Origin of the sequence: uncultured Marivirga sp. (assembly GCF_963974845.1) — a bacterium.
In the GTDB taxonomy this organism is placed as follows: domain Bacteria; phylum Bacteroidota; class Bacteroidia; order Cytophagales; family Cyclobacteriaceae; genus Marivirga; species Marivirga harenae.
Genome location: NZ_CAXBEQ010000003.1, coordinates 1 through 57,671, shown reverse-complemented (window position 1 = coordinate 57,671; position 57,671 = coordinate 1). Strand labels below are relative to the sequence as shown.

Annotated in this window: 44 protein-coding genes and 1 riboswitch (1 of these 45 running past the window's edge); of the genes, 20 read left to right on the top strand and 24 right to left on the bottom strand. The window is 35.6% G+C overall.

Features of this window, described 5'->3' with window-relative positions:
* The 4 genes from AAC601_RS07940 to AAC601_RS07925 form a co-directional block, all read right to left on the bottom strand.
* A protein-coding gene (locus AAC601_RS07940; RefSeq protein ID WP_303268576.1) for a UvrD-helicase domain-containing protein crosses the window boundary here: on the bottom strand, positions 1–1,525 show its 5' portion. It extends 746 nt beyond the left edge of the window; 1,525 of the gene's 2,271 nt are visible here — the first part of the coding sequence; its start codon is at positions 1,523–1,525; its stop codon lies beyond the left edge, outside the window.
* A gap of 185 nt (positions 1,526–1,710) precedes the next feature.
* Positions 1,711–2,985: an adenosylmethionine--8-amino-7-oxononanoate transaminase gene (gene bioA / locus AAC601_RS07935; protein ID WP_340152970.1), complete on the bottom strand. Its 1,275-nt coding sequence runs from the start codon at positions 2,983–2,985 to the stop codon at positions 1,711–1,713.
* Complete coding sequence (gene bioD / locus AAC601_RS07930; RefSeq protein WP_340152969.1) at positions 2,982–3,590, bottom strand: dethiobiotin synthase; 609 nt, start codon at positions 3,588–3,590, stop codon at positions 2,982–2,984. Before bioD ends, bioA begins: the two co-directional genes overlap by 4 nt.
* Positions 3,587–4,708, bottom strand: coding sequence for a pyridoxal phosphate-dependent aminotransferase family protein (locus AAC601_RS07925; protein ID WP_340152968.1), 1,122 nt, complete (start codon positions 4,706–4,708; stop codon positions 3,587–3,589). The genes bioD and AAC601_RS07925 overlap by 4 nt, the downstream gene beginning before the upstream one ends.
* Before the next feature lie 73 nt (positions 4,709–4,781).
* Between AAC601_RS07925 and AAC601_RS07920 the strand changes: the two genes are divergently transcribed.
* Complete coding sequence (locus AAC601_RS07920; RefSeq protein WP_303268569.1) at positions 4,782–5,366, top strand: porin family protein; 585 nt, start codon at positions 4,782–4,784, stop codon at positions 5,364–5,366.
* A 44-nt stretch (positions 5,367–5,410) separates the two neighbouring features.
* On the opposite strand, the gene AAC601_RS07915 is transcribed toward AAC601_RS07920, so the two are convergent.
* From AAC601_RS07915 to AAC601_RS07905, 3 genes are read right to left on the bottom strand one after another with little or no spacing between them, the layout of a single operon-like run.
* Positions 5,411–7,573 (bottom strand): hypothetical protein, encoded by a 2,163-nt coding sequence (locus tag AAC601_RS07915; RefSeq protein ID WP_303268567.1) that lies wholly within the window; start codon positions 7,571–7,573, stop codon positions 5,411–5,413.
* Between the two features lie 5 nt (positions 7,574–7,578).
* Complete coding sequence (locus tag AAC601_RS07910; protein WP_340152967.1) at positions 7,579–9,678, bottom strand: OmpA family protein; 2,100 nt, start codon at positions 9,676–9,678, stop codon at positions 7,579–7,581.
* A gap of 8 nt (positions 9,679–9,686) precedes the next feature.
* Positions 9,687–13,736, bottom strand: coding sequence for a tetratricopeptide repeat protein (locus AAC601_RS07905; RefSeq protein ID WP_340152966.1), 4,050 nt, complete (start codon positions 13,734–13,736; stop codon positions 9,687–9,689).
* Between the two features lie 148 nt (positions 13,737–13,884).
* On the opposite strand from AAC601_RS07905, the gene AAC601_RS07900 reads away from it, so the two are divergent.
* Both AAC601_RS07900 and AAC601_RS07895 read left to right on the top strand, forming a co-directional pair.
* Complete coding sequence (locus AAC601_RS07900) at positions 13,885–15,528, top strand: M1 family metallopeptidase (protein WP_340152965.1); 1,644 nt, start codon at positions 13,885–13,887, stop codon at positions 15,526–15,528.
* Between the two features lie 164 nt (positions 15,529–15,692).
* Positions 15,693–16,346: a hypothetical protein gene (locus AAC601_RS07895; RefSeq protein ID WP_340152964.1), complete on the top strand. Its 654-nt coding sequence runs from the start codon at positions 15,693–15,695 to the stop codon at positions 16,344–16,346.
* 221 nt (positions 16,347–16,567) lie between these two features.
* Here AAC601_RS07895 and AAC601_RS07890 read toward each other — a convergent pair whose 3' ends face one another.
* Positions 16,568–17,224: a transglutaminase-like domain-containing protein gene (locus AAC601_RS07890; protein ID WP_340152963.1), complete on the bottom strand. Its 657-nt coding sequence runs from the start codon at positions 17,222–17,224 to the stop codon at positions 16,568–16,570.
* A gap of 123 nt (positions 17,225–17,347) precedes the next feature.
* Between AAC601_RS07890 and AAC601_RS07885 the strand changes: the two genes are divergently transcribed.
* Complete coding sequence (locus AAC601_RS07885; RefSeq protein WP_303268556.1) at positions 17,348–17,968, top strand: TetR/AcrR family transcriptional regulator; 621 nt, start codon at positions 17,348–17,350, stop codon at positions 17,966–17,968.
* Between the two features lie 8 nt (positions 17,969–17,976).
* Here the strand turns inward: AAC601_RS07885 and AAC601_RS07880 are convergent, their stop codons facing one another.
* From AAC601_RS07880 to AAC601_RS07860, 5 genes are all read right to left on the bottom strand, one after another.
* On the bottom strand, positions 17,977–18,357 hold the full coding sequence (locus AAC601_RS07880) for an ester cyclase (protein ID WP_303268554.1): 381 nt from the start codon (positions 18,355–18,357) through the stop codon (positions 17,977–17,979).
* Between the two features lie 18 nt (positions 18,358–18,375).
* Positions 18,376–19,155, bottom strand: coding sequence for a hypothetical protein (locus AAC601_RS07875; protein WP_303268553.1), 780 nt, complete (start codon positions 19,153–19,155; stop codon positions 18,376–18,378).
* 6 nt (positions 19,156–19,161) lie between these two features.
* Positions 19,162–19,500 carry a nucleotide pyrophosphohydrolase gene (locus tag AAC601_RS07870; RefSeq protein WP_303272105.1) on the bottom strand — a complete coding sequence of 113 codons (339 nt, stop codon included), beginning with the start codon at positions 19,498–19,500 and terminating at the stop codon, positions 19,162–19,164.
* A complete protein-coding gene (locus AAC601_RS07865) occupies positions 19,500–21,137 on the bottom strand; it encodes an amidohydrolase (protein ID WP_340152962.1) in 1,638 nt (545 codons plus the stop codon). The genes AAC601_RS07870 and AAC601_RS07865 overlap by 1 nt, the downstream gene beginning before the upstream one ends.
* Before the next feature lie 164 nt (positions 21,138–21,301).
* Entirely contained in the window at positions 21,302–22,096 is a 795-nt protein-coding gene (locus tag AAC601_RS07860; protein ID WP_303268550.1) for an AMP nucleosidase, read from the bottom strand.
* Positions 22,097–22,194: 98 nt separating this feature from the next.
* On the opposite strand from AAC601_RS07860, the gene AAC601_RS07855 reads away from it, so the two are divergent.
* Positions 22,195–22,638 (top strand): type I restriction enzyme HsdR N-terminal domain-containing protein, encoded by a 444-nt coding sequence (locus tag AAC601_RS07855; protein ID WP_303268549.1) that lies wholly within the window; start codon positions 22,195–22,197, stop codon positions 22,636–22,638.
* A 1-nt stretch (position 22,639) separates the two neighbouring features.
* On the opposite strand, the gene AAC601_RS07850 is transcribed toward AAC601_RS07855, so the two are convergent.
* Positions 22,640–23,464, bottom strand: coding sequence for an aminotransferase class IV (locus tag AAC601_RS07850; protein ID WP_303268548.1), 825 nt, complete (start codon positions 23,462–23,464; stop codon positions 22,640–22,642).
* Between the two features lie 93 nt (positions 23,465–23,557).
* Here AAC601_RS07850 and sdaAB point away from each other — a divergent pair, with 93 nt between their 5' ends.
* The 3 genes from sdaAB to AAC601_RS07835 are packed head-to-tail and all read left to right on the top strand — an operon-like array spanning position 23,558 to position 27,019.
* Complete coding sequence (sdaAB, locus tag AAC601_RS07845; RefSeq protein ID WP_303268547.1) at positions 23,558–24,235, top strand: L-serine ammonia-lyase, iron-sulfur-dependent subunit beta; 678 nt, start codon at positions 23,558–23,560, stop codon at positions 24,233–24,235.
* A gap of 16 nt (positions 24,236–24,251) precedes the next feature.
* Positions 24,252–25,682 carry a TolC family protein gene (locus tag AAC601_RS07840; protein WP_303268545.1) on the top strand — a complete coding sequence of 477 codons (1,431 nt, stop codon included), beginning with the start codon at positions 24,252–24,254 and terminating at the stop codon, positions 25,680–25,682.
* Positions 25,683–25,684: 2 nt separating this feature from the next.
* Entirely contained in the window at positions 25,685–27,019 is a 1,335-nt protein-coding gene (locus AAC601_RS07835; RefSeq protein WP_303268544.1) for an efflux RND transporter periplasmic adaptor subunit, read from the top strand.
* Positions 27,020–27,070: 51 nt separating this feature from the next.
* On the opposite strand, the gene AAC601_RS07830 is transcribed toward AAC601_RS07835, so the two are convergent.
* Positions 27,071–28,279, bottom strand: coding sequence for a hypothetical protein (locus AAC601_RS07830; RefSeq protein ID WP_303268542.1), 1,209 nt, complete (start codon positions 28,277–28,279; stop codon positions 27,071–27,073).
* Between the two features lie 76 nt (positions 28,280–28,355).
* On the opposite strand from AAC601_RS07830, the gene AAC601_RS07825 reads away from it, so the two are divergent.
* From AAC601_RS07825 to metF, 6 genes are all read left to right on the top strand, one after another.
* Positions 28,356–29,507, top strand: a complete 1,152-nt coding sequence (locus tag AAC601_RS07825; protein ID WP_303268540.1) for a DUF4221 family protein — start codon at positions 28,356–28,358, stop codon at positions 29,505–29,507.
* Positions 29,458–30,429: a hypothetical protein gene (locus AAC601_RS07820; protein WP_303268538.1), complete on the top strand. Its 972-nt coding sequence runs from the start codon at positions 29,458–29,460 to the stop codon at positions 30,427–30,429. Before AAC601_RS07825 ends, AAC601_RS07820 begins: the two co-directional genes overlap by 50 nt.
* Before the next feature lie 123 nt (positions 30,430–30,552).
* The gene (locus tag AAC601_RS07815) at positions 30,553–31,152 is read left to right on the top strand and encodes a transcriptional regulator (protein WP_303268536.1); all 600 of its coding nucleotides are present in this window, start codon (positions 30,553–30,555) and stop codon (positions 31,150–31,152) included.
* Positions 31,149–31,865, top strand: a complete 717-nt coding sequence (locus AAC601_RS07810; RefSeq protein ID WP_303268534.1) for a DUF3307 domain-containing protein — start codon at positions 31,149–31,151, stop codon at positions 31,863–31,865. Before AAC601_RS07815 ends, AAC601_RS07810 begins: the two co-directional genes overlap by 4 nt.
* 75 nt (positions 31,866–31,940) lie before the next feature.
* A riboswitch (SAM riboswitch) is annotated at positions 31,941–32,060 on the top strand.
* A 50-nt stretch (positions 32,061–32,110) separates the two neighbouring features.
* A complete protein-coding gene (gene metH / locus AAC601_RS07805; RefSeq protein WP_340152961.1) occupies positions 32,111–35,767 on the top strand; it encodes a methionine synthase in 3,657 nt (1,218 codons plus the stop codon).
* Positions 35,768–35,841: 74 nt separating this feature from the next.
* Positions 35,842–36,795, top strand: a complete 954-nt coding sequence (gene metF / locus AAC601_RS07800) for a methylenetetrahydrofolate reductase [NAD(P)H] (protein ID WP_303268530.1) — start codon at positions 35,842–35,844, stop codon at positions 36,793–36,795.
* A gap of 158 nt (positions 36,796–36,953) precedes the next feature.
* Here metF and AAC601_RS07795 read toward each other — a convergent pair whose 3' ends face one another.
* On the bottom strand, positions 36,954–39,371 hold the full coding sequence (locus tag AAC601_RS07795) for a thiamine pyrophosphate-dependent enzyme (protein WP_340152960.1): 2,418 nt from the start codon (positions 39,369–39,371) through the stop codon (positions 36,954–36,956).
* Between the two features lie 326 nt (positions 39,372–39,697).
* Here AAC601_RS07795 and ald point away from each other — a divergent pair, with 326 nt between their 5' ends.
* Complete coding sequence (ald, locus tag AAC601_RS07790; RefSeq protein WP_303268527.1) at positions 39,698–40,831, top strand: alanine dehydrogenase; 1,134 nt, start codon at positions 39,698–39,700, stop codon at positions 40,829–40,831.
* A 127-nt stretch (positions 40,832–40,958) separates the two neighbouring features.
* Here the strand turns inward: ald and AAC601_RS07785 are convergent, their stop codons facing one another.
* Positions 40,959–41,087, bottom strand: a complete 129-nt coding sequence (locus AAC601_RS07785) for a hypothetical protein (RefSeq protein WP_303268525.1) — start codon at positions 41,085–41,087, stop codon at positions 40,959–40,961.
* Positions 41,088–41,155: 68 nt separating this feature from the next.
* Between AAC601_RS07785 and AAC601_RS07780 the strand changes: the two genes are divergently transcribed.
* Positions 41,156–46,318, top strand: a complete 5,163-nt coding sequence (locus AAC601_RS07780) for a T9SS type A sorting domain-containing protein (protein ID WP_303268524.1) — start codon at positions 41,156–41,158, stop codon at positions 46,316–46,318.
* A gap of 46 nt (positions 46,319–46,364) precedes the next feature.
* On the opposite strand, the gene AAC601_RS07775 is transcribed toward AAC601_RS07780, so the two are convergent.
* The gene (locus AAC601_RS07775; protein ID WP_340152959.1) at positions 46,365–48,725 is read right to left on the bottom strand and encodes an outer membrane beta-barrel family protein; all 2,361 of its coding nucleotides are present in this window, start codon (positions 48,723–48,725) and stop codon (positions 46,365–46,367) included.
* 182 nt (positions 48,726–48,907) lie between these two features.
* On the opposite strand from AAC601_RS07775, the gene AAC601_RS07770 reads away from it, so the two are divergent.
* Positions 48,908–49,822: a hypothetical protein gene (locus AAC601_RS07770; RefSeq protein ID WP_340152958.1), complete on the top strand. Its 915-nt coding sequence runs from the start codon at positions 48,908–48,910 to the stop codon at positions 49,820–49,822.
* On the opposite strand, the gene AAC601_RS07765 is transcribed toward AAC601_RS07770, so the two are convergent.
* Genes AAC601_RS07765 through AAC601_RS07755 form a run of 3 tightly spaced genes read right to left on the bottom strand, consistent with a single transcriptional unit; the run spans position 49,823 to position 51,673 of the window.
* Positions 49,823–50,239, bottom strand: coding sequence for a RidA family protein (locus AAC601_RS07765; RefSeq protein WP_340152957.1), 417 nt, complete (start codon positions 50,237–50,239; stop codon positions 49,823–49,825). It lies immediately after the preceding gene.
* Positions 50,239–50,799 (bottom strand): DinB family protein, encoded by a 561-nt coding sequence (locus tag AAC601_RS07760; RefSeq protein WP_340152956.1) that lies wholly within the window; start codon positions 50,797–50,799, stop codon positions 50,239–50,241. Before AAC601_RS07760 ends, AAC601_RS07765 begins: the two co-directional genes overlap by 1 nt.
* A gap of 55 nt (positions 50,800–50,854) precedes the next feature.
* Entirely contained in the window at positions 50,855–51,673 is an 819-nt protein-coding gene (locus AAC601_RS07755; RefSeq protein WP_340152955.1) for an alpha/beta fold hydrolase, read from the bottom strand.
* 117 nt (positions 51,674–51,790) lie between these two features.
* Here AAC601_RS07755 and AAC601_RS07750 point away from each other — a divergent pair, with 117 nt between their 5' ends.
* Positions 51,791–52,021 (top strand): hypothetical protein, encoded by a 231-nt coding sequence (locus tag AAC601_RS07750; protein ID WP_340152954.1) that lies wholly within the window; start codon positions 51,791–51,793, stop codon positions 52,019–52,021.
* 317 nt (positions 52,022–52,338) lie between these two features.
* On the top strand, positions 52,339–53,034 hold the full coding sequence (locus tag AAC601_RS07745; protein WP_340152953.1) for a cyclase family protein: 696 nt from the start codon (positions 52,339–52,341) through the stop codon (positions 53,032–53,034).
* 37 nt (positions 53,035–53,071) lie between these two features.
* On the opposite strand, the gene AAC601_RS07740 is transcribed toward AAC601_RS07745, so the two are convergent.
* Positions 53,072–54,361, bottom strand: a complete 1,290-nt coding sequence (locus AAC601_RS07740; RefSeq protein ID WP_303268510.1) for an aminopeptidase P family protein — start codon at positions 54,359–54,361, stop codon at positions 53,072–53,074.
* 75 nt (positions 54,362–54,436) lie between these two features.
* On the opposite strand from AAC601_RS07740, the gene AAC601_RS07735 reads away from it, so the two are divergent.
* A complete protein-coding gene (locus AAC601_RS07735; protein WP_303268508.1) occupies positions 54,437–55,921 on the top strand; it encodes a S8 family serine peptidase in 1,485 nt (494 codons plus the stop codon).
* A 7-nt stretch (positions 55,922–55,928) separates the two neighbouring features.
* Here AAC601_RS07735 and AAC601_RS07730 read toward each other — a convergent pair whose 3' ends face one another.
* Together AAC601_RS07730 and AAC601_RS07725 are read right to left on the bottom strand one after the other, a co-directional pair.
* A complete protein-coding gene (locus AAC601_RS07730; RefSeq protein ID WP_303268507.1) occupies positions 55,929–56,597 on the bottom strand; it encodes a TlpA disulfide reductase family protein in 669 nt (222 codons plus the stop codon).
* A gap of 76 nt (positions 56,598–56,673) precedes the next feature.
* On the bottom strand, positions 56,674–57,444 hold the full coding sequence (locus tag AAC601_RS07725; protein WP_303268505.1) for an outer membrane beta-barrel protein: 771 nt from the start codon (positions 57,442–57,444) through the stop codon (positions 56,674–56,676).
* Between the last annotated feature and the right edge of the window lie 227 nt (positions 57,445–57,671).

The following is a 57,671-nucleotide window of genomic DNA, read 5'->3' as shown; positions in this document are numbered from 1 at the left end:
ATCGATTTAAGCCTTCAATAGTCTTATCATCATATAATTCCTTCAACAAGCCGCTTTGTTTAGCAATAAATGCTGCAGTATCATATGCATCAGCTTTTTCCAATCTAATCTTAAATGATTTAATGAGGGTTACAAAATTATCAACCGCATTGGCCGCTCGACTTGGCAATACTCTTTGGCTCTTTTGCAATACTTCCCAAATCCCAAGCTCATTTTCATAAGCTCCTACAACAATCTTATCAACTGACGAGGCACCTATCCCTCTTTTCGGTAAATTAATGATCCTTCTAAATGATTGCTCATCATTGTGATTAATTGTGAAACGTAGATATGCTAGTAAATCTTTGATTTCCTTCCTTTGGTAAAATGATAAACCACCATAAATTCTGTACGGAATATTACTTTTCCTTAAAGCTTCCTCCATAGCACGTGATTGGCTGTTTGTTCTATAGAGTATGGCGAAATCTTTATTTTCAAGCTTTTTATTATTCTTATCTTCAAAAATAGAAGAAGCCACTAATCTTCCTTCTTCATTATCCGAAGTAGATTTAATAAGGTGCACCAACTCCCCATCATCATTCTGCGTCCAAATGTTTTTCTTCAGCTGAGCCGAGTTTTTCAGAATTACAGAATTTGCTGCATTCACTATATTTTGAGTACTTCTATAATTTTGCTCCAATTTTATCACCCTTAAATCAGGATAATCTTTTTCAAAGTTTAAGATATTCTGAATATTGGCTCCTCGGAATGCATAAATACTTTGAGCATCATCCCCTACTACACAAATATTCTGATGGACCGATGAAAGTCTTTTAGTTATCAAATATTGAGAAATATTGGTATCCTGAAACTCATCAATCATCACATATTTAAATCGCTGCTGGTACTTATTAAGCACATCTAAGTGATCACGAAAAAGTACATTAGTATTGAACAAAAGATCATCAAAATCCATAGCTCCAGAGCGAAAGCATCGTTGGACATACTCCTTATAAATAGCCCCCATCTTGGGCTTTTGCGCTTGCTCATCTTCCGAGACATAAACAGAATTGTTCATATAATTCTGCCACGAAACCAGATTATTCTTAGCCCCTGAAATTCTATTATAAATTATGTTTTGTTTATAAACCTTATCATCCAAGCCCATTTCCCTTACAATGGCTCTGATCAGTGATTTTGAATCTTCAGTATCATAAATAGTGAAATTGCTAGGGTAACCCAATTTATCACCTTCCGCCCTAAGAATTCTGGCAAAAACTGAGTGGAAGGTACCCATCCATAGATTTCTGGCGTCCGTTCCCACTACCCTTTCAATCCTATCACGCATTTCACGTGCAGCTTTATTGGTAAAAGTTAATGCTAAAATGCTAAATGGGTCCACATTTTTAGTCGTAATCAGGTGGGCAATTCTGTATGTTAGCACTCTAGTTTTTCCAGAACCAGCACCTGCAATAATCATAGTAGGGCCTTCTAGATTCTCAACGCCTTCTCTCTGCGGGGGATTCAAATGACTTAAATAATCCATAGGACAAATTTATAATCTAATTGCCAAGGAGCATCGCAAAGGGAGAGGAAATATCGAAAATAATTTTGGTGCGAGCGGAGAAATTCAATGTAAATACCGAGCATGCCAGTATAAAATTATATTTGCATATATTCTACATAAATAAAAAACAGAAATATGCCTTGGTAAACTTACTCTAACAAAGCCTACAAACTATCCAACATCTCTTCCACCGCTTCATAAACCATATCAATCTCCTCTTTTTTGATGATATAAGGAGGCAAAATATAAATTACATTTCCAAGAGGACGGAGTAAAATATCCCGCTCCAAAAAGAAAGGGTAAAGTTTATGACGTACTTCATTCACATATGAAGTATCTGAATCCGTTTTCAGCTCTAAAGCAAATATGGTTCCTAATACTCGGCTATTTAGCACTTTAGGATGCTTCGATATTTGCGCATTAAAATCGCTTTGCCATTGACTTATTTTCAATATCTGATTTCGAGTATAATCTTCAGTTAACAAATCAAAACTGGCAATGGACGCTGCACATGCTATAGGGTTCGCTGTAAAGCTATGACCATGAAAAAAGGTTTTCATGATATCGGTACTTTTATAAGGATCCATAATTTTAGCTGTACACGAAGTAACGCCTAAAGCCATGGTTCCGCCCGTTAAGCCTTTAGAAAGACAAAATATATCGGGCTTATTTCCCAAATAGTCAGAAGCGAAATATTTGCCTGTTCTTCCAAAACCTGTAAATACCTCATCTGCAATGCAAATCACATCATGCTCTTGAGCAATATTAATAAGTTTATCTAGTAGTTCGGCAGAATACATTTTCATCCCTGCTGAACCCAAAACTAATGGTTCAAAAATAAAAGCCGCTACCTGCCCTGAATCTACTAATTGATAAAATTGCTGAATTAGTTCATCATCCTTACCCTGAGTTGGCATAGGCAGGAATTCCACTTCAAACAAGAAAGGTGAAAAGGGAGCAGAAAAGGGACCTCTGTCCCCTACAGACATTGCACCAAAAGTATCGCCATGGTAAGCACCTTCAAAAGCGATTACTTTTTTACGCTCTTCGTTTCCTTTGTTATACCAATACTGAAATGCTATTTTCAAGGCAACTTCATTTGCGGTACTCCCATTATCAGAATAAAATATTTTAGATTGATTTTCAGGTAAAATAGAAAGTAATTTCTCTGCTAATTCAATCGCGGGCTGATGTGTAAAACCTGCAAAAATAACATGTTCCAAATTTTGAGCCTGTTTTGCAACAGCTTCGGCAATCTTAGGATGGCTATGTCCATGTAAATTCACCCACCAACTGGAAATGGCATCCATGATTTTTCTACCATCTGAAGTATGCAGATACATCCCTTCTGCTTTCTGCACCATGATATGTTCAAATCCATTGACCAATTGTGTAAATGGATGCCAGATACTCTCACTATCTCTTTCTAACCAGTTCATAAATTCTTTTTTAATTCAGCTGCGTATCTTCTGACCACTTCATGATTAATCTCTTTTTCCTCTTGTATTCTCAACAAACAAGGATAGCCACTATGTTTCAAAATAATGTCTTCACTTGCCGGATTTGAAGCCCCATTAAATACAATGCCTTTCACCTCCACCCCTCTTCTATTCAACTCATTAATAGTCAATAAAGAATGATTGATGCTCCCCAGATATAGATTTGCTACCAAAATCACAGATACACCCCATTTTTGAGGGAAGTCAATTACAAATTCATTTTCATTTATGGGAACCAAGACCCCGCCAGCCCCTTCAATAACCAAATGATCATTATCAGTTTTTGGGATGTCAAAATCTTCGACTTCTAATCTGACCTTATCGATTTCAGCAGCATAATGTGGTGATGCAGGAGTATTAAGGACGTATTTCTCTGGAATCAAATCTGACTTTAAATTGCTTAATAAGCCTCCAACATAATCAGTATCCCGCGGATATCCTGCTTGAATAGGTTTCCAATAATCGGCTTCCAAGGCCTCACAAATTATGGCACTAAAAAGTGATTTACCACTGTCAGTGCCTATTGCTGTTATAAAGTAGTTCATTGAAAATACTGATTGATACGATGACACAAATTTGTAATTTCTTCCTCAGAATTGAAAGCATGCAGGCATATCCTGACCCTTTCTTTTCCTTTTGGTACAGTCGGACTCAAAATCGGTCTGATGTCGAATCCCAACTCATTTAAATACTTAGAAAATTCAATAGTGTTTTCTGAACTATCCCAAATAATTCCTTGTACGGGGTGAAAACTATCCAATTTTGGAATTGAAGGGTGGAGATTACTTCTGAATAACTCTATATTGTCTTTAAGTTTTTCCCAAAGTTCCGGGTGATGCTTTCGATATTCTAACGCATTTTGAATAGATGCAATACTGTGATATGGTAAAGCAGTGGTGTAAATAAACTGTCTGCTGTAATTAATCAGATACTCTTTCAAAATTTCACTCCCGCAAACAGCCGCACCATGTGCACCCGTGGCCTTTCCGAAGGTATAAATTCGAGCCAATATATCATCTTCAATTCCCAATTCACAGCATAATCCAAATCCGCTTTCTCCATATAAACCTGTTGAATGCGCCTCATCCACGATGATTGCAGCTTCATATCGATCCGCCAAATTCACTATTTCTTTTAAAGGAGCTTGATCTCCGTCCATAGAATACACGGATTCCACAACTATAAATTTATTGCCTTCAGCCTTTTGAAGCTTTAATTCCAAATCGTTTAAATCATTATGCTTAAAATTAAAATATTTGGCCCTGCTTAATCTAACACCTTCCTTAATGCAAATATGCGAAAGCTCATCCATTAAAACGGTATCCCCTTTTTGAGGAACAGAAGATAACACACCCAAATTGGCCATATAACCTGAATTGAATATTAAAGAAGCCCGAGCATTAAAAAAACCTGACAAATGATTCTCCAATTCTTCATGGTAATATTTATTTCCACTTAACAATCTTGAGCCTGCAGCGCCATTATCCACGAATTTTGAGGGTATGCTATTTATCTCATTAATTTTAGCTAATCCTAAATAATCATTGGAACTGAAATCGATTAAATCCTTATCAATTTTTTTCAGATAGCGATATCCACCAAATCCTTTTCTTTTAGCTAATATATTTTCTAAATGTGATTCTCCTTTCGTCTTATTATTCATGGAATTAATCGGTGAAAGTATAACATTTATCTTAAAAAACGTTATACAAATTCAAACACTAAAATTAATGAAGATGAAGAGGATTTTAACATTAACCGCATTATTATTTTTTATTGGGATAAGTGCAAAGGCACAAATTTTTACTATTGGTCCTAAATTAGGAATTAGTAATACCACCTTAAGTTTAAAGGATAATGTAGACGCTTACCAAGCCGGGGATGCCAAGTACAGTTACCATGGTGGGGTATTTGCCAGAATTAAAATTACAGGATTTTACATACAACCAGAAGCCTATTTCAATTCCGTAAATGGAGAATATACAGATGCTTCTGATCCAAATGATGTAAAAACTCTTGAGTTTGACCAAAATAAAATCGATATGCCAATTTTATTTGGCTGGAAAATGGGGCCTTTCAGAGTAAACGCAGGGCCAGTTGCAAGTTTTAATCTTGGCGATGAAGTTGATTTTGATAATTCAGTATCAGAATATAAAAATGCAGTTTTTGCATATCAGGCAGGAATTGGTTTAGATATTTCAAAGCTTACTGTCGATTTAAGATATGAAGGTAATCTAAGTAATCAAGCCGTCTTAGGAGAGGATGAAGCGAAAGTGAAAATCAACCAAATCATGTTAAGCGTTGGTTTGAAACTACTTTAATTAGTCAAAGTAAGGCAAGTAAGAGCCTTCTTACTTGCCTTTTTTTATATACCGTCCTGACTTAGCGGAATATCAGAATAACGTAATTCTAACCCATCAGTAAGAACAATATGTCCTGGCTCACCCCTTTCATTCAATAAATGCAAGCTACTTTCACTAATTTGATAAGCATATTTAATTTTTAAAACTTCTGTAAAAGAAAATGAATTTTTCTTCACGCTATTTAAATCACTGTCAAAAAGAGATGAATAGAAATTTTTGCCATCCTCTGAAGAAGAAACCAAGACAATTCCTGCATCGGTTTGAAAAACACCTTCAAATTTCCCATTTATATCAATTTGCTTGCTGGCATATTCGGAACTATCGGGATGGAATTTGACTACAGTCATAAAACTAGGCCACACAACATCCCCTAATCCATCTCCTTGATAAAAAGCCATTTGCATATTGCTATTCCGTAATGAAATTAATTCAACAGGTTTTTCTTGAGTGTCAATCAGAATATCATTCTTAATCTCACCCTTTTCATTGGACAGTATAATGTGATTCACAAAATCCAAAGAATCTATATGGCTCTCAAAAAGTAAATAATTTAAATCACCGCCTCCCACAACATTTATGTTCGTAACATTTTGCCATGCGCTATTGGACTCATATTTTGATGGAACTGCATTGTACCATTGGATTTTGGATCCATTCTTTGCAGCATAAAATGCTTGCGGGACACTGTCCGTATTTAAATAATAACCTCCGATATATTCTAAATCATTCACATTGGTTTTGGAAAAATTGATGTATGCTATATTTTTCTCCAAGGAATCATAATCATTCATAGGGTTTTGCCATTTGTAATTTAATCCCTTATAGCTCGGTATTTCTTGAGTAAAAGGACTTTCGAACTGATCTATAATCTGCGTTTTTAATCTATTGGCTGTTTCACCTCTAATATTGAGCAATTCTGTAGCTTCTGATTTAAAGTACGTTTTAAAGTCTTCAGTTCCATTGTAATACTTCTCGTAAAAATCCTTATTCTTATTTAAGTTACTAGCAATGAGCTCACTTCCATATTTATTAAGATCATTCTCAAGCGTAATAGTTTGTTGAAAAACCCTATTTATTGAATACAACTTCACTTGAAAGGAAATCTCACTGGCGGTATCATATACGGACAAATTCTTTTGCTCATTTAATAAATCAAGTTTATCGTCTTTATATTGAAAAACATTTGCAACAGGAGAATTCAAATCATACTTTCTAATTTTATAAATTGCTTTCTTCTCAATTGGGTCAACATCAATTGAATCATTCGGCTGCCAATTTCTCATTTGTGAAAAGCTATTTTCAAGTTTATCTTCAATAGTTTCAATGTCATTTCTTAATTGACCTATTTCGGAATTTATAATGTTTTTCACTTGATTAACCCATGTAGCATAATCCCATAACTGAATGTTATCAACCAAAAATTCTGTTTGGATGACCAAGCCATCTAATCTATAGGTTTGAATATCATTAAATGTCAATTTTTGATTCAAATCAAATGGGGGATAGGCATTTGCTGCTTCTTTATACTTTTTGAAATAATAAAGTGTTGAATCGTAACTAGCTTTAATCAACTCAAATCGAGTTTCCAATTCATCGTCATATAATAGATAGATATCTTTTAATGAGCTATAATCTCCATTAATTCTCACAAAATTTTTGGAAGCTAAGTCATATTGCTCCACCATCTTCATGAAATTCTGATAAATTGGTGGCATGTATGTAAGAAAAGAATCCGCCTCCTTTAAACCCTTTTGATGTACAATTTGGATCGCTTCGAATTCAACAACTGGCTTCCCATTTCTTTTAAATTCATTAGTGAAATTGGGATAATGCCAGGCATTTCTTCTGACCTCTTTATCATCAATTAAATCTCTTGCACGACCAAATAGCAGTTTTGCTCTTCCCGCATTGGAAATGGCAGCTTCATAATCGGAAATAGGGTGAGCATTTATATAACGCTCTTCGAACATCATGGCTAGTTGTATATTAGTAGCAGGATGATCATTATTATTTTTGAAGAAATCGAACAGAAGTGGAAAAACTAATTCGCTACTATCACCCAAAAAGTAGGGATTAATGTCGTCCTCATAATCCAATTCAACTTGAGCATAAATCACATTTGGCAATAAAATTAAAAGCGATATGATATATATAAATCTTTGCATATTCCTTAATCGTTTTGAGCCAACTTAATATCCAAAATTTTCAATTCCACTCTTCGGTTTTTAGCCCTATTTTCTTCAGAGTCATTAGTAACCACGGGATTTGATTCGCCATATCCTTCAGAAATCAATCTTTCTTCGTTGACACCATTACTTGTAATATAGGCAATAACACTATTGGCTCTTTCTTTAGAAAGCCGTACATTATATAGAGCTGCTCCAATATCATCAGTGTGAGCAGCGATTTCAATTTTCATGCTTGGATAAGATTGCATTAATTTTATAACTCTGTCCAGCTCCTCAAAACTGCTTTCGAATAAATCGGAAGAATTTGACTCAAAATAAATATCCTTTAAGGTCAGGTTAGCATCTTTTGCTAAGGGTTGTAATTTCAATTCTACCCCTTTGCTGTCTTCCAAGATCTCCCCTGTTTTCTCATCTATTGTTTGCAATTTCCCCTCTTTTGTAATTCCAATCTCTGTAGAATTAAAAGCATACCCCCTATCACTAGAAGCTTCCACCATGTATCGATCTCCTACTCGTAGATTAATAGTTTGGTTTCCTGAAATAACAATCTCCTCATTTCTTGTTTTATTTCTGATAATCAATTGTGATGAAGACACAGATCCACCACTCAACAAATCATTGACGTTTATAGGCACCCCTACTTTCTCGGGAACCAATTCAATATCCTGTTCATATTCTCGGTACAAAATCAGGCCTCTTAAATCAATTGAAAAGCTTTTAGGTTTGAAATTCTCGCTTTCAACCTCAATATTGTATGCACTTCCAATAGGTAAATTAACTCTCGTCTTCCAGTTTTCACCGTCAGACTCCACCACATCAATAGTTCTACCTACATCATTTTTCACTGTGATCGTGGATTTTAAAGGATCATATAATTCAATATCGTAAATGTTTACATTTAAATGTGCAGTAGTGAACAGATCAATATTCTTTTCATATTCTTGGTAACTTTCTATGTCTCGTAGATCATAATAATAAAGGGCACTGCTAAAGTCCTCTTTTTTCACCTCCAGGTTGTAGGCTCTTCCTGCTGAAAGCACAATTGAATAATAACCATCGGAAGGATTGTTGTCGAAACTAGTAATCAATTCAGAGGTATTGGCATCAGTGATTCTTAAAGAGGCTGTGAGTGGACTTTGACTATCCGCATCCCTTATTAAACCTTGAATCGTAACATTTTGAAATTGCCGGTATTCCTCAGGGATTTCTACACTATAAATATCATCTTTTTTAGAAAAATACATGATATCTCCAGAAGCAGAAATACAAGAGAAAAGATCGTTATCTGTTGTATTCACATACTGAAGAGGCACTGGGCTTTTCCAATCACCATCTGCATTCAATTGTGTTTGGTATAAATCAAAACCTCCCATTCCCCCTTCTCTTAGCGATGCAAAAATCAGGGTCCTATTATCCGCCATAATTTTTGGAGCTTTTTCGCATCCTAAATTAACAGGATAGGGTAAAATTCTAGGTTCTGTCCATCCAGAATCTGTCTTTTGAGTAACATATAATTCGTAACAAAATTCTGAAACACCCGATGGTGTATTTTTACTGTTTCTGGCGAAGTACAAGGTCTTTCCATCAGTTGTTATTGTTGGGAAACCTTCAAAGCTTCTGGTATTTACATCTGGCCCCAAATTTTGAGGTTTAGACCAGCTATCCCCGATTCTTTCTGAATAATAAATATCCTCCGAGCCTTGTCCACCATCAAAGGAGGCATGAAAATAAATTCTATTGCCATCATAGCTGAAATTTGGTCCGCTGATCACATCTACAGAATCCCCAAAATTATTGATACTATCTAATGATATTTCATCGGCCCATGAACCGTTTTCCTCTCTAGTCAAGTATAATTTCCAAGACCCATCTTTATTAGATTCATAAATTAGAGTTCTACCGTTTGCACTAATGCTGGGCGCATACTCTGTGAAATTTTCTGTGCTGATTTCACTCACTATCTGCTTCGGGTAAATTGAATCAAGCACCTGCTCCAGAGAATCTTTTTGGGATTGTGATAACCCCAGAAAGCTCGACAAAGAAAATATAATAAATAAGAATATTTTTTTACAATTCTTCATAGTGCAGTTTATTCTCCAATAATTGTAAAAGCAGCCCAATAATAAGGTTGTGGGAACTCCTCTTTTATTTTCATTTGCGCTTTTCGAAATGATGTAAACTTATCATCTCCCTCCGTCCAATTTTTATAAAATTCGGTCATCAAAAGTTGGGTTGTATAGTCATTTACTGTCCATAAACTCATTATTAAATTTTCAGCCCCTGCTACTAAAAATGCTCGTTGTAGTCCATAAACTCCTTCTCCATTTTTTACATCGCCAAGTCCGGTTTCACAAGCAGAAAGTACCACCAGTTCCGTTGCATCCAAATTCAGATTCATAGTTTCATAAGCCGTCAGTAGCCCGTCTTCAAAGCTGTTTTCGTATGGTAAGCCTCCTGCTAGACCAATAGAAGCACCTGAAAGCAATATCCCTGATCTTAAAAGTGGATTTTCTTCTTTACCTTGATTTTCTACTCCTGAAATTTTATTGTCCGCATTATATGCTTTAAAGAAACCATGAGTGGCAATGTGTAAAATATTTGGAGCAGTTAAACTGTCGATCAGAATTTCATTGGCCTCTTCGTCCAGATATTTCTTGACTGACCAATTATTGGCTCTTGTCATGGAATCAATGGCATTTATCTCAATTTTCGTACCTGGAAGTGCAGGAATACCACCGGTAAAATTCCTCATAAGCCCCACATTTTGAGCTTCTAAATTCATTTCATCTGCAGGTCTCCCTAAGGAAAAATCAGGTGAACCAATCAAAACCAGACTTGGGAACTCGTGAAAATCACTTTCATTTGCCTGAATTTTGTCAATTGAATTAGCCTTTGGCTTTCTATTTTTAATTAAATCACGTGAACTTGTAATGATCCTGATATTTTCTTTCTCAAGAAGATATTGACTTAGATGCTCACTATATAAAGTATTGATATTAATCTTGTTATAAATCCCATCCGGGCTAATGAATAATTTATCTAGCCCTTCCGGGATCTTTTCATCTACCCACTCCCATAGGTTTTCATAAGAAATCTTATCCATTAACTTGAATTTAATCAGGTTTTGATAGGCATTAAAATATTGCTTTTCGATTCTTCTTCCTTCCTGTAATACTGCAATTTCAGGTTCATCCATAGTATCTGTTAAAATGAGACCCGCGTAGACTATTGAATCATTTTTCAAACTCTTTTTGACCCTCACTAACTCCACAACCCCTGTATTGGGTGCCAAACGTTGTTGAAGTTTTTTCCAATTAATACTGTCAGAGCCAAATCCTGCATTAAATAAATTAGACTTTATACTCAATTCCTTTTCCATATTATTAATTGAGGCTTCCAAATACTCCAAATCAATGCTTTGAGCTAGTAGTTCCTCCTTAGTGTAGGAATAATATTGTATAGCTTTTTCTTTTTTATCTTGCCAATTCTGGAACAATATTACCAATTCCTGATCTCCGCTATTAAGGATCTTATTCCTCATCTTAGCTGATGCATTAAGCAACATAGCCTTGGTAGCTAATTGTAAGTCAAATAAATCTTCCTTCAATTTGGGAATGGTCTCGTAGTTCTCAATAGCAAAATCTTTGTATGCTTCAAAAACCGGATTTACTTTATGATAGAAAGCCGATTTCTCGCTCTCACTCATAGATGGGAAGTATTCTTTGAATAAGAACAAATAACTTTTAACAGAGGAATTAAATAAAGCATATGCTGAATCAATTTCATTTTCAACTTGCTTCAAAATACCCCAGCCATAGAGAGTGAAAATATAATCAGGATGATTTTCACCTAAAACATCCCTTCTTAGTTTAGTTACTTTTGCAAACAGCGAATCTGCTTTTACATGCTTGCCTTGTTTTTGATAAAGAACAGCTAAATTGTACTGAGTGCTTGCAAATGTTGGATTTTCCCTCCCGTAAACAGCCTTATCTATTACTAATGATTTTTCGTAAAGATCTTCGGCTTTCTCGTAATCTTCATTGGTTAAATATAGAGATGCTAAATTATGCAAAGTCGTGGCATATTTCGGATGCTGCATACCATAAATGATGGAATCTAATTCCAAGGCTTCGTTGAGCAATGGCAGGGCCTGGTCCACATTTCCTTCCGTCTGAAAAATGGATGATAGATTTTCTATGGAAGAGACATAGGAAGGATGAATTTTACCTAATTTTTCGGTGTAAGTAGCTATAGCTTTTTCCAAATTACTTTTGGCCTCCTTTAAATTTCCAGTGCTTTGGTAATACAACCCCATTCCAGAAAGGGCATCTGCATGGGCTACACTCTGGCTTCCGAAAACAGTTTTAGATAAATCTACTGTTTTTCTAAAATACTGCTCTGCAGTTGGGTAATCAGCTTCTGCCAATTTAACTAAAGCCAATTTTGAATATACATTTAACAGGGACGGGTGCGATTTTCCTAAACTAGTTATATAAGTTTTTTCAGCTAATTGAAATAAGGAATCTGCTTTCCGGAATTGTGAACGGCTTTGAGCAACTGTACCCAAATTTTCATAGACCTTTGCATTATTTTCATGATTTTGATCAAATATCGCGTTAAATATAAATCCAGCATCTTTGAAATTGGATTCTGCTAAACCATAATTGCCATTTTCCAATCGCAAAGCACCCAAATTATTTAATGTATTAGCATATTCTACTGTTTGCTTGCCCAATACATCCTCAATCAATTTCAAATTCTCAGTAAAATAAGAAGCCGCTTCCTCTACGTTGGTTTTATTTTGCTCTAAAACTCCCAAGCTATTTCTAGTTTGGATTTCAATCTCAGATTTAAAATTACTATTTCCTTCAAACTGCTTTAACGCTTTATCTAAATATAATCCAGCTGAATCAAAGTCTGCAAGCTCCAAATATAGATCACCGGTATTTTTATATACTAATGCCTTCTCTTCATGTGTTCCCGAAATGTTATTCAAAATTTTATCTTCGACATAGAGCAATAATTGTAGGGCTGAATCCAACTGTCCCATAGAATTATACACCAAAGCTTTTTGAGCTAAAATCTTAGCTGACTGAAGACTGTCTTGTTGACTATTGATGTTTAAAGAATCATTTGCTGCAGTGTACAAAGATAATGCAATTGCATATTCTCCCTTACTAAAGGCTACTGCCGCACTATTCAACTGACTTTGCAAATCATTACCACTTAACACTAATAATGACTCGCCTTTTTTGTTTTGGCCAGTTTTCTGATATAGAACACCCAAATTATTCTGTGCGCTTCCATATATCTCCCGATCGGTGTCTTCATCATTTTCCAATTGAGTTACTAATATTTCATAAAAAGAAATAGCCTTATCATTCTGGCTCTGCTCTTGGTATATAAGCGCTCTTTGGTACGCGGAAATTTTCCATAAATCGGAAGATTGTAAATCATTATCTTGGGTAATACCTATCACCTTATCAAAATAATTGGCTGATTCATCCAAAATCCCATCTTCTTGTAGAAGTGTGGCCACATAATAAAGTGAATATAAATATTGAGTTCCCACTTGAGCAATATGTTGATTTAGAATAGGAAGGGCCTCCTGAAAGTATGTTAAAGCATCCTCTTCATTATTTTGGTATAATAAGGATGCGTAGTCATAAATAGCCAAGGCATGATTTAAGGAGTTCTTATCTTCTTGCTGAAGAACTTCCATGTAGTCCTTAGCATAGCTTATTGCTTCGGAAATATTATTGGTTTGAAGATTTAGTTGAGATAAAAAATTTAATAATTGAATATAGAATTGAGTTTGTTGATCAAAAGAAACTTCATTCATCAATTGCAATTCTTCTTTTGCCAAGTCCAAACCCTCCTCATATTGCTCTGTTTTAAAAGATAATTTAACTCCTAAGTGAAGCGTGAATACATAAGCTTGATGCTTTTTACCATAAGTATTTTCAGCTTGATCTAATGCCTTATTTAATAATGATTGGGCTAATTCTAATTGGCCTTCCTTTTCGGCCTTTTGTAAAGCAGTAAAAGACTCATCCCAAGAAGTTTGAGCATGAACCATTACTGACATGAATAGCGCTAAAGAGCCCAATATTAAAAATCTGGCCAATTTTATCTTCATACCTACGCAAGATGATAATTTCAAAAGAATTATGAAATATTTTTATCGAAATACCTATTTATAGGTATCCGTAATTTTTGCTACAAAACAATTTATCTTCATTATATTTACTCGTGATCTAATATATCCTGATTGAAACCCAACGCATATGTTAAGCAATACCAAAAAACTTATTTTTATAGCTATTTTTTCCATCCTCAGCACCGCTGTTTTTGCTCAAAAAATTTTCACTAAAGCTGACAGTCTAAAAGGTGGACTTACTGAAGAAAGAATTTGGTGGGACTTGAAATACTACCATCTTTACACTGAAGTAAAACCAAATGAAAAATATATTACTGGAAGTAATCTGATTCGATACAAGGTACTAGAGCCTCATCAAATCATGCAGATCGATTTGCAAAACCCGATGCAGATTGACAGTATTATTCAAAATGGTGAAAAGCTGAAATTTAGTACTGCGTTTAATGCCCATTTTATCGAATTGAAAGATAAACAAATAGAAGGGGAATTGAATGAATTAACGGTTTACTATTCCGGGAATCCTAGAGTTGCTAAAAATGCTCCCTGGGATGGTGGATTTACCTGGAAAAAAGACAAAAATGGCAAAGATTTCATTGCTACTGCTAATCAGGGAATTGGCGCCAGTGTTTGGTGGCCATGCAAAGAACACCCTGCTGATGAGCCTGACAGTATGCTAATCAGCGTGAATGTTCCAAAACCATTAGTTGATGTTTCTAATGGGCGGTTGCGGCAAGTAGAAGAACACAAAAACAGCAGAACTTATCATTGGTTTGTGAGTAATCCTATCAATAATTATGGAGTAAATCTCAATATTGGTGATTATGTCAATTTTTCGGAAAAATATGAAGGCGAGAAGGGAATATTAGATTGTAGCTATTGGGTTTTGAGCTATCATCTTGACAAGGCTAAAAAACAATTTCAGGAAGTCCCAAGAATGTTGAAGGCCTTTGAATATTGGTTTGGCCCCTATCCTTTTTATGAAGACAGTTATAAATTAGTAGAAGCCCCTTATTTAGGAATGGAACATCAGAGCTCCGTCACTTACGGAAATGAATTCAAAAACGGTTACAGAGGAAGAGATTTAAGCCAAACTGGCTGGGGCTTGAAATTTGATTTCATCATCATACATGAATCCGGACATGAATGGTTTGCCAATAATATTACCTATAAAGATGTAGCGGATATGTGGATTCATGAAGGATTTACCCACTATTCTGAAAACCTATTTTTAGATTATCATTACGATTCTTTGGCAGCTAATGCTTACGTGCAAGGAGTCCGTTCCTCCATTCAAAATGACAGACCCATAATTGGGAAATATGGCGTTTCTTATGAAGGTTCAGGTGATATGTATTATAAAGGAGGGAATATGCTCCACACCATCCGACAATTATTTGATGATGATGAAAAATGGCGACAAACCTTGAGAGGATTGAATAAGGAATTTTATCATCAGACGGTGACTACCGAACAAATAGAAATTTTTATCTCACAGTCATATGGTGAATCTTTGGACAAGGTTTTTGATCAATATTTACGTAGCATTCAAGTTCCCACTTTCACCTACCGAGTTTTAGAAAACCAATTGCTATACAAATGGGAAAATACCGTTGATGGATTTGACATGCCGATAAGGATTTTTATTAACGGAGAGGCAGAATGGCTAAAACCCAATTCTACAGGTTTTAAAGCTTTAGAAAATTTACCTGAAAATGCAGAGGTTTTGGTGGACCCCAATTTCTATGTGGCGGATTTTAATTTGACAGAATAATTTGAAGTAATGGGAGATATACAAAAATCAGGATATCAATGCTTTTGCAAACAGTATATTGCATTTTTAACATTGAATTAATTTTAAAATTAATTTACTGCCCCATGTAGAAATATATACTTCCTTTAATGAATAGAGCAGTATAAACCAACACGAAAACTAAGATGAAACAGCTAATTCTACCTCTACTGATTTTAATTAATATAAACTTATTGGCTCAGACCACAGAGATTGATGAGCCTTATCAAAAAGGAACAGTAGAAAATGGATATAGAGTAGGCGTTTGGCATTATTACGATTCACAAAATGAACTAGCGCTCAGCTTTGATTTAGATGCTAATCAATTAATCCATTTAGCCAAAGACACTTCTTCTTATTTTATCTATGATAATGGATGGAAAAGTCTCAAGCCAGATCGTCAAATAAGATACTTGGGAAGTTATTATTTTTTATATGATTTTTTGGCAATGAATCTTGCCAGTACTTATTCTTCTAATGCTGCAAAAGAAAACATCAACACAATACTGATACTAGAATTAGAGTTTGATGAAAAAGGGGTTCTGGTTCAAAAACATATCATTGGAGAACTAAAAAAGTATTTCGAAGAAGCTATTTTGGAGGTTACTGAATCTATTCCAGAATACTGGATTCCTGCTGTTTATGAAGGAAAAACTGTAAGAACCAAGATTGCTTTTCCTTTGATTTATACCAATAAAACCAATGAAAAGAAACAGCCGAAAATAGAAGATATTGAGTATGATGGAAAACTAATGAGCCCAATAAAAATTATTGGATATGGCGTTAGTGTAAGGAGATAAACGTTCAACTGCATTTTGATTTATGCAATTTCCCAACCTTCATGTCTTCTGAAATCTATTTTTCCGCGGGAATTTTGAAATCATTATTAAAACCACTACTTATTGAAAATAATATTTCCTTGGCACTTGTCATAAAGTATGGAATACCAGTTTCTACTAATGTGAATTTAATACCAATCAAAAGAAAATAGGCCCATGCATTCCCAGTAATGTTTTAGACTCTACTTTATGTAAAATACGTCTCTTTCTTGAATCTGAGATGCTAGATGTGGATAATGTCTGGTTAGCTCAGACATAAACAATTCATATGGAATATCTGCGAAATGACCATATTGATGCAGGTACTCCATGAATTTACTCCCACTTTCATCGTATTCTTGAAAAATTGAATCTCCATCTGGATTGAACTCCAATGGTTTCACATTCAGCTTTTCACAGAGTTCTCTATTGAATACAGGCGTTACCTGAATCCATTTGTCATTTAAATAAATTTCAGCATAGCCATGGAAAACTAATACATCACTTTTAAGGACAGCTTCTAATTTGGCAGTCCCGATGTGATTTCTAACGTTCGCAAAACCTAATCGAGAAGGAATACCAATGACTCTACAAGCCGCAGCGAAAAGACAACTTTTTTCTATGCAATAGCCATAATCTCTTTTGAGCAAACTACTGGCTTTCATTTCTTTTTTTGAGAAATGCAGTCTGAAAGGATCGTACCTAAAACCATCACGAATGGCATAATACAAGAACTTGACTTTTTGCTTATCATCTTGAGTACCAGAACTGACTATCTTTGCAAATTTCTGAACATTGGGGTTGTCCGAATTAATAAACTCGCCTGGCTGCAAATATTGACTAAATTGCTCGTGCTTCATTTTTCTTTCTAGGCATTAATGCCTAGCAAATGTAATAAAACAAAATCCAACTCTAGGCATTGAGGCCTACATTTATTTTAGCAGTTAAAAAATGCTTAATATTGTAGTAGATTTCCAGCATATATGAGCACAAAAGACAAAATACTAGAAACTGCTTTGAAACTGTTTAATACCTATGGCATATCCGCAATTTCGAGCAAGGCCATAGCGGATGAAATGGGGATTAGCTATGGGAATTTATGTTATCACTTTCCGAAAAAAGACGACATCATACTTCAGTTGTATCTTAATATGCAAAAGAATGTAGAGCAGCAATTTCAAAACATCAAGGAGGAAGTAATCAATCTTGAGTTTATGCTTAGCAGGCTGAAAATACTATTTGAAGAAATCTACAAGTATAAATTTATTTATTTGGGAATTACCAAAGTGGTTCGTCATTTCGACCACATTAAAAAACATGCTCAAGATCAATTTGATCAAAGGTGGAATATCTTGGATACAATTTCTAGCTTTTTAATTTCTAATGGATATATGAAAGCTTTTAAAGATGAAAGACAGAAAGATTTACTAATTCATGCATTATTGATGGTCAGCAATTCCTGGATTTCCGATGCTGAGGTTTTTTATAAGGGGAAGAGTGACGAAAAAATAGATTACTATATGCAGGTGTTTTTCAATCTCGTGCGCCCTACTTTAACAGAAAAAGGATTAGAAGGATTTAAGAAGGTTTATAAGCTAGAATAAACCACAAACTAGTACATCTTATTGGGATTTGCTGACTCTTCCGGAATCTGCTGAATGCTGTCCCAATGTTCCACAATTTTTCCATTGTCATCAAAACGGAAGAAATCCATGGTGACATATTCTGCATCCCCTTCCCAAACCTGATGAGTGTGCAGGGCGACTAAGCCATTTTCCGCAACTGCCCTTACAAATTCAACACTTTTGTTCGGGTACTCCCTTTGCATTCTTTCGAAATATTCAACAAATCCTTGAGTTCCATTAGCTACGGCAGGATTATGTTGAATATATTCATCTCCAACATATAATTCAACAGCTTTTGAAGGATTGCCCTCAAAGGCTGTTTTGTAAAATTTAATGGCATTTTCTTTTTGCTGATCTAGCGTAATCATATACTTAATATTACATATTTAATTACTATTAACCTGACAGTACAATTTTGAACTCTCGTTTGCTGTAAATCCGACTAACAAATCCCTTAATTCTTCAGATTTCGAGATCTTTTCCCACATCAATTGGTTTGCCTTGTCTATGTAATCATCATATTCTATGCTTTTCATTTCTGTAGAAACTTCCGGTATCTTGCGATTAAAGTAGCTCCAAACTGTTTTCTTGGGATTAGAATATTTCTCTTCAAATAATGCTTGAAAACATAAGGCTTGAAGGATGACGGACTCATAGCTCTTAGTTTCACCATAAATCTCCGGAAATTTACTTTTACCAGTGCAAAATGACCAGCCCACTCTTCCCTCGCCAGCAGATGAAGCATAATATAATTTTGAGCTTAAATTCGTTAAACTGTCAATATTGATTTGATATTGATCTTTGAATTTTTCAGGATAAATTAGTAATTGAATTGCTCTTTTTATCTCTTCATCTTGATTTGCAAAATTCTGAAAATCAAGATGAACATTATCCCTACTCTTTGTGGAGTATTTTATGGAGTCTGGCAGCTTTTCAAAAAACAAATTCCATTGTAAATAACTCAAAGCTAACTCATTTGAATAAACAAAATCATAGAATTTTTCTGTACGTAATATCCCTTTATTTACTCTGGGCTGCCATGTAGAATTCGCTGTTTGCTCAAGCAAGAAGACGGAATCAATAAATTTTTTTGTAGGTAATTCTTCTTGTTTTGAATTACATCCAAAAAATATTACTGCTAAAACGATAATAACAATATTCCTCAAGATAGTTTATTTAAGTTTCTCATTATCCTGATGTCTATCTTTATCACGCTTAGTCTTCTTTTCAATATTTTTTCTCAAAGCATCGGTTAAGTCAACACCAGTCTGATTCGCCAAGCAAATAAGAACCCAGAGCACATCAGCCATTTCATCACCCAAATCAGCATTTTTATCACTTTCTTTAAAAGACTGTTCACCATATTTTCGGGCCATTATTCGAGCTAATTCTCCTACTTCTTCTGTCAGGATCGTCATATTGGTCAGCTCATTGAAATAGCGAACTCCTATGGTTTTGATCCATTCATCTACCTTTAATTGAGCTTCTGCTATGGTTAATTCTTTTTTCATCATCTTAATTCGTATACTTTCTGGCCAGCTGAGTAGGTTTGCATAACTTCCGTTCCACGCAATTCTTCTACTGGAACTTCCATGATATCTTGGTCCAAAATCACAAAATCTGCCCATTTTCCTTTGGCAATGCTTCCTTTTTCTTTTTCCTCAAACTGACCAAAAGCGGCCCATGAAGTCATTCCCCTTAACGCTTGCTCTCGATTTAAGGAATTCTCAGGCTGGAAACCCCCTTCGGGTAAATTATCATCATCTTGCCGAGCTACTGCAGCGTGAAAACCATAAATTGGATTAATATTCTCTACAGGAAAATCAGAGCCTAAAACCAACTTTCCATTCTGCCTCAATAATTCTTGATAAGCATAAGCATTTTTTACTCTCTCCTCTCCTAACCTTTCATGCGCCCAATCCATATCAGAAGTAGCATGAGTTGGCTGAACGGAAGGTAGAATATTGTAATCGCCAAACTTACTGAAATCATTATCGTCAAGTACCTGAGCATGCTCAATTCTCCACCTTTTATCATTTTTTCCTTTCAAATACTTAGCGTAAATACTGGTGATAGCTCTATTGGCTGAATCACCAATGCAATGAGTATTCATTTGAAAATCCTTCGCAAATATAATTTTAGCTAAGCTGTCAAATACCTGAGGCTTACTCCTTAAAAATCCATAATTACCCTCGTCATCCGAATAGGGTTGAATCAGACAAGCTCCTCTTGACCCTAAAGCACCATCTCCGTAAATTTTAAAAGAGCGCACATTTAAATAATCAGTTTTGTAATGGCCATTACTGAAATAATGATTTATGTTTTCAGCTGTCGGGTTGATCATAGCATAAATCCTCATTTGCAGTAGACTGTCCTTTTGCATAGCGTCCAATAAATCTATTTGAGACTTGTCCAAACCTGCTTCCGCTAGTGAGGTAATCCCTACCGCAAAACAATTATTTTGTGCCTGCTGAATAAGTTCCTTTTTCTGATCCTCATCCATTTCAGGCATTTTATCCATCAGTAAATTCATAGCATTGTCAATCAATACACCACTTGGCTGACCATCTTTCAACAGAACTTCTCCTCCTGAAACTTTGGTTTTAGCTGTCACTCCTGCCAGATCCAATCCTTTCTGATTGGTTAAAATAGCATGAGCATCTACCCTTCTCAGCATCACAACCTTATTGGGAAATAGAATATCCAAAGTATCTTTATCTGGAAATTGTTTACCCTCCCAATTATTTTGATCCCATCCTTGCCCTAGTAAAGCAGGAGCTTCCGGATATTGATCCGCATGTTTTTGCAATCGTTGGATTAATTCATCAAAAGATGCTGTACCTACTAAATCTACATCACCTAAATCCTTAGCATACCTAATGAAATGCGCATGTCCATCAATAAAACCAGGATAAACCGCTGAACCCAACAAGTCAATTTCTTCGTCCGATCGGTATTGGTTGCGAATATCTTTTGACTTTCCAACAGCTAAAAATTTACCATCTTTGATGGCAAATGCTTCTTCCTTATCAAATTTATCATTGACAGTGTAGATGTTTCCATTAAAATAAATGGCATCAACAGTTTCTCTGGTACTGCAGGAAGCTATTAAAACGATGAAGGTAAAGGAGAGTAAGAGTTTGTTCATTTTTATGCTTGGCTTAATTTGATCACTTATTTGAAGTTTCACGACTATGATATTCAAAAATATCTGTCAGGTTTATACCATTAGAAAGTTACTTGCTTTTGCCATTTTGAGGTACAATAAACATGTCTAAACCTGACAGATTCACTTTTTGAAAATGGTTAAAATTAATCTTGGTCAAATAAGGTCTCGGTAAATTTCAAATGCTTCACTGATTCACCTGAGTTTTTCAATTCAATTAATGAATCTATACCGATTTGAAGATGGTAATTTACATAGCTTCCAGTTACTTTTTGATCACTTTGGGCAGTTTTCACCCCTTCTGGAGTCATTGGATTATCAGATACTAATAATAATGCTCCCCTAGGAATGCTATTGACAAAGCCAACTGAAAAAATAGTGGCGGTTTCCATATCCACAGCCATTGCCCTGATCCTTCTTAGGTAGTCTTTAAAATCATCATCGTGCTCCCAAACTCTTCGATTCGTAGTAAAAACAGTACCGGTATAGTAGTCCATTTCATGTTTTTTAATCATGGAGGAAACTGCTCTTTGCAAGCGAAAAGATGGCAAAGCAGGTACTTCAGGTGGCATATAATCATTACTAGTTCCTTCGCCTCTTATCCCTGCTAATGGTAAAATTAAATCACCGATCTTGGATTTCTTTTTAATCCCGCCACATTTACCTAAAAAGAGCACCGCTTTTGGCATAATAGAGGAGAGTAGATCCATAACTGTTGCGGCTACTGAACTTCCCATGCCGAAATTGATGATCGTAATCCCTTCAGCTGTGGCTGTTTGCATAGGTTTGTCTCTTCCCTTTATTTCCACATTATACTGCTGGGCAAACATTTCAACATAATTGATGAAATTGGTTAATAATATATAGTCTCCAAATTCATCTAGTCCTGTTCCAGTGTAACGGGGCAACCAATTGTCAACGATTTCTTTTTTTGTCTTCATTTATGAGTTTTATGGGATAAATAAACCTGTCAGGTTTAGATTAATTTTATTTTTTATCTATAATTAAATTTAAATTGCCACAAAGTTAAGCGAAACCAATGCAAAAATTAAACCTTCCGCCATATGATGTGAACTTGCGTAATATGGACGGCAAGATACATATTTTTGACCCCATCAGGAAAAAATATTTGTTTTTAACGCCTGAGGAATGGGTACGTCAGCATTTTATCCAGTTTCTGATTCACTATAAAAACTATCCTGCCACTTTAATTAATGCAGAATCCGGATTAAAATATCATGAAAGAAAGAAAAGGACAGATGTCACGGTTTTCAATAGAAAAATGGAACCACTTCTATTGATAGAATGCAAAGCCCCTAATGTAAAAATATCCGATAGTACCTTTTCACAAATCGCAAATTACTATAGCCAATTTAAGGCTAAATACATGATTATCACCAATGGAATGGAGCATTATTGCTTTAGGCCTGATACCAAAGAATTGGTTTTTGAGAAAGAGATTCCTGAGTTTACGGTATTATAATTTACCACTTAAAAATTTCCTTAAACAACTTTAAACCTTCTGTACAATCTCCCATTTTTGTCATATAAATTTTCTGAATGCAATTAACACCAGCTACATTAATGGTGAAAATGGATAATTTATCTGAAATCAATTCTTCAGGCATCCATAAAACCTCTTTAATTTCGAGGCCAAAATGCTTTGCATTTTTAAATAAAAACCTTCTGCTCACTCCATTGATACATCCAGTTTCCAAAGATGGTGTATAGATAGTACGTTTCTCTAAATTCAAAAAATAAAGATTAGATGAAGAAGCCTCTGCTAAGAAACCATCTTGGTTTAATAAAAATAACTCTTCCAAACCTCTTTCCTTCTTTTCAATACCTGCCATAACATAAGGCAAAGCCGAAATCGTTTTTAAATGGCTAAAAGCTGTTTCTTGTAAGTAAATTGAATCGGCTATCCCAACTTTTTCAAATTGTACAATTTTCTTTTTTTGAGCTTGTTCTGAGGTTAACAAGTACTCTGCATTAGATTGTTCTGGAGTATATAAACCACCTGATTTTCTCCAGATATAAAGCTTTATCCGAGCTGAAAGTCCTATTAATCCATTCACTTCTAATAATTCTAGTACAGTATTTTTAAATTCTTCTTTTGTAAAAGATATATTCAACTTTAAACCGTTCACCCCTTCAGAAATTCTTTCCCAATGCTCATCTAGAAACATGATTTCCTTTTTTCGATAAATAATTGTTTCAAAAATTCCATCGCCATATTGAAAACCTCTATTCGAAACCTCCAAAGCGACTGAATCTGAGCGTGTTAATTTACCATTGTAATCAATCATGATTATTTTGCTTTTAAAACTTCCATTATCCATTCATCAATAATACTTTTGTCACTGCAATTAATTGTCTAATATTGGGTTTTATTTTAAGAAATGGGAGAAAGAAGCAGTATTTTTGATATGATCGGACCAGTAATGATAGGCCCTTCAAGTTCTCACACTGCAGGCGTAGTTCGGATTGCTCGTGCTGCTATAAAAGTTTTGGGAGCAAGACCAGAAGAGGCTGTTGTAACTTTTTACAATTCATTTGCAAGAACTTACGAGGGACATGGCAGTGATAAAGCAATTGTCGCTGGTTTATTGAACTACAAAACTGATGACATCAGGATTAAGGAATCCTTTGAACTAGCCAAAGAAGCAGGTCTCAAATACACCTTCAAATCTATTGGCAGTGCCGGCACTTACCATCCTAATACGATCAAATTAAACTTGATTAAAGGAAATAAAAATGTAGAAGTAATCGGAGAAAGTTTAGGAGGTGGAGTCATCAACATTTCCAAAGTAAATGGTTTTACTGCCAATATTTCTGCCGCATTACATACGCTCATTATCACCGCTGATGACAGAGAAGGAAGTATTGCTTTTATAACCAATATCATCACTCACGATAAAGTAAATATTGCCACAATGAGTGTTTCCAGAAAAGGTAAAAAGGATATTGCCTGCTTAGCAATTGAGATGGATAGTGGCTTGAAACCCATCACTTTGGAATATATGAAAAATTTAGAATGGGTAAAAAATGTGATTTATATACCCGATATTGATATGTAAACTATGAACTATTATTATGCTTAGAATTTATTTATTATTTGTTCTCTTGACTATTGGACTTACTGTCAATGGGCAAGATCAATGGTCATTGCAGAAGTGCGTGGACTACGCACTAGAAAATAATTTGCAAGTCAAACAATCCGCGCTGGATGTGGAAAGTGCCGAAATTAATTTATTTGGTTCCAAGATGAGTAATTTACCGGGTGTAAATGGTAATTTAGGGATAAATACATCTACAGGTCGTTCTATTGATCCTTTTACTAACACCATTATTGACCGAGGTATAAATTCTCAAAACGCAGGACTTAATGCCAGTCTTCCTTTATTTGATGGGTTTCAACGATATAATAGTATCAAAAGAGATCAGTTTGGCCAATTGGCATCCGAACAAGACTTAGCTAATGTTCAAAATAATGTCACTTTGGATGTTGTTACATTCTACACTAATATTCTTTTTAACATAGAATTACTTGAAACGGCCCAGTTGAGATTACAAACTACAGAAAGCCAGGAAAACAGAGTTGAAAAGCAAGTGGAAATTGGCGCATTGGCTCAAGCAGATTTATTGCAAATCAGACAGCAAAAAGCAAATGATGAATTAGAAGTTGTTAGAGCTGAAAACAATTTAAATATTTCATATTTACAATTAAAACAAGCTTTACAAATTCCTGCTGAACAGCCATTTGATATTGAGATACCAGATTTACCAGAACCAAATGAAGGTGAATTAATGGAAACTTCATCGAATGTATATCAGTATGCACTACAAAATCAACCCGTTATAAAAGCGGCAAAATATAGAAAAGAAAGCGCAGTGAGAGGAATCGGAATTGCAAAAAGCGGGTACTACCCTTCTTTGAGTCTCAATGCTGGAATATCTACTAATTACTCTGATGCTGCTCCTGAACAATTTCCTGTGTTAGGCTCTGAAAACATCACCATTACGACACCAGTTGGTGTTGTTCAAAACACGGGGCAAGTGGTGGTGTCAGAACAAAGTGTTCCATCTGAATTTACTGATAATACCTACTTAAATCAATTGGATTTTAATCAAAGAAGATTTGTGGGTTTGAGTTTAAACATTCCTATTTTTAGTAGATTTCAAGTAAAAAATAGCGTACAACAAGCCATTATTAATCACAAAAGAAGTGAATACCAGCTTACTTCTGCTAAAAATCAGTTGCAACAAACCATTGAGCAGGCTTATTTAGATGTAAAAGCTGCTGCAAAATCGTATGAAGCATTAAAGAATAGTTTTGAAGCTTCAGAACTAAGTTTTAGAAATGCAGAGCAAAGATTAGAACTTGGCGCAACTGATGCGGTAGAATTCACCCAAATAAAAAACGATTTCGAAAGAGTAAAATCAGATCTCATTCGAGCAAAATACGATTATATATTTAAACTTAAAGTACTGGACTTTTATCAAGGGAAACCTTTAAACTTTTAACCATGGCTAAGAAAAAATCAAATAAAAAAGGATTATATATTCTTATTGGAATAGTTGTTGTTTTAATCATTGCAGCAATAATAGGTAAAAAATCGGGCGTTATTGGGCAGCCTCCTTCTACTTCAGTTGAAGTAGATGACGTACAAAAGAGAACAATAATTGAAAAAGTAAATGCTAGTGGAACTGTACAACCTGTCGTAGAGGTGAAATTAAGCCCTGATGTTGCAGGTGAGATTACAGAATTGGCAGTAGAGGAAGGCGATCCAGTAAAAAAGGATGATTTATTGGTGAAAATTAGACCCGATAATTTTGTAAGTGCATTGGAAAGGGCAAAGGCTAATTTGAACCAACAAAAAGCTGGACTAGCGCAAGCAGAGGCTTCTCTGGAAAGAGCAAAAGCACAATTGACTCAATCTAGGCAAATCTTCGAACGTCAGAAAAAACTCTACGAAGAAAAAGTGATTTCTACAGCTGATTACGAATCGGCATTGGCTAATTATCAGGTATCTCAAAATGATAAATTAGCTGCAGAGAAAAGCGTTTTAGCTGCACGATATACGGTCAAAAGTAGTCAGGCTACTGTGGATGAATCAAGTGAAAACTTAAGAAGAACTACAATATATTCTCCAGTTGATGGAACTGTTTCTAAGTTGAGTGTTGAACTTGGTGAAAGAGTAGTAGGAACTCAACAAATGGCAGGTACAGAAATGATGAGAATTGCCAATTTGAATAATATGGAGGTGCGTGTAGATGTAAATGAGAATGATATTATCAGAATTAATATCGGTGATACCGCCAATATTGAAGTAGATTCATATACTTACATGGAGAAAGAATTCAAAGGGGTTGTAACTGCCATAGCCAATACGGCCAATGAAAAAGCTTCACAGGATGCAGTAACCGAATTTGAAGTGAAAGTGAAAATACTTAATTCTTCATACGAGGATTTAATCACCGAAGATGGAGATTCTCCATTCAGACCAGGAATGACGGCTAGTGTTGAAATTATGACGGAAACTAAGAAGGATATCTTAACTGTGCCGCTTTCTTCAGTTACTTTAAGAACTCCGGAAAACAAACAAGATTCCGCTGCCAAAGAAGTAGATGTTCGAACTCCTAAGAAAGAGAAAGAAGTTGTTTTTGTGGTACAGGACGATAATACCGTAAAAATGACAGAAGTAAAAACGGGCATTAGCGACTTTGAATTTATCCAAGTTGACGGGCTTAATGCTGGTCAAGCAGTAGTTAAAGGTCCTTTCTTAGCAATTTCTAAAACCCTCAAAGACGGAGATTTAGTGGAAGTGAAAAATAAAGAGAAAGCTAAAACAGAGGAATAGCAGATATTTAATTTTTAGGTAAGGAAATGGCAGTTTTTCAACTGCCATTTTTTATTGTAGCCCTAAAATAATTCCAGGAAAAAAATTTCCGAGTGTCAATAAAGAAGGTTCTTGGTTTTTAATTGATGTTAACTGATAATTGATAGCTGCTCCTAATTCCAAATACCGTTTTTTGGTTATTTTAAATCCATAAATCAATTCCGAACGCCAAATTCTTGGACCTTTTAAAAGCTTAACGTCTCGTGCTTTTTGTTGCCACACGGATGTGTTTATAGAAACAAATTTGGTTCTATAGGGGTCACTCCACTCCTTCTCTAAACCGTACGAAAATCCCCAAACGGGCATGCCAGAAATAGATAAATTATATCCAAACTGTACAATATTGCTGAAAAATCTACTTCCTGTTCCTAAAGAAATATTTGATAAAAACAGATCTGTTGAACGAAAACTTAAGTAACCATCACTTGCATCAATATTCAACAATCCCAAAGGGACTCCATTATTTTTCCCACTAATATTAATCAGCCCAATTTGATTCCCATTATTCACCTTACTGAAATTGATTAAACCAATCTGCCAGCTGTCACTGAACAAACTGCTGAATTCATGACCAAAACCTGCAGTTCTGGCATAATTAAATAGTCCCAATTGTAAGCCATTAGTTTGTCCATCCGAATAATTGAACAAGGGTGCAATCTGAAAACCTACCATACCTAGCTTAGTTGAATTGATCAAACCGGCTATTTGAGCGCCAACAAGATTTCGTGATTTATTAGTTAAAAAGCCAAGTTGGAATCCCGTAAAGCCAGACTCTACAATATTGAAAATTGAAATTTGAACCCCAGTCCCATCCCCAAAAGTTTTATTAGTAATTGTAGCAATTTGAAAGCCTCTGAACGTTTCTTGCAACTTTTCTTTAGGGTTCAACTTATTATTAACTCCCGATATATTGGCAAATCCAGCAAACTGTAGACCCAGAAACTTTTCATAATTATAATTGGAAATAAGCCCAATCTCTATACCACTCACACTTCCTGTAATACCTGAACTTAAGTTCAAGGATAACTTATAGTGTTGGGAAATTTCATCCGCAGAATGATTACTAAAACCAGGAAAAGCAGAAATATGAATGCTTGATTGCTTGGAATAGTACTGAGCGAATAAATTTGTCGAAATCAAGAAGAAAAGCAGTAAAACTATAAACTTAAAATTGGAGTCTCTTGCTCTTATTTTTTCTAGTCTTTTAATAATATCTTGCATCCTTTTAAGTTATAGTTTACGGCTATAGTTCAAATTTAGCTAAATCTTTAACAGCTGTAAACCAATCTTATTGTTAATGTACAGAATTACATACCTAATCATTATTATTTCATTATTCACTTCATGTGATGAGAAAGATGGTCAAGAAATTGATTTTACTACAATTGAGAAGAAAAAAATACAGCTAAACTTTGCAATGCGCGAGATGATTTCAACCACTCAATGTAAAAATATTGAAGGAACAGACTATCTTTTTCGCTTTATAGACTACCAATCGCAGCAGAAACCTCAAGCTTTAGAAATTATCAATTTAACAAGTGAAAGAGTCGAAAAGATTATTAATTTCCCGATGGAAGGTCCTAATGCTTTTGATGGTTTGGTCAATTTTCATGTACATAATTTCGATTCCATATTTTTCCATAATGAAGCTTTCCCGCTTACTTTCTACTTGACCGATACTAGCAAAGTAATAAAACAGAAGTGGGAAATTGAAGATATGGAAATAGGCGCTGGATGGTCGGCCAATTCAGCTCCATTTCTTATCGATGACAGATTGTACTTCCACAGCTTTTCCACGCAATCATTTTACCCTGATGAACAAGATTTTATTGAAAATGAGTTTTTAAGCTACTTGCATTTAAGGACTGGAGCAATAACACCAATCTCGTCTGTTGACTTCCCTAAAATATTCAAAGAGAATTTTAGAAATGGAAAATGGTTTCCATGGAGTGAAAGTCCTATTCTCCATCATTATAATAATAAAATGTTTGTAGGATTCATGATGAGTCCTGAGGTAACAAGCATTAAAGAAGGTCAAACTGAAAAAATTAAACTTGAAATCTCACAATCGAAACTAGCAGTGCCAGTTAGCATTGACATCAATGACTATGCTTCAAATTTTTACTCCTTAATTGGAAATTCGCAATTGAGTAAAATAATCTATGATCCATACCGAAAGAAATTAATTAGACTATTCAAACGCTCAATAGAAATTGGAGAAAATGAGGATAGAGAGTCTGTCTATTATCGTTCAAAATTCGATTTACTATTTTTCGATTTGAATGGAAAACTCGTAGCAACATTAGAATTGCCAAAAAACAAAATCAATCCTTCAGTTATAATTCCAACTGAAAAAGGTCTATTAATCAATACTGACAACCCCTTTAACCCAGAGAACCATGAAGACTATCTTGAGTTTAATCATATTAGCATTGATAATTTGCAATAATTTTCCAAGTAATGCGCAGACTGTCAACAACGGAAATCTTTTCTTTTGCAGAGCAAATGCAGATATGGGAAATATAATTCCTATCGATGATAAAGTAATCATTAGACCCAACAAAGCAAGCTCCCTATTATTATCCAATCGAAACGGTTTAATTGATGATACACTTAAAATGAAAAAAGAATGGGGGCCTGTAATGGGTGTTGTCGTTACTTCTGATTCCACCTTTTCAGTAGCCTTAGGAGCTCATGGGTTGGGAGTTCAGATTAAGAACAACAAGTTTTCAATGCTGGAAGAAATTCCATCTGTATTTTTTATTGAAGAGTATGAAACGGGAATGAAGATACCTATTGCAGATTATGTGGTTGGGATAACCCCTAATACCAATGCTCCAAGGAAACACAGTATTTATCAATTTGCACTAATCCATAAAGTAGACTCACAACTTTTAATTTTGAATGAACCACTTCCATTGAAAGCAAGGTACTATCAAGGAATGAGTCATTTAGCCGACTATTATGTTAGCGACAATAAACTAATTATTAATCATTCCGAAGCCAACGCTCTCATCATTCATGATTTAAAAAATGAACAAACTGAAATTAAAAGATTCCCTGAAATTGAAGACAAAAATAAGGAGATTTGGTATGCTATTGTAGATAATGCCAATGATGGTTTTTATCTAGTACGAAATCGAAAGAAAGAGGTAAATGAAGTCTACTCCTATAACTTAAAATCCAACGAGCTGCAATTTATTTTATCCACGGAGCATCATATTTCAAGCATCAATAAATCAAGAGCATTTTATCGAGAAAAAGACGAAGAGGGGGATATTTGCTTTTATTATATAGGCTTAGATCAAACTTCAAATTCTAGTGTTGAGGTTATAAAACTTGATGAGGTTACAATAGAGAATAATAATTGAGGTAGTGCCACTTTTCCTATTACCCTTCAATATTATATAAATCATATAATTAAAAATATATGCCATATATCATATAATATTAAATATACCATAATTGTCATATAATTTTGTATATTTGATAGTATGATAGCAGTAATAACTGGAGACATTATCAATTCTTCACACAGTAAAAATCAAGAATGGCTAAAACAGCTTAAGATAGGCTTAAATCAATTTGGTGGATCACCTAAAGATTGGGAGATTTTTAGAGGTGATAGTTTTCAACTTAGAGTAAGTATCGAAAAAGTACTATATACTGCATTTTACCTCAAAGCTTCCATAAAACAAATCAAAGGTAAAGATGTGCGGATGGCAATTGGAATTGGTAGAGAAATGCATAAATCTCAAAAAATAAGTGAATCTAATGGAGAGGCCTATCAAAATTCTGGAAAATGCTTTGAAAGCCTTAGAAAGGCAAATCTAATGATTAGAAGTTTCGATTCAGAATGGGACAATACTTTAAATTTAATGATAGCACTTTACTTGTTAACGGGGAACAAATGGACTCCGACAGAGGCGAATATCATCAAAACGGTATTTGAAAACCCCAGTAAAAACCAACAGGAAATAGCAGAAGAACTAAATAAAAAACAAGGAAATATCAGTGTAGCCTTGAAGAGAGCTGGCTTTGATGAATTAAACCAACTCATCACATACTATGAACAACAAACCCAACTTCTATGATTTCATTTCTCCTCAAAACCTTAGTGGCCCACGTACTAGGTGATTTTGTGTTTCAACCAGACCATTGGATAATAGACAAGCAACAAAAGAAAGCGAAATCAAAATTTCTTTATTTCCATATAATCATCCATGCAGCTGCTTTGTTGATTCTATTGCAACTGGATTCCCGATATTGGTTGGCTTTCTTGATAATTCCTATCAGTCATTATTTGATTGATATCATCAAAATCAATCTTGAAAAAAGTATTAACAGCAGATTCCTGTTTGCCTTAGACCAAATAGCTCATTTATCAGTGATCATTGGTTTAGGATCGTTTTATTATCCTGAACTGATCAATTTCAATTTTGAGCTTTCTAATAATGTACTGTTTTTATTACTAAATATTCTGCTGATCACCTACGGAGTTGCGGTTTTGATAAAAGTCATAATGTCAAAATGGGATTTGCCAGAAGACTCTGATTCTGATTCATTATCAAAAGCAGGAAAATACATCGGCATGTTAGAAAGGTTATTTGTTTTCAGTTTTGTGTTGATGGCAGAATGGCAAGCAATCGGTTTTCTTATTGCCGCAAAATCAGTATTTCGCTTCGGTGATTTATCAAGAGCCAAGGACCGAAAACTTACAGAATACATTTTAATTGGCACATTATTAAGTTTTGGTCTTGCTATTTTGGTAGGCTTTGTTTACAAAAACATGCTTACCCTTATCTGAATATCAACAATAGACAATTAAACAAAATTCTTAACAATCACTTTTCCATTTCGCTTTTTATGCTTTACTTTGATTCACTTATCCAGAAAGACTGAGGGATTGGGCCCTTTGAAGTCTTAGCAACCCTTCCAATGCATTTGCAAAAGGAAAAGGTGCTAACTCCCATCCAGGCGGATAGTCTGGTAAAGATAAGAAACAGCCTTTCTCACGGCACTTTCTGGATATAAAAATGATAAATATTCAGAATGAGTCGATTTTCAAAAGATATTTTAAAAGACAGAATTTTAGTGTTGGATGGTGCAATGGGCACCATGATTCAAAACTATAAACTCACGGAAGCTGATTACCGAGGAGAACGTTTTGCTGATTACCCCTCTGATTTAAAAGGTAATAATGACCTGTTGTCCCTTACACAGCCTGACATCATCAAGGATATTCATAGAGCTTACTTAAATGCTGGTGCTGACATCATCGAAACCAATACCTTTAGTGGCACTACCATTGCAATGGCAGACTATGATATGCAGGATTTGGTTTGGGAACTCAATGAGCAGTCAGCAAAAATTGCCAAAGAAGCAACCGAGGAATATTCCGATAAACCAAGATTTGTAGCAGGTTCGATTGGACCAACCAATAGAACTGCGTCCCTATCACCGGATGTAAATCGTCCGGGTTTCAGGGCTATTTCTTTTGATGAATTAAAGATTGCTTATAAACAACAAGCCGAAGCCTTGGCTGTTGGTGGAGTCGATATATTTTTGGTGGAAACTGTTTTTGATACCCTGAATTGTAAGGCTGCATTGATGGCAATTCAAGAACTCAATGATGAAAAAGGTATTGATATTCCAGTTATGGTTTCTGGCACCATTACCGATGCTAGTGGGAGAACGCTTTCCGGTCAGACTGTAGGAGCATTCTGGAACAGTATTCGTCATTTCCCTTTGCTAAGTGTAGGTTTTAACTGCGCATTAGGTGCAGACCAGCTAAAAGTCTATTTGCAACAATTGGCTAGAATTTCGGATGTTGCCATTTCTTGTCACCCTAACGCGGGCCTACCTAATGAATTTGGAGAATATGACGAAAGTCCAAGCCAAATGAGCAGTATTATTAAAAGCTATTTCGATGAAGGTTTGGTAAATATCATTGGAGGTTGTTGTGGTACTCAGCCAGAACATATTAAAGCCATTGCTGATTATGCTGCTCAATCTAAACCGCATAAAATAGCACCTCAACAGAAATTGATGCGACTTAGTGGACTAGAGCCATTGTCCATCACGCCTGAACTAAATTTTGTCAATATCGGAGAAAGGACCAATGTATCCGGATCGAAGAAATTTGCTCGATTAATTCGTGAAGAAAAATTTGAAGAGGCAGTGGATATCGCTATTGATCAAGTGGAAGGAGGCGCTCAGATAATAGACATCAATATGGATGACGGTATGCTGGATGCAGTAAATGTCTTGCCGAACTTTGTCAATCTTATTGCCTCAGAACCTGATATAGCACGACTTCCATTTATGATCGATTCTTCTAAGTGGGAAGTGATTGAGGCTGGTTTAAAATGCCTACAAGGAAAAGGAATTGTTAATTCTATTAGTCTGAAAGAAGGCGAAGAAGATTTAATAGCCAAAGCCAAAAAAATTAAGAGTTACGGTGCAGCTGTAGTTGTAATGGCCTTCGATGAAACTGGTCAAGCGGATACATTTGATAGAAAAGTCGAGGTTTGCAAGCGCTGTTATGATTTATTAGTAAATGAAGCTCAGTTTCCAGCTGAAGACATCATCTTCGATCCAAATATTCTGACCATCGGAACGGGGATGGAAGAGCATAATAACTATGCAGTAGACTTCATCGAAGCTGTGAAATGGATAAAAGAAAACCTACCTAATGCAAAAACCAGTGGTGGAGTCAGTAATATTTCATTTTCTTTTAGAGGTAACAATGTGGTAAGAGAAGCCATGCATTCAGCATTTTTGTATCACGCGATAAAAGCTGGACTAGATATGGGAATTGTTAATCCTGGCATGCTGGAGGTTTATGATGAAATAGATAAAGAACTATTGGATTACGTTGAGGATTTGCTTTTCAATAGAAGAGCTGATGCTACAGAAAGATTAATGTCCTATGCTGAAAATCTTAAGCCCGGAGAAAAAGCTGAAAAAGCTATGCAGGAATGGAGGAATTTGCATGTTAATAAAAGATTAGAACATGCATTAATAAAAGGTATCACGGAATATATAGAAGAAGATACAGAAGAATGTAGACTTCAGGCAGAGCGTCCGCTCGATGTTATCGAAGGGCCCTTAATGGACGGAATGAATGTAGTGGGTGATCTCTTCGGATCAGGAAAAATGTTCCTCCCACAAGTCGTGAAAAGCGCTAGGGTAATGAAGAAGGCGGTAGCCTACCTGCTACCTTACATAGAAGCAGCAAAAGACCCAAAAGCCAAAAGTGGCAACGGACGTATTTTAATGGCCACGGTAAAAGGTGATGTACATGACATTGGCAAAAACATCGTGTCAGTGGTATTGGCCTGTAATAATTATGAAATCATAGATTTGGGCGTAATGGTGCCTCTTCAAAAAATATTGGAAGAAGCGGAAAAACACCAAGTCGACATCATTGGACTAAGCGGATTGATAACACCTTCATTGGATGAAATGATTTATGTTGCGGAAGAGATGGAGAAACGAGGACTGAAAACTCCAGTTATGATTGGTGGGGCCACTACCTCTCGTATTCATACTGCGGTTAAAATAAAGCCTAATTATACAGGCCCTGTAATCCATGTCAATGATGCTTCGCGCTCTGTAACAGTAGCTGGCAAACTTTTAGGGAAAGATAAAGAAGATTTTTATGCTGAGATAGTAAAAGAATATGAAGAAGCAAAAGCTGGTCATGGCAAAAGAAGTGAAGCCAAGAATTATGTTAGCATAGAAGAAGCTAGAGCCAATAAATACCAAACCGATTGGGAAAACTATAAACCTCATGCTCCTCAAAAAATCGGCAGTGAGGTTTTGCATGATTATGATTTAAAGGAAATAGCCGAATACATTGACTGGACTCCTTTCTTCCAAACCTGGGAAATGAAAGGGCGATACCCAAAAATTCTGAATGATCCTGAGAAAGGTGTTGAAGCTCAAAAGCTATTTGATGACGCTCAACAAATGCTTCAAGATATCATAGACAATAAACAGCTAACTGCAAATGCCATTTTCGGACTCTATCCTGCGCATACAAAGAATCATGATAGCATCGAAGTTTTTGCTGATGCTAAAAAAACTGAAAAGCTAACTGAATTCCATACCCTCAGACAACAAAATAAAAAGGGTGAGAAAAATCCTAATTATGCCTTTTCTGATTTCCTTGCGCCTTCAGAAGCCAATTACACTGATTATGTAGGCTGTTTTGCAGTGACCACTGGAATTGGCTTGGATAAAATGACGGCCAAATACGAAGCCGACCATGATGATTACAGTAGCATTATGGCCAAAGCTTTGGCTGATAGATTGGCAGAAGCCTTTGCAGAACTATTGCATAAAAAAGTCAGGACAGAGTATTGGGGCTATGCTAAAGATGAAACCCTAGATAATGAAGGCTTGATTCGAGAGCAATACAAAGGCATTAGGCCGGCTCCTGGTTATCCTGGATGCCCAGATCATACGGAGAAAATCACCTTATTCAATTTGCTTGAGGTAGAAAAAAACACAGGAATCAGCTTAACAGAAAATTTAGCTATGTGGCCTACGGCTTCCGTTAGTGGTTTCTACTTTGGACACCCCGAAAGTCGGTATTTCGGTCTGGGGAAAATTGGAAAGGACCAAGTGGAAGATATTGCCAAACGTAAAAACCAATCATTTGAAGACATAGAACGGTGGCTGAGACCTAATTTAAATTATTGAAAAGTTCCTAGAACCTAGACACTAGATCATAGACTTCGTCTAGACTCTAGGTTCTTGAATCTAAAATCTAGAATATGAAAGTAACTGAACATATAGCAAACGCAAAAAAGACTGTATTCTCTTTTGAGATTTTACCTCCTTTAAAAGGACAGAACATTAAAGCACTGTTTGAGAACATAGAACCTCTAATGGAATTCAAGCCACCTTTTATTGACGTCACCTATCACAGAGAAGAATATGTGTACCGAGACAAAGGAAATGGTTTATTAGAAAAACGGACAACCAGGAAACGTCCTGGGACTGTAGGGATCTGTGCTGCTATTAAAAACAGATTCGATATCGATACTGTTCCGCATATTATCTGCGGTGGATTTAGCAAAGAAGAAACGGAGAATGCATTAATAGATCTTGATTTTTTAGGGATTGATTCTGTTTTGGTTTTACGGGGAGACCCCATAAAATCAGAAAATAAATTTGTACCAGATCCAAATGGTCATGCCTATGCTATTGATTTAATGGAACAAGTGGTAGGCATGAATCACGGGAAATATATTGATGAAGAATTGCAATCTGCAACACCGACTGACTTCTGTATAGGTGTTGCAGGATATCCTGAAAAGCATTTTGAGGCGCCAAGCATGAAATCAGATTTAAAAATCCTGAAACAGAAGGTAGAAAAAGGCGCTGAATATGTGGTTACTCAGATGTTTTTTGATAACCAAAAATACTTTGAATTTGTAAAGCTGTGTAGAGCAGAAGGGATAAATGTCCCCATCATTCCGGGTTTAAAGCCCATAACTTCTTTGAAGCAAATGAGTGCATTACCACGGACTTTCTATTTAGATTTACCAGATACTTTGGTTGATGAATTGGACAAATGCAGAGATAATGCTGCGGCAAAAGAAGTAGGCATAGATTGGTGCATACAACAATCAAAAGAATTGATTGAATTTGGTGCTCCATGCCTTCATTACTACTCTATGGGGAAATCGGATCCTATTTATAGGATTGCAGATGGAGTATTTTAAAGGTCAATTTTTCTAAACTTAAGAAAAACTGTTCTCTGAATAAGTAAACCTGTCAGGTTTAATCTACTGAAATCTGGAAAGAATTGATTGCTCTTTCAGATTTAATATTAAATCAAAAACCTGACAGGTTTATGGTAAAATAAGAATATACCGAATTGTTAGTTATACAATGCAGGAAATTGACCTGGATTGAATTCATGCATCATTTCATAAACTTTGTCAAATACATCTTCCACTTGTGGTTTACTGAAATAATCACCATCAGATGCATAAGCTGGTCTATGTTCATTTGATGTGATAGTTATCGGTTGAGCATCCAAGAATTTATATGCTTTTTGCTCCTCCAATACTTTTTGCATCATATATCCTGTTGCACCTCCAGGAACATCCTCGTCTGCAAAAACGACTCTATTGGTTTTCTTGATGGACTGTACTATGCTGTGGTCAATATCAAAAGGAAGCAATGACTGTACGTCTATTATTTCACAAGAAATACCCTGATCAGCTAACAGACTAGCTGCATCCATTACGACCCTGCACATTGAACCATAAGTTACAATGGTAACATCTGCCCCTTCTCTAATCACTTCTGGTTGTCCTAATGGTACGGTAAATTCACCCACATTTTCTGGCAGTGACTCTTTTAATCTGTATCCATTCAAACATTCAATAATTAATGCAGGATCATCTGATTGAAGCATAGTATTATAAAAACCAGCTGCTTGTGTCATGTTTCTTGGAACTAAAACATATATCCCACGAATGGAATTTAATATCATACCCATCGGAGAACCCGAATGCCAAACGCCTTCTAATCTATGACCTCTAGTTCGGATAATCAATGGAGATTTTTGACCTCCTTTTGTTCTATATTGTAGGCAAGCCAAATCATCTGATAAAATCTGAATAGCATACAATAAATAATCTAGGTACTGAATTTCAGCAATCGGTCTAAGCCCTCTAAGCGCTGCACCAATTCCCTGCCCGATGATTGTACATTCCCTAATTCCTGTATCCATCACCCTCAATTCGCCATACTTATCCTGCAATCCCGCAAAAGCTTGATTTACATCTCCTATTTTACCCACATCTTCACCAAATGCAAATACTCTTGGATCTCTAGCCAACGCAGCATCAAAACAAGCTTGCAGTACTTCCCTACCGTCTACTTTCTTAGGATCGTTTGAATATTCAGTCTGAATTACTTCTACATTTAGAGCTGATTCTTCAGACTGGCTATATAAATGAGAGCTATAACGATCATGCCCTTCTTCAGTAACTGCATTTAACCAATTGATTACTTTTTGCTTTGCTTCACCCTCATGGGATATAACCAATCTCAAAGACTTCTTCATCGCCTTGATATTATCCAACCTTAGTGGGTTCATGGCAGATTTCAATTCAGCAGCTATTTCTGAAATTTCATTATTCCCAGCTTCTTCTGCCAAATTATTTAGTAAGTCCAGTGCTTCTTTCTGCTGATCTTTTATTTCACCAATAAAAGCTTTCCATGCAGCATCTTTAGCATCTTTTGCAGTTTTTTTAGCTTCATTTTCTATCTCGTCAAGTTCTTTCTCAGATGCTATCTTTTGGACCAGGATATATTTTCTGAATTGAATCAAACAATCATATTCAGCTTCCCATTCTAATCTCTCTTTTGACTTATATCGTTCATGTGATCCAGAGGTGGAGTGCCCTTGCGGTTGCGTCATTTCCAAAACATGCACCATTGTGGGAACATGTTCTTCACGAGAAATTTTAGCAGCTTTCTGGTAGGTTTCTACCAAAGCTTCGTAATCCCAACCCCGTACCGTTAATATCTCATATCCATTTTTATCTTTGGACCTTTGAAAACCTGCTAAAGCTTCAGAAATACTGCCTTTGGTCGTATGGAATTCCTGCGGAACGCTAATTCCGTAGTGATCATCCCATATAGAAATTAACATAGGAATCTGTAAAACTCCTGCAGCGTTGATGGATTCGTAAAACATCCCTTCTGAAGTGGAGGCATTTCCTATCGTCCCAAAAGCAACCTCATTACCATTTATAGAATATTGCTCAAATTCCTTCTTATTTAACTCCTTGTTTTCTCTAAATAATTTTGATGCAAAACCTAAACCCACCAATCTTGGCATTTGCGCTGCAGTAGGAGAAACATCAGAAGAACTATTCTTACTTTCTGTTAATTTTGTATACTTCCCAGCTTCATCCAGCATTCTTGTAGCAAAGTGGCCATTCATTAAACGGCCAGCAGAAGCAGGGTCTGCATTTACATCAGTATGCGCATATAGTTGTGCAAAATATTCTTGTATTCCTAACTCTCCGACGGCAAACATAAAAGTTTGATCACGATAATAACCGGATCGAAAGTCTCCATTTTGGAAAGATTTAGCCATAGCTAGTTGTGCTAACTCTTTGCCGTCACCAAATATTCCGAACTTGGCTTTGCCCATGAAAACCTCTTTTCGTCCCATAAGACTAGCATGTCTACTCTCCCATCCTAAACGAAAATCATTTAAAATCTCTTCCTTCGAAATACTAACTTTATTCTTCTTATTGCTTTTGGTGGTTGTCATCAGCTCTCTTTTTATTAAAAATACAGCTCACTTTAAAAGTAAGTTCAACAAAAATAACCAAAATGATGAGGCTTTCAAATCCTAATATACCAGTTAAGCCTAACAAGTGTTTGGAAAGCATATGTCAGGTTATATTTTTGGCTTTTTTCATTCTGTCAAAATAATATTTCACCAAACATTAACGAACTATAGGTAATCAAAATAAAATATTAATTTGATTTAAAATTTATTCAATAAACGCACTTAAAAAACCCTTAGCAAATACAGGAATTTCTATTGTTTGCTTTATATTTGCCCCCATTAGGAAACATTAAAATTATTTTGTTATGATCATTGGGGTACCAAAAGAAATCAAAAACAACGAGAACCGTGTCGCTTTGACACCGGCCGGTACACAGGAGCTGACCAAAAGAGGTCATCAGGTATTCGTACAGGCAACTGCAGGTGAAGGTAGCGGTTTCTTAGATGAAGATTATGTAGCATCAGGTGCTCAAATTTTACCTGACATTCAAAGCACTTATGCGAAAGCTGAGATGATTATGAAGGTAAAAGAGCCTATTGAAGAGGAATATGAATTGATCAAAGAAGATCAGTTAGTATTCACTTATTTCCACTTTGCCGCTTATGAAGATTTGACAAAGGCAATGATCAAAAACAAATCAATTTGTTTGGCCTATGAGACAGTAGAAAAAGCAGACAAAAGTTTGCCCCTTTTGGTACCAATGTCTGAAGTTGCTGGTAGAATGTCTATACAAGAAGGAGCAAAGTACTTAGAAAAACCGTTAAAAGGGAGAGGTATTTTATTAGGTGGAGTACCAGGTGTACGACCAGCAAAAGTGATGATTTTAGGTGGCGGAGTTGTAGGTACTAATGCTGCTAAAATGGCTGCCGGAATGGGTGCTGATGTAACTATAATGGATGTAAACTTACAGCGTTTACGATATTTAGATGATGTAATGCCTGCAAACGTCAATACTTTCATGTCTAGTGAATACAATATTCGTGAAATGCTACATAGAGTGGATCTAATAGTAGGAGCTGTGTTGATCCCAGGTGGAAAAGCACCACATTTAATTACTAGAGATATGTTAAAAGAAATGAGGCCTGGAACAGTACTTGTTGATGTAGCCGTAGATCAAGGTGGATGTATTGAAACTTGTAAGCCAACTACTCACCAAGACCCGACTTATATCATTGATGATGTAGTTCACTATTGTGTGGCTAACATGCCAGGTGCTGTGCCGTACACTTCTACTTTAGCTTTAACAAACGCCACTTTACCTTATGCAATCCAATTGGCAGAAAAGGGCTGGGTAAAAGCTTGTCAGGATAACAGAGATTTAGCATTAGGATTGAACATCATCAAAGGTGATGTAGTATATGATGCGGTTGCGGAAGCCTATGACATAGAACATGTTCCCTTTGAGAAATACTTAGGAAACGTTTGGAATAAAATATAAAAAATAGTCAATATCTATTTTATTTGAGATCCCGTTTGTTTTGGCAAGCGGGATTTTTTTTGCTACTAAAACATCAAGGGATGTAAGCTTTCCGAATATCAACTATAAAAACTGAGGAAGAGAAAGTTTACAAGCAGCATTGAGCTGATAATTCAATACCCTCGTCTTCACCAATAAAATATTCGTCCACAACAACGGTATATCTATCGATTCTCTTCCTAAATCTCCTGTTATCAACCAGATGTATGTTTGCCATAAAATTCACTAAAACTAGAAAATTTCCCAACGTAATTTTGCCATTACTAATAATAATAAATTACAATAATGCGATTTTTTACACTATTTACCCTACTCTTAATTTCAGTGCTAAGCAAAACTACGGCAATAGCACAGAATGTTTCCGATTATCAGTTTGAAGCAAATATTGAAGCTTATCAGGAAATTACTGGTGGTACCGTAATTACAAATAGCAACAATGCTAATGATGTTTTTTACAACAATATCAATATCGGATTTGATTTCACTTTTGGAGGTCAAACCTTTAATCAGATCGGTGTTAGTACCAATGGGTTTGCTAGCTTTTCAAATGGGAATGGAGTTACTTATCCACTTGAAGAAGGATTAGAAAATTCAATAAGTCCGTTCTCTGGGGACCTACATGCTCAGGACAATTCAGAAATTAGGATTAGGACTTTTGGAAGTGCTCCAAATAGAAGAGCAGTGATTCAGTGGAAGAATTATGCATCATACTACTTTAGAAATTTAGGCTTCTTCGGAACTTACACAGCACTAGGCGGCAGTTACAACTTTCAAATTGAATTAAGGGAAAATAATAATGCAATAGCATTCCATTACGGTAACTTCACTCATCCAAATAATTATAATTTTTGGTGGGGCAATCCAAGCGCGAACACAGAAGTCCAAGTTTCAGTAAATTCAGCAATAACGGATTTGCAAAATAGAACTGGGGCAAATTCCAATTGGAATGAAAACAATACATCTAATTCGAATAATAGAAATTCAAAAGTAAGATTAGAACAGGATATTATTCCGTCTAATGGTCTGAAATTTACCTATGTCCCTCAAGATAGTGACCTTGGCATTAATGTTTTTCCTAATGTGGCTGAATTGTGTGCTGACCAGGAATACCTCTATTCTGTAGAATTGGCAAATACTTCTTCCGCTGCTAACTCTAATATCGAGGTAAATTTTGATGTTCCTGCGGGAACTTCGTTTGTATCTGCAAACGCAACTGCTGGAAGCTATAATAAATCCACTGGTATATATACAATAAATAACCTGCCTGGCAATGAAACTGCAGTATTGGAAGTAATTGTAACGGTCAATGCAGGTATGGAGGGAAGCAATATTGCAGCAAATGCAGAAATAATTTCCGCAGATGCCAGCGATCCAGATTTAAGCAATAACACTTCTTCAGTCAATTTATCTGTAGGAAATAATAGTAGTCCACAATTATCCGACTTTAGCAATCAAACTGCTCCATACAATGGAGTATCTGCTCCTATAGCTTTTACAGTTTCAGATATAGAAACTGCGGCTGATGATTTAATTATTTCTGTTAACTCATCGAATCAAACACTACTACCTAATGGGAACATTAGCTTGACTGGCAGTGGTGAAAATAGGGAACTAGTGCTACAACCTTCATTAAATCAGTTTGGTATAGCAACCGTTACAATCGAACTGTCCGATGGTACATGCCCGATCATCAAAACTTTTGAAGTAGAAGTATTCAGACAGATTTTCAATAATTTTGAGGCTGCTAAAATTGTAGTTGGACAACCCGATTTTACTTCCGGCTCAACGACAGCTTCTAACATAGTGGCTCCAGGCTCCAATAGTTCTGCGGTAAGTGTAAAAGGGGTATTGGCTGTAGGTTCGCAAACTACCAATAGAGTCTTAATTTGGAATTCTGTTCCTAGCTCGAATGGTGAACCTGCTGACATAGTGGTCGGTCAATCCAATTTCACTAACAATGTATCAGCTACTAGAAACAATAGATTATGGAACCCGAACGGAGTGGCTTTTAGTCCAGATGGTAATAAACTATTAATTGCTGACTCATATAATAATAGAATATTAATTTTTAATGAAATACCGACCACCAATAATGCTCAAGCAGATGTTGTTATTGGACAAGGTGGTTTTGGCACCAGGGATCCAGGTGCAGGTAGAAATGGATTGAATTATCCTACTGATATTCAAATCACACCTAGTGGTAAAATGATTGTTACTGATAGAGGAAACAATAGAATATTAATTTATAATAAAATACCCACTTCCAATAATGAAGAAGCAGATGTTTTAATTGGTCAGACTGGATGGAATAATACAGGAAGAGGTACTGCTCGTAATAGAATTGGTGATCCTTGGAATACCTCTATATCTCCTGATGGTAAACTACTGATTGCAGAGGATTATAATTATAGAATTCTCGTTTTCAACTCTATTCCTACCACAGATGGAGCTAATGCAGACATAGTGGTGGGTCAAGATGCTTTCAATACGCGAACTAGCGGTGTAAGTGCGACAAAATTTAGTTTCCCAGGGGTTACGGTTTCGCCATCAGGTGTTATGGCTATAGCTGATTTTAATAACCATCGAGCACTAATCTTCAACGAAATACCAACTACCAATGGCGCTAGTGCTGATGTGGTTTTAGGTCAAAGAGATTTTAATGAAGCAATCCGTTTCAATAATGGAAGTGGGGTAACAGGTTCACCCAATGCCAGAAACATGGATACGCCTTATGGTATTAATTTTGATTTAAATGAAAGACTCTATATTAATGGTGCAGGCATGAACCGAATGATGATTTTTGGTGAAACTCCTTCCCAAGTATCAGATTTATCTATCGCTTTTACTTCTGACTCAAACACACCGTGTGTGAATAGTGTGGTTACCTACGAAGTTAGTGTTTACAATAATGGTCCTAATAATGCTACTAATGTCGTGGTAACTTCGGCTCTTCCTTCCGGTTTTACTCCTTCTGAGTCTGATGCACAGAAAGGGACATACAATCAAGAAAGTGGCTTCTGGAGAATTCCTTTAATTGAAAATGGAGAGACTGTCACTTTACAGATGACTGGTACTGTTAACGCTGGCGAAAACTTAAATTCCATTACTGCTTATGCAAGTGTAAGATCATATAATCAAAATGATTCGGACTTCACTAATAATTCAGGAAGTGTAGAAGTAAGTGTGTTGGATAATGAAGCGCCAACCATGAACGAATTTGAAGATGTTATTTTAGACATCAGTACGGCTTCTCCCAACATTAATTTTACCGTAGATGACGCCAATGTTGCTGAAAGTACATTGACAGTATCTGCATCTAGTTCAGATCAGTCACTAGTCAAAGACGAAAATATTACTTTGGGAGGTTCAAATGCCAATAGGTTTATTCAAATAACGCCAGAGAACGGTCAATTTGGTTTAGTAACCATTAGTGTAACAGTAGAAGATGGTACTTGCAGCACTACTCAAACTTTTGAATTATTTGTTGGTAATATTTGGCTAGGAAACACCAGCGTTTGGGACGCTGCTAGCAATTGGTCCGCGGGAATACCAACGGATTTGATTTCAGCTGTTATTCCAAACAATCCATTAGGAGGCAATTTTCCTGTCATAAATGGAACAGCAACTGTGAATAATTTAATTATAAATAGTAATGCACAGATCACAGTAAATGCAGGTAGAAATCTTAATATTCATGGGAATTTCATCAATCGTGGTCCTGAATATACAGGTAATGGTTCTGTAAGTATGGTGGGGAGCGCTACTCAATGGCTGATGGGAAAAGTCAATGGCCTGATCATTAATAACGGCAGTGGCGTCAATTTAGAGGATGATTTATCTACAAATAGACCTATCAATATTCAAAGCGGACAAATGGTGGTGGGAGATAATAGTTTGACGATCAGAAACGCTATAGCAGGAAATCCGCAAAACCTAATTATGGACGGAACATCTTCACTGGTAGTGAGCGGGACTTCAGCAGGAATTTCTATTCCTTCTCACATTACTATTCTTGAGGATTTGCAGCTAGAAAATGGAAGTGGATTAGTTCTAACAAACTCATTGCAAATTATTGATTCCTTGAAACTATATGCAGGAACTTTAACTCTGGGAAGCAACAATTTAGATTTGTTGGGTTATAGCCATTCCATTAATGGTGAAATATCATCCAGTGTGGGAGCTGAACTATCTGTCAATGCTATTGGAAATGCGGGAAAAATCGTATTCGATAATACAGAAAATGTACTAAGCAATTTATCAATTAATGCAACTGGAGGTACTTTTGAAATTGAAAACTCGGTGATTATTAATAATCAATTAAACCTAAATGATGGTAAACTTATCATTTCAAATGGCTTCATCCAGGTCGAAAACACTGCTAGAAATGGAATTCTTGTAAGCGATAATTCTTACATAGTGGGGACTTTAAGAAGATGTGTTGCAACTGGAATCGACTATCAACTACCTGTTGGTTCAGCAGCATATAAACAAGAAGTAAAAATAAATTTCAACAGCATGTCAGAAAGCACTTGTATTGATGTAAGCTTCACTGAAAACAGTAGCGATCCAGATTTTGCAAATATTTCTGGCTTAAATTTGTCAGTAAATGGTAATGCAATTGAACAAGTATTAGATTACGGCTTCTGGACAATTACACCAACAAATTCAGCTGGCACATATAATTACAATATTTCAGTTACATCCCAAGGGCATGTGAACGGAAATGAAACCGGAAATCATATTTTACTAAAAAGAGAGAATTCTGCATCAAGTTGGGAAGTATTAGGTGATTATTCACCTGCAGATGAAAGTGGAAGTTTCACCGACCCAATCACAGTTAGCCGTTCGAATTTAAATGGTTTCAGTGATTTTGCTGTGGGTGCATCCTCAGAAGGAGCTTTGCCTGTGGAGTTCCTTGGTCTTGATATAGAACAAAAACAAACTGGCGTGTTAGTCAAATGGTCCACTGCATCAGAGAAAAATAATTCCCACTTTGAAATTCAAAAATCCTCAAATGGAAAAGATTTTGAAACCATTGGTACAGTAGAAGGCAATGGAAATAGCTCTAACGTAATTGAGTATGATTTCATTGATTATAGTTCTCACGGAAATGTTTCCTATTACAGATTACAGCAATTTGATTATGACGGAAAATCTGAATATTCACCAGTAGTAAAAATTGAATTTGAGTCTAGACTTTTTAACATCAAACTATACCCTAATCCGGCTACGCATCAAATAAATATAAATTTCGAGCAAGAGGTGGGAAATACTTCAATACAAATCATAAATATGAATGGACAAACAGTGAAGAAAAAGAGTTTGGAAGGCGGGAAAAGTATTCAGATGGACATTTCAGATCTAGCCAATGGCTATTATCAAATCATAATATGGTCACAAACTGAGAAAGGCATGGTCTCTAGCAAGTCAAAATTATTAAAGAAATGATGTTGGAAATTAGAAAAGAGCTCAAAATGAGCTCTTTTCTTTTCATTTATTCTGCTTTAAAATTGTAAGAAGCGGTAAATAGCATAATTTGCGTTTCTCTTTTCCTAGTAAAGGTTTGTTGAAACCCGGGCCCAAAATTTTCCCCTCTAAAATTACGAGTGTCAAATAAATCCCTGAAACTGGCACTTAAAGTCAATCTCTTGTCAAAGAAATATCTTTGCAAACTCCCATCTATATAATATCGAGCCAAATCCCTACCTTGGGCCTCTATTTCAGGAGCCATATAATTACCAGTAAATTGTAGGTTAATTCCGAAAGGCAAACTGAAATCGGTGGTAACTTTAGCATACCATGAAAGTCCCCTATTGGGTTCTTCTGCTCCAATGTTGGTACCATCTATCACAGATTGAAAAATAGAATAACTGGCATTTAAATTCCACCAATTGGTAATATCGGTTGTATTAATAAATTCTAATCCATAAAAATCACCAGTATTCAAATTCTGTGGACCGCGGTAGGAAATTCCATCCTCTACTCTCACAATCCAATCAACCTGACCATTAATCCTTCGGTAAAAAGCGTTGGTCGTTAAAGTAAAACCTCCATTTTGATACATATGGCCGAGTTCAAATGAATTGATATATTCTGGCTGAAGATTGGGCTCCCCTACCCTGACATTTAATGAATCCGCAAAATCAGGAAATGGATTCAATCTCCACCCGCTTGGTCTGTCAATCCTTCTTGAATAAGTAGCTTTTAAGGTATTCTTATTATTCAGAAAATAAGCTAATTGAACACTTGGGAAGAAATCCAAATATTGCTGACTGTTAGAAAGATCTTCCTCTGCAACTAAAGATGTATTTACATTGGATAATTCATTTTCTAAAAGAGTTTGTTCAGCTCTAAGCCCAACTGCATAATTAAAATTTGGAAGGCTATCTGAATAAATAGCATAAAGTGCATGAATTTGGTCCTGATAAATAAATCGATTACTTATACTATCATAAGGATCAATTTGACCTTCACTTCCTACCAGTCCATAGACATAATCATTATCAAACCTTCTAAAAATAGACTTATACCCACTTTCTAACAAACCACTAAGAATTGGCGTAGCGTAATCTACTTGGATTACCGAGGTATTTCTAAATTCATCTGTTGTACTCCCTTCGGTTCTGTTAGGATCACCCTCTTCACTTAGTGTATTGTTGTAGATGGCAATATTTTGATCTTCCACTTGATCTCTAATGGAAACGCTCGCTAATGCTCTGAAAAATTTTTTCTTGTTGTCAAAATCTCTTTCATATATAATGGCATTATCGTAAGTATAATTCTCTTCCGTCTCCGTATTATTTCTAACGTAGCGAGTTAGAAATTCATCGGTACCTAAATTTTGCACAAAAGCACTACTAGATTGGAAATCACTTTCTTCCTCTGTATTGAACACACCTTCAAAGCTTAATTTATTTTGTCCCCAAAAGTAATCGCCTCCATAATTGATGGTATGTTCCCTATCCTCATTTCTACTATTCTGTTCTTGTCTGTAAAGCTCATTGGAACCATTAAAAGTACTTCTTCTTTCCGTTTCTCTGCTGCCCACTCTTGGCCATTGCCTAAAGCTATAGCCACCGTATATCGCAAATTTGGTGGTCCTTCGTGCCAAATTAACATTTGCATTTGTACGCATTCTGGTTCCCATGGTAAGTTCTGCTCTTGCAGTGGTCCCTAAATCTTCGCCTCTTTTCAATTTAATGTTAATAACACCGCCATCTGAAGACGCATCATATTTTGCATTTGGATTATTTATTATTTCTACTTCTTCAATTGCGCTGGCAGGAATCTGTTCTAAATCTGTCGCTAATGCAGAATTCCGTCCATCAATTAGGACATTTGTACTACCACTACCTCTTAAGGATACACTTCCATCATCTGAAACATTAACTGATGGCGTATTTCTCAAGATATCCAATAGAGTTCCTCCTACGTTGGCAATGGTTTGATCGGGCTTTATCGTCATACCCTCCATAGTGGCTAGAACAGGAGTTTTTCTTTCATTTCCACTTACTACAACCTCCTCCATGATCTCTTCTTTTACTGAAAGACCTATCTCCCCTAAATCCAAACCACTTTCTGAGATTTGGACTTGATCTGCATAGTCTTCATAGCCTACAAAGGAGATTACTATCCTATAACTCCCAGTCTCTATTGGGATATTAAAGCTACCATCTTCTGAGGTAGTAGCTCCAGTTACAGGAGTATTACTATTTTCTTGATAAAAAGCTACCTGAGCAAAAGGAATAACTTTACCTGAATCTGGATCGGAAACCACTCCTTCCACTATCGCATTTTGACAAAAAACTGGATTTACAAATATTAAGGTTACTACTAAAATTAAAATATACTTCATTGAAATTTTCTCTCTCGGTACACATATTTTAACTGCGCACAGGTCCAAAAGTTTAATTATAACGACCTAGTTTAAAAAATCAACAGATTCCTAAAGGCATAAGGGGACAAAATAATTTCAGATCAAATGATGAATTTTAAACGATTAGCCAGTTTTGTAGTTAATTCAAAATACATTAAAAAATGGGTAGCAATATTTCTAAGTTCTGGGAGAACCTATATGAGCGACTACTTTCAGAAAAAATGAAAGAGAGAAGCGAAACGGTCATTATAGTAATTGCTATCGCTGGATTTTTTATTCATCTCACCTTAATCATATTAAATAAACTAGAAATATTTGAATCTTCCTATTCAAGTAGTCTGTTGGATAATCCCATCGCTTCCATCTACACACCTTTCTCGTTTATTCTGGTTTATGAGGTGTATTTGCTCGTCTATTTTCTACCGAAATCAATCACTATATATATTGGAAAGCAGTACGAAATTATTTTGCTCGTTCTTATTAGAAGATTATTTAAAGATCTGGCACAATTAGATTTGCAAAGTAGCTGGTTTAGTAGTAAAGATGACTTACAATTCACATACGACATTGGAGCTTCTCTAATAATCTTTGCCTTAATATTTATTTTTTACTATTTGAATAGTCAAAGAGCCTCTGCTCAAAAAGACCACCTTTCACAAAGAGGACAAATTCAAAGATTCATTGAAATCAAAAAAAGATTTTCAGTTCTGTTAATTCCGGTCCTATTTGGGTTAGCTGTATACAGTTTTGGAGATTATTTCTATGAAGTATTTTTCTCTGCTTCACATCGGATAGATTCAATTAAAAACACCAATAATATATTCTTCGATGAGTTTTTTACTATTCTAATATTAAGCGATGTGCTGTTGCTGTTGATCTCCTATACGCATACATCTACTTTTAGATCTGTAATTAGAAATTCTGGCTTTGTAATTTCTACTATTTTGATCAAAATATCCTTCAGCACCGATGGCATATTAAACGATATTTTAGTGGTTTCAGCTATTACATTTGGTGTACTGATCCTATGGATACATAATTTCTATGAAAAAATTGAGCTCCCCAAGGAGACATGATTACAACTCGGCCACACACTTCAGTTCAATCGCAATTGGCGTTGGTAAAGCGTTTACCTCCACTGTAGTTCGACAAGGTTGGATATCTTTAAAGTAATCAGCATAAACCCTATTGAAAGTGGAAAAGTCATCTTTCATATTGGTCAAAAATACCTGTACATCCACCAACTTATCCCAACTACTGCCACAATCTTCCAATATCATTCTTACATTGTCAAAAACAGATTTACATTGCACTTTAATATCGTAGGAAACAATATCTCCATCGCTGCTTAGCTCCACACCCGGAATCGACTTACTATCCTTTTTCCTGGGCCCAACTCCTGACAAAAATAGCAAATTACCTACTTTGCGTGCATGAGGATATAAGCCTACAGGTAATGGTGCTCGGTCTGAATTTCTGATATTATCTTCCATTATGCTACGGATTTATGAAACTGTGATTTAACTCGCTTTCCTTGATTTATATGCCTTTTTGTATGACGCATCATAATGTAAAGTTGCTCACCTACATTGAAACGCAATAATTTACTCAAAGGACTGTAGGTTGGAACGTGTTGATGATCGTATGCACATGCCTTCAAAGCTAAGCCTATTATTTCTTCCTGCAAGTCTAAAAAATCTTGCAGAGTTTCTTTGCCATTTCTTACTTTATTTTCCTTGGTTGGCTTAAATATTCTGGGAGCAGGCACCTTCCATTTATACTTCGGGTCAACAGCATACAAAAACAACTTACCTGTGACCGAGAAACGAACAGGATATTCTATGGTCTTGACCTCTGCCTTTTGAAGCCGCTTTTCGATGTCTTTAATATAGGTTGAATTGGCGATAATAATATGCTTTAGACACTCTGCAATAGACCATTTATCCGCAGCAGGTTTCCATATTAATTCCTCCGCACTCAAATTTTCAAACTCTTGTCTAGTAGTTTCTTGGATTTCCTTTAAATCTTTAATGACATCTTTTAACCAAATCATAATTTCTAATCGGAATTGTTGCGGAAAGGTTGAGGGAAATTCGGTGTTTTTTATTTCAGCCTATCTGCCTTATAAAAAAATCGATTTGAGAGCTGTACCACCCTCCAAAACCACTCCTCTTAATTTCATGCTGAAAACCCATTAAATGCCCACCATCATAAAACGAAATTGCAGGTACAAAACTAAATTCGCCCTTTTTGGAAAGAGCATCTTTTGCTGTGGTAAGTTCATCCTGTCTGCCTGCAAAAAGCATGATTGGAATATCAATGGATTTCCATTTCAAAACATACTCCTCTGTTTTAATAGGTGAAAAAGCTTGTTTATCTTTTTGAGATTTTAATCGCTGTATATGCTCACGAGGACAAAAAACAAAAGCATCATATACCAGAAAATCTATATCATCTTTAATGCCATCATAAGCATAAGTTGTGACCATCGTACCCATTGACAATGCCCAAATACCAAGACCTCTATTTGTAAATCGCTTTTTTGCAAAATTTACTACCGCCTCTAAATCTTTAGAGAATTCAATATGAAATAAATAATTTAGCTCAATTTCAAAATCAGAGCTTTTCCCAAAGCCCCTATAATCAAAAGTAATTACTGTATATCCTAGATTAGATAAAATAGAAGCGTGATACACGAAATAGGACATATTTCCAGCATCTGGATATGCTAAAATCAGGACCTCACCTTTCTCATTATCAGGATTAGGTGCATAAATCCAAGTATTCAAATCATAACCGTCTTCAGTAGTGACTTTTAATTCTTCATAATCCCAATTAATGGAATCAGGCGTTAAAGTATATTCTCTATCAGGATCAATGGCTAGTAGGTTAAACGTGAGGAAAAGGAGGAATAGAATTATTTTCATAATTAAAAGATATCTTTTGAATGAAACTACAATAAATTCAGTGATTTTAAACAATAAAAGTAATAGAATAAATTGAGCAAAATTTCGTAAATTCAAGCTATAAAATGAATAAAAGTTATGGGGACAATCGAATTAAAATCAAATCTTCATAAAATTGTTGAAAGTATCGATAACGAGCAATTATTACAACCTATTTACGATTTTCTGAAACAAAGTGAGAACTCTAAAGAAGTTCAATTTTGGAAAACATTGACAGAAAATCAAAAAAAAGAAATTTACTTATCATATGAGGAATCCCAAGACAGCAAAAAATTAATTAATTGGGAAAAAGTGAAGAAAAAATATTAATGGAAGTTTACGTTACCCCATGAGCTAAAAAGGATTTTGACTCTGTAGTAGAATATTTAAAATTAGAATGGGTTAAAAATACTGTAAAAGAATTTGTTCATAAAGTAGATGAAACCCTTAAATTAGTCAAAAGCTTCCCATCAAATGGACAAAAATAAATGATATCAGGGGTTTACAATTAACTTCACAGACCAGAATATTTTACCGGATAAAAGAATCCAAAATTATTATTCTTTCCTTTTTTTTTTGACGTTAGACAAGACCCAGAAAAAAAAATTATAAAATCTTTCTTAAGAATATCTTAATACTAGTATTTAATGGCCGAAATCATCGACTTAAGCCAAGACATTTATGAGGGGATGCCGGTTTTTAAAGACCTTCCTCAGGTTAAAATGGAAATCCATAATTCACATGAAGAATGGGCTGGCATTAAAAACCCAAAGAAAAGAACTCCTGCTGTTCATAAACTAGAACTTGGGGAGCATACTGGCACTCATGTTGATGCCATCAATCACATGGCTCAGCAATATGAAGGACAATCTATTGATAAAATGCCCCTATCAATGTTTTACACAGAAGGGATTTGCTTAGACTTCTCACACAAAAACTTAGCTGAACTCATAGAACCTCATGAAGTTGAATTGGCTTGTAAAAAAGCTAATATTGAAATAAAAAAACATGATACGATTCTCCTTTATACTGATCATTACAGAAAACATTTCAATAAAAAAGATTGGGGAAATGGTCCTGGTATTTCTACTGAAACAGCCCGTTGGCTAGGAAAGCAAAAAATTTCAGCTTTTGGAGTGGAAACTACGTCACCCGGGGTTCGAAAAGTATCCAACAAAGAAGTACATCATATTTGTGGCGAGCTAGGCTTTACTCATTATGAAAACATGATCAATCTGCATAAATTAATTGGGAGAGGAAGATTTCGTTTTATCGCCTTCCCTTTAAAAATTCGAGGTGGAACGGGTTCTCCTGTTAGGGCTGTAGCTATTTTCGAACAATAAAAAAGCGATGATTCCATAACCATCGCTTTCCCATTTTTTAGCTATTCATAATTTCTTCAATCTCATCAATTTCAATAGGAATATTTCCCATCATATCATGATGACCATCTTTAGTGATGACTACGTCATTTTCTAAACGTACACCTATCCCTTCATTTTGAATATATATCCCGGGCTCAATGGTGAAAACCATATTCGGCTCAAATTTTCGATAAATATTGCCTACATCATGAACATCCAATCCGATGTGGTGAGAAGTACCGTGCATGAAATATTTTTTATAAGCAGGATTAGCTGGATCTTGATTTTTGATATCTGTTTTATCCAATAAGCCCAAGCCTAACAACTCACTTTCCATCAACTTCCCAACTTCCTTATGGTATTCTGGGATTCGGTTTCCTGGAGTCAAGATTTTGTAACATTCTTTCATCACCCTTAAGACTGCATTATAGACATCCTTTTGTCTCTGGGTATATTTGCCATTCACAGGAATTGCACGAGTCATGTCAGCATTATAATTCCCATACTCAGCTCCTACATCCATTAGTAGCAATTCCCCATCTTTGCAAACATCTTTGTTCTCAATATAATGCAGTACACATGCATTTGCTCCAGAAGCTACAATAGGCGTATAAGCAAAGCCTTTGGAGCCCTGTCTAACAAATTCATGTAAAACTTCAGCCTCCACTTCATATTCTTTCAAACCTGGCTTTACAAATTTCAATGTTCTACGAAAAGCATCTTCAGTTATTTTACAAGCACGTTCCATTTGACTAATTTCCAAAGGATCTTTTATTGCTCTCAGATCATACAGAATTGGAGCTGCTTTCCTATACTGATGAGCAGGATATCGATCTTGCAACCATTTAATAAATCGCATATCTCGGGTTTCTACCGGTGTGGCATTTCTAATATGCTCATTAGTGTTGATAAATACTTGCTCGGCTTCGGCCATCAAAGTATTGAATACTGTTTCAAATTGTGACAACCACATAACAGTTGGAATTCCTGAAGCTGCCGTTGCCTCCTCTTTTGTATATTTATGTCCTTCCCAAACGGCAATATGCTCATTGGTTTCAGTTACAAATAATATTTCTCTCCAGCTGTCATTATCAAAATCAGGAAATAAAACCAAAATACTTTCTTCCTGGTCGATTCCAGTAAGGTAAAACAAATCGCTGTTTTGCCAGAAGGTCATAGTACCGTCTGCATTCAGTGGCATTACGTCATTAGAATTGAAAACTGCTAGAGAACGAGCTGGCATTTGCTTCATGAAATTCTTGCGGTTCTTTACATAAAGAGATGAATCTAAAGTTTGGTATCTCATAAATCTAATTTTTATTTCAAATTAATCGTTAAAGCTTCGTAAATTTCAAATTTACATTTTATTATTTCTTCCAACATGTTAAAACAGGCTTTTTTCAAGACTATCTTCTTCTTATTTCCGTTTTATTTGTTTTCAGTCGCGGTTTTATCCCAGCAGAAGTATTGGATGGAATTTGATTTTGGAGAAATTGATAGTCAAAACACACAAATTTCCCAGTTACAAGAGAGCCTTAAAAAGATGCATGGGGATAAAATCAAATTCCACTATCAATCCAAATGGCACCCTGTAGTCAGTATTTCTATTGAAGAGGATTTAATTGAAAAATTGGAATCCCATCAGCAGGTTAGAAGTATTTGGTTGCAAAATCAATTGCAGCAGCTTTCACTGCATAGTCCAACACCAATTGAATATTCTTATGCATTAGAACAAATGAAGGCCCAGTATTTAACAGATAGTATGGGCCTTAGTGGAAATAACATTAAAATTGGGGTCATAGATGGTGGTTTTATGGATGCAAATGTAGAACCTTCTTTAAAACATTTGGTTGAAAAAGACCAAATCAAGTTTTTTCAAGACTATTTATTAAAAGGAAATAAAGATCCATTCTATGGAAAAAGGATTTCGCAAGATGACCACGGTACACAAGTCTTAAGAATGATCGTGGGCTCTGATCATGGGACGTCAATTAAATATGGTATGGCGGAAAATGCCGAGCTGTATTTGGCAAGAACAGATCATGGGATCAGGGAAAGAAGATTGGAAGAAGATTACTGGGTGGCGGCACTTGAGTTGTTTTACGACATGGGCATTCGACTAGTAAATTCTTCTTTGGGGTATACTGATAGTTACGACAAAAGAAAAGAAAACCATAGCAAGAAAGAAGTCAATGGAAGAAGCAGTATGATTACCAAAACCGCACAAGTAGCTGCAGAGAAAGGAATGTTGATTGTAAGTGCTGCAGGAAATGACGGTCACAATAAATGGGAAATTCTATCCCTTCCTTCTGATGCAAAAGATGTATTAACTGTTGGAGCAGTCCGCTATGATGATTGGTCCAAAATCTACTATTCCTCTATTGGGCCCGAAAAATTGAATTATGTGAAACCGGATGTGGCTTGCTTTGCTGCTAATGGTACTTCATTCTCAGCACCTGTGATTACTGGTTTAGCCGCCTGTATTTGGGAGTATGACACTACTCTAACAAATTTGGAAGTAATAAATATTATTCAAAAAAGTAGCCACTTAGCAGAAAACCCAAATAATTTTATTGGCTATGGAGTTCCAGATAGTAAGAAGATTTTATCCCTGTTATATCAAGAAAAGCAAAAATCAATAGCTAAATCGACCACCGCTACTCAGGATTATATTGAAATCGAAATTCCAGCAAACACTGAATCACTTGTATTATATCATAAAAAGGATCATGTAAATGTGATAGAGCAGCAATCTATCAAAATTAAGGACGGCCAAACTTTAGTGAGAATTAAAAAACCAGAAAAAGCTAAGTACACTTCAATCGTAGCGCAAGATCAGTTTAATCTGGAAGTGGAATGGAAATAATCCTAAATTATTCAGAAATCAATTTATCTAGCACTCGGCTTAATCTCATCATATTAGCTTCGTGAACTTCTTCAAGAGTTATGGTCTTCCCTCCATAAGTTCCTGCTCTGGGTGCACCCAATAAAACGTTTTGAATTTTGCCATTCGAACTAATACTGATAGTAGCAGGAAAAGGAAACACACTCTGAAATTCACCTACCTCTAGTTTAATAAATCCACTAGCATTGACTTCTCGTTCTGACGGTATTACATGAATGTTGGAGTTAAATTTTTTGGCGTATTCCTTTAATTTATCTGGTGTATCATGAGCCACCACTACAAATCGAACTTGAGGATAGTCTTCGGAGAGTTTATTCAAAGCTGGAATAGAACTTATACATGGTGCACACCATGAGGCAAAAGACTCTAATAGAACAGGTTTTGAATCTTCTAATAAATTTACATTACTTCCATAATAATCCTGAAATTTGTAGTTTCCAATCTGAGCTCCCACCAGAGAATCTCTAAAATTATTCAATTCATAATATTGAACTTCTTCTTGAAAATTAGTTCCGTATTTAGTTTTTAGTGAGGTAGCAAAGCCTTCAATTTTTTCTTTGTATTCGTTCTTCTTAGGTCCTGAACAATTTGAAAAAACGATAAAAACTATAGTGAAAAAGTAGATACCTGCCCTCATGAAATTTTAGAATTACATAATAAAAAAAGCATCTAAAATTAATTAGATGCTCTTCAAGAAATCAATTATTTCAATATTAGAATAAATTAAAGCTTAAACCAAACCTAAATGGGGCAGTTTGAGTTGCTACTGGTACTTCTGCATTATTTAATGGCCCTCTACCAGGGTTAAATAGTTCAGAAAAGTCATATTCAAAATGAGCACCAAATCCCGCAATACCAATTCGGAAATGAGCTCCATATCTAAATTGATTCAATTCGAAATTTTCTTTTTGCTTAATTTTCTTCGTTTGCTCATTCTCTACATACTTAATTTTAGTCTTCCCATTAATTAAGTAGCCAATACTACCTCCAGCAGCCAAAAACAGTCCGCCATTATCTACTTTATTTTTATTGAAATAATATCTAAACTCAAGTGGAATATTAACATAGTTTGCTTCAAATTTAGATTTCTCAACAAAGCCATTTTCTCCTACAAGGTCTTCTCCTATGGTCTGCAATCTCACATTTCTTAATTCATCTGTTCCAGAAACAACTGCCAACGTAGTGGAATCGCCATCGAAGGCGAACTTATCAAAAGAAAAGTTGAAGCCAGCATTAAAACTAAAGTTAGAATTAGCTATTTGAACAGGATACATATATCCAATTTTGAAAGAATTATTTCCAACAGTTCTGAGATTTAAATCATCCACATCATTGTTGTAAAGCATATTTAATCCAAACGACAAGGTTAAATCTCCTTTTAAATTAGGTCGAGGTCCAAAGCTGTTTTTCTCTTGCAAATTTTGAGCTTGAACAGAAACTTTAAAAGTTAGGATTATTAGAGCTGAAATAAATAGTTTTTTCATCAGTATTTTTTTGATTTTTACTTTCGAACAACAAAGATAGCGTTTTATACAGAGGATAAATAAATAAATCCTTTTTCTTATAAGATTTTATTAATTACCTTTGCAAGCTCATTAGCAAACGTAGTTGATGAAAAAATATTGTTTGATAAGGCAATTCAACTATCAAGTAATTAAATGGCCTCGTAGCATAACTGAATAGTGCACCACATTACGGCTGTGGAGGTTGC

Excerpts from the sequence above, each read along its gene's own strand:
- bioA (WP_340152970.1), bottom strand. The coding sequence starts at position 2,985 with ATGAACTGGTTAGAAAGAGATAGTGAGAGTATCTGGCATCCATTTACA.
- bioD (WP_340152969.1), bottom strand. The coding sequence starts at position 3,590 with ATGAACTACTTTATAACAGCAATAGGCACTGACAGTGGTAAATCACTT.
- AAC601_RS07925 (WP_340152968.1), bottom strand. The coding sequence starts at position 4,708 with ATGAATAATAAGACGAAAGGAGAATCACATTTAGAAAATATATTAGCT.
- AAC601_RS07920 (WP_303268569.1), top strand. The coding sequence starts at position 4,782 with ATGAAGAGGATTTTAACATTAACCGCATTATTATTTTTTATTGGGATA.
- AAC601_RS07915 (WP_303268567.1), bottom strand. The coding sequence starts at position 7,573 with ATGCAAAGATTTATATATATCATATCGCTTTTAATTTTATTGCCAAAT.
- AAC601_RS07910 (WP_340152967.1), bottom strand. The coding sequence starts at position 9,678 with ATGAAGAATTGTAAAAAAATATTCTTATTTATTATATTTTCTTTGTCG.
- AAC601_RS07905 (WP_340152966.1), bottom strand. The coding sequence starts at position 13,736 with ATGAAGATAAAATTGGCCAGATTTTTAATATTGGGCTCTTTAGCGCTA.
- AAC601_RS07900 (WP_340152965.1), top strand. The coding sequence starts at position 13,885 with ATGTTAAGCAATACCAAAAAACTTATTTTTATAGCTATTTTTTCCATC.
- AAC601_RS07895 (WP_340152964.1), top strand. The coding sequence starts at position 15,693 with ATGAAACAGCTAATTCTACCTCTACTGATTTTAATTAATATAAACTTA.
- AAC601_RS07890 (WP_340152963.1), bottom strand. The coding sequence starts at position 17,224 with ATGAAGCACGAGCAATTTAGTCAATATTTGCAGCCAGGCGAGTTTATT.
- AAC601_RS07885 (WP_303268556.1), top strand. The coding sequence starts at position 17,348 with ATGAGCACAAAAGACAAAATACTAGAAACTGCTTTGAAACTGTTTAAT.
- AAC601_RS07880 (WP_303268554.1), bottom strand. The coding sequence starts at position 18,357 with ATGATTACGCTAGATCAGCAAAAAGAAAATGCCATTAAATTTTACAAA.
- AAC601_RS07870 (WP_303272105.1), bottom strand. The coding sequence starts at position 19,500 with ATGAAAAAAGAATTAACCATAGCAGAAGCTCAATTAAAGGTAGATGAA.
- AAC601_RS07865 (WP_340152962.1), bottom strand. The coding sequence starts at position 21,137 with ATGAACAAACTCTTACTCTCCTTTACCTTCATCGTTTTAATAGCTTCC.
- AAC601_RS07860 (WP_303268550.1), bottom strand. The coding sequence starts at position 22,096 with ATGAAGACAAAAAAAGAAATCGTTGACAATTGGTTGCCCCGTTACACT.
- AAC601_RS07855 (WP_303268549.1), top strand. The coding sequence starts at position 22,195 with ATGCAAAAATTAAACCTTCCGCCATATGATGTGAACTTGCGTAATATG.
- AAC601_RS07850 (WP_303268548.1), bottom strand. The coding sequence starts at position 23,464 with ATGATTGATTACAATGGTAAATTAACACGCTCAGATTCAGTCGCTTTG.
- sdaAB (WP_303268547.1), top strand. The coding sequence starts at position 23,558 with ATGGGAGAAAGAAGCAGTATTTTTGATATGATCGGACCAGTAATGATA.
- AAC601_RS07840 (WP_303268545.1), top strand. The coding sequence starts at position 24,252 with ATGCTTAGAATTTATTTATTATTTGTTCTCTTGACTATTGGACTTACT.
- AAC601_RS07835 (WP_303268544.1), top strand. The coding sequence starts at position 25,685 with ATGGCTAAGAAAAAATCAAATAAAAAAGGATTATATATTCTTATTGGA.
- AAC601_RS07830 (WP_303268542.1), bottom strand. The coding sequence starts at position 28,279 with ATGCAAGATATTATTAAAAGACTAGAAAAAATAAGAGCAAGAGACTCC.
- AAC601_RS07825 (WP_303268540.1), top strand. The coding sequence starts at position 28,356 with ATGTACAGAATTACATACCTAATCATTATTATTTCATTATTCACTTCA.
- AAC601_RS07820 (WP_303268538.1), top strand. The coding sequence starts at position 29,458 with ATGAAGACTATCTTGAGTTTAATCATATTAGCATTGATAATTTGCAAT.
- AAC601_RS07815 (WP_303268536.1), top strand. The coding sequence starts at position 30,553 with ATGATAGCAGTAATAACTGGAGACATTATCAATTCTTCACACAGTAAA.
- AAC601_RS07810 (WP_303268534.1), top strand. The coding sequence starts at position 31,149 with ATGATTTCATTTCTCCTCAAAACCTTAGTGGCCCACGTACTAGGTGAT.
- metH (WP_340152961.1), top strand. The coding sequence starts at position 32,111 with ATGAGTCGATTTTCAAAAGATATTTTAAAAGACAGAATTTTAGTGTTG.
- metF (WP_303268530.1), top strand. The coding sequence starts at position 35,842 with ATGAAAGTAACTGAACATATAGCAAACGCAAAAAAGACTGTATTCTCT.
- AAC601_RS07795 (WP_340152960.1), bottom strand. The coding sequence starts at position 39,371 with ATGACAACCACCAAAAGCAATAAGAAGAATAAAGTTAGTATTTCGAAG.
- ald (WP_303268527.1), top strand. The coding sequence starts at position 39,698 with ATGATCATTGGGGTACCAAAAGAAATCAAAAACAACGAGAACCGTGTC.
- AAC601_RS07785 (WP_303268525.1), bottom strand. The coding sequence starts at position 41,087 with ATGGCAAACATACATCTGGTTGATAACAGGAGATTTAGGAAGAGAATC.
- AAC601_RS07780 (WP_303268524.1), top strand. The coding sequence starts at position 41,156 with ATGCGATTTTTTACACTATTTACCCTACTCTTAATTTCAGTGCTAAGC.
- AAC601_RS07775 (WP_340152959.1), bottom strand. The coding sequence starts at position 48,725 with ATGAAGTATATTTTAATTTTAGTAGTAACCTTAATATTTGTAAATCCA.
- AAC601_RS07770 (WP_340152958.1), top strand. The coding sequence starts at position 48,908 with ATGGGTAGCAATATTTCTAAGTTCTGGGAGAACCTATATGAGCGACTA.
- AAC601_RS07765 (WP_340152957.1), bottom strand. The coding sequence starts at position 50,239 with ATGGAAGATAATATCAGAAATTCAGACCGAGCACCATTACCTGTAGGC.
- AAC601_RS07760 (WP_340152956.1), bottom strand. The coding sequence starts at position 50,799 with ATGATTTGGTTAAAAGATGTCATTAAAGATTTAAAGGAAATCCAAGAA.
- AAC601_RS07755 (WP_340152955.1), bottom strand. The coding sequence starts at position 51,673 with ATGAAAATAATTCTATTCCTCCTTTTCCTCACGTTTAACCTACTAGCC.
- AAC601_RS07750 (WP_340152954.1), top strand. The coding sequence starts at position 51,791 with ATGGGGACAATCGAATTAAAATCAAATCTTCATAAAATTGTTGAAAGT.
- AAC601_RS07745 (WP_340152953.1), top strand. The coding sequence starts at position 52,339 with ATGGCCGAAATCATCGACTTAAGCCAAGACATTTATGAGGGGATGCCG.
- AAC601_RS07740 (WP_303268510.1), bottom strand. The coding sequence starts at position 54,361 with ATGAGATACCAAACTTTAGATTCATCTCTTTATGTAAAGAACCGCAAG.
- AAC601_RS07735 (WP_303268508.1), top strand. The coding sequence starts at position 54,437 with ATGTTAAAACAGGCTTTTTTCAAGACTATCTTCTTCTTATTTCCGTTT.
- AAC601_RS07730 (WP_303268507.1), bottom strand. The coding sequence starts at position 56,597 with ATGAGGGCAGGTATCTACTTTTTCACTATAGTTTTTATCGTTTTTTCA.
- AAC601_RS07725 (WP_303268505.1), bottom strand. The coding sequence starts at position 57,444 with ATGAAAAAACTATTTATTTCAGCTCTAATAATCCTAACTTTTAAAGTT.